The organism is Enterococcus sp. 2STP (genome assembly GCF_032465635.1).
Taxonomy (GTDB): Bacteria; Bacillota; Bacilli; order Lactobacillales; family Enterococcaceae; genus Enterococcus_B; species Enterococcus_B lactis.
In genome coordinates this window covers 1-57,671 of record NZ_JAWDJH010000019.1, presented here as the reverse complement: position 1 = coordinate 57,671, position 57,671 = coordinate 1, and the positions used below count along the sequence as shown (strand labels likewise).

The 57,671-nt window shown below is 38.6% G+C and carries 59 protein-coding genes (1 of these 59 running past the window's edge); 53 read left to right on the top strand and 6 right to left on the bottom strand.

Going from position 1 to position 57,671, the window contains the following annotated elements:
* From liaX to RWU19_RS07870, 9 genes are all read left to right on the top strand, one after another.
* Positions 1-593 carry the 3' portion of a daptomycin-sensing surface protein LiaX gene (gene liaX / locus RWU19_RS07910; RefSeq protein ID WP_123837895.1) on the top strand. It extends 976 nt beyond the left edge of the window, so only the last 593 of its 1,569 coding nucleotides appear in the window; its start codon lies beyond the left edge, outside the window; its stop codon occupies positions 591-593.
* A gap of 175 nt (positions 594-768) precedes the next feature.
* Positions 769-1,077, top strand: a complete 309-nt coding sequence (locus RWU19_RS07905; protein ID WP_002292752.1) for a PspC domain-containing protein — start codon at positions 769-771, stop codon at positions 1,075-1,077.
* Positions 1,077-1,427: a phage holin family protein gene (locus tag RWU19_RS07900; protein ID WP_002303620.1), complete on the top strand. Its 351-nt coding sequence runs from the start codon at positions 1,077-1,079 to the stop codon at positions 1,425-1,427. Before RWU19_RS07905 ends, RWU19_RS07900 begins: the two co-directional genes overlap by 1 nt.
* A gap of 165 nt (positions 1,428-1,592) precedes the next feature.
* Positions 1,593-2,531 (top strand): HPr(Ser) kinase/phosphatase, encoded by a 939-nt coding sequence (gene hprK, locus RWU19_RS07895; protein ID WP_002289568.1) that lies wholly within the window; start codon positions 1,593-1,595, stop codon positions 2,529-2,531.
* A 14-nt stretch (positions 2,532-2,545) separates the two neighbouring features.
* Entirely contained in the window at positions 2,546-3,376 is an 831-nt protein-coding gene (gene lgt / locus RWU19_RS07890) for a prolipoprotein diacylglyceryl transferase (RefSeq protein WP_002308605.1), read from the top strand.
* 43 nt (positions 3,377-3,419) lie between these two features.
* Positions 3,420-4,445 (top strand): NAD(P)H-dependent glycerol-3-phosphate dehydrogenase, encoded by a 1,026-nt coding sequence (locus RWU19_RS07885; RefSeq protein WP_002340896.1) that lies wholly within the window; start codon positions 3,420-3,422, stop codon positions 4,443-4,445.
* A 14-nt stretch (positions 4,446-4,459) separates the two neighbouring features.
* A complete protein-coding gene (galU, locus tag RWU19_RS07880) occupies positions 4,460-5,398 on the top strand; it encodes a UTP--glucose-1-phosphate uridylyltransferase GalU (protein WP_002308607.1) in 939 nt (312 codons plus the stop codon).
* A 125-nt stretch (positions 5,399-5,523) separates the two neighbouring features.
* Positions 5,524-5,964: a DUF948 domain-containing protein gene (locus RWU19_RS07875; protein WP_002335987.1), complete on the top strand. Its 441-nt coding sequence runs from the start codon at positions 5,524-5,526 to the stop codon at positions 5,962-5,964.
* 2 nt (positions 5,965-5,966) lie between these two features.
* The gene (locus RWU19_RS07870) at positions 5,967-6,569 is read left to right on the top strand and encodes a YtxH domain-containing protein (protein WP_104764304.1); all 603 of its coding nucleotides are present in this window, start codon (positions 5,967-5,969) and stop codon (positions 6,567-6,569) included.
* Positions 6,570-6,629: 60 nt separating this feature from the next.
* On the opposite strand, the gene RWU19_RS07865 is transcribed toward RWU19_RS07870, so the two are convergent.
* A complete protein-coding gene (locus RWU19_RS07865) occupies positions 6,630-7,733 on the bottom strand; it encodes an aminopeptidase P family protein (RefSeq protein ID WP_123853062.1) in 1,104 nt (367 codons plus the stop codon).
* A gap of 209 nt (positions 7,734-7,942) precedes the next feature.
* Between RWU19_RS07865 and ccpA the strand changes: the two genes are divergently transcribed.
* The 13 genes from ccpA to RWU19_RS07800 all read left to right on the top strand — a co-directional run bounded on the left by ccpA (position 7,943) and on the right by RWU19_RS07800 (position 14,300).
* Positions 7,943-8,944 (top strand): catabolite control protein A, encoded by a 1,002-nt coding sequence (ccpA, locus tag RWU19_RS07860; RefSeq protein ID WP_123837893.1) that lies wholly within the window; start codon positions 7,943-7,945, stop codon positions 8,942-8,944.
* A 353-nt stretch (positions 8,945-9,297) separates the two neighbouring features.
* The gene (locus RWU19_RS07855; RefSeq protein WP_123837892.1) at positions 9,298-9,693 is read left to right on the top strand and encodes a hypothetical protein; all 396 of its coding nucleotides are present in this window, start codon (positions 9,298-9,300) and stop codon (positions 9,691-9,693) included.
* Complete coding sequence (locus RWU19_RS07850; RefSeq protein ID WP_123837891.1) at positions 9,690-9,947, top strand: hypothetical protein; 258 nt, start codon at positions 9,690-9,692, stop codon at positions 9,945-9,947. The genes RWU19_RS07855 and RWU19_RS07850 overlap by 4 nt, the downstream gene beginning before the upstream one ends.
* Positions 9,948-9,989: 42 nt before the next feature.
* Positions 9,990-10,385, top strand: a complete 396-nt coding sequence (locus RWU19_RS07845) for a hypothetical protein (protein WP_316032190.1) — start codon at positions 9,990-9,992, stop codon at positions 10,383-10,385.
* Positions 10,385-10,636, top strand: a complete 252-nt coding sequence (locus RWU19_RS07840; RefSeq protein ID WP_002348958.1) for a hypothetical protein — start codon at positions 10,385-10,387, stop codon at positions 10,634-10,636. The genes RWU19_RS07845 and RWU19_RS07840 overlap by 1 nt, the downstream gene beginning before the upstream one ends.
* Before the next feature lie 42 nt (positions 10,637-10,678).
* Positions 10,679-11,074, top strand: a complete 396-nt coding sequence (locus RWU19_RS07835; protein WP_123837889.1) for a hypothetical protein — start codon at positions 10,679-10,681, stop codon at positions 11,072-11,074.
* Positions 11,074-11,325, top strand: a complete 252-nt coding sequence (locus tag RWU19_RS07830; protein ID WP_002348958.1) for a hypothetical protein — start codon at positions 11,074-11,076, stop codon at positions 11,323-11,325. The genes RWU19_RS07835 and RWU19_RS07830 overlap by 1 nt, the downstream gene beginning before the upstream one ends.
* 42 nt (positions 11,326-11,367) lie before the next feature.
* Complete coding sequence (locus RWU19_RS07825; RefSeq protein ID WP_123837888.1) at positions 11,368-11,763, top strand: hypothetical protein; 396 nt, start codon at positions 11,368-11,370, stop codon at positions 11,761-11,763.
* A complete protein-coding gene (locus RWU19_RS07820) occupies positions 11,760-12,014 on the top strand; it encodes a hypothetical protein (protein ID WP_123837887.1) in 255 nt (84 codons plus the stop codon). The genes RWU19_RS07825 and RWU19_RS07820 overlap by 4 nt, the downstream gene beginning before the upstream one ends.
* Positions 12,015-12,057: 43 nt before the next feature.
* Positions 12,058-12,453, top strand: coding sequence for a hypothetical protein (locus RWU19_RS07815; protein WP_123837886.1), 396 nt, complete (start codon positions 12,058-12,060; stop codon positions 12,451-12,453).
* Positions 12,450-13,706: a hypothetical protein gene (locus tag RWU19_RS07810; RefSeq protein ID WP_002342821.1), complete on the top strand. Its 1,257-nt coding sequence runs from the start codon at positions 12,450-12,452 to the stop codon at positions 13,704-13,706. The genes RWU19_RS07815 and RWU19_RS07810 overlap by 4 nt, the downstream gene beginning before the upstream one ends.
* A gap of 11 nt (positions 13,707-13,717) precedes the next feature.
* Positions 13,718-14,041: a hypothetical protein gene (locus RWU19_RS07805; RefSeq protein WP_002305582.1), complete on the top strand. Its 324-nt coding sequence runs from the start codon at positions 13,718-13,720 to the stop codon at positions 14,039-14,041.
* A complete protein-coding gene (locus RWU19_RS07800) occupies positions 14,034-14,300 on the top strand; it encodes a hypothetical protein (protein WP_002305583.1) in 267 nt (88 codons plus the stop codon). The genes RWU19_RS07805 and RWU19_RS07800 overlap by 8 nt, the downstream gene beginning before the upstream one ends.
* A 162-nt stretch (positions 14,301-14,462) precedes the next feature.
* Here RWU19_RS07800 and RWU19_RS07795 read toward each other — a convergent pair whose 3' ends face one another.
* Entirely contained in the window at positions 14,463-16,808 is a 2,346-nt protein-coding gene (locus RWU19_RS07795) for a transglycosylase domain-containing protein (protein ID WP_002336551.1), read from the bottom strand.
* Positions 16,809-17,086: 278 nt separating this feature from the next.
* Between RWU19_RS07795 and RWU19_RS07790 the strand changes: the two genes are divergently transcribed.
* A complete protein-coding gene (locus RWU19_RS07790; RefSeq protein WP_002335980.1) occupies positions 17,087-17,989 on the top strand; it encodes a deoxyribonuclease IV in 903 nt (300 codons plus the stop codon).
* 210 nt (positions 17,990-18,199) lie between these two features.
* A complete protein-coding gene (locus tag RWU19_RS07785) occupies positions 18,200-19,975 on the top strand; it encodes a glucosyltransferase (protein WP_123837885.1) in 1,776 nt (591 codons plus the stop codon).
* A gap of 311 nt (positions 19,976-20,286) precedes the next feature.
* Here RWU19_RS07785 and RWU19_RS07780 read toward each other — a convergent pair whose 3' ends face one another.
* Positions 20,287-21,873 (bottom strand): Nramp family divalent metal transporter, encoded by a 1,587-nt coding sequence (locus RWU19_RS07780; protein ID WP_002320293.1) that lies wholly within the window; start codon positions 21,871-21,873, stop codon positions 20,287-20,289.
* A gap of 250 nt (positions 21,874-22,123) precedes the next feature.
* On the opposite strand from RWU19_RS07780, the gene RWU19_RS07775 reads away from it, so the two are divergent.
* From RWU19_RS07775 to RWU19_RS07755, 5 genes are all read left to right on the top strand, one after another.
* The gene (locus RWU19_RS07775; protein ID WP_002291670.1) at positions 22,124-22,348 is read left to right on the top strand and encodes a YneF family protein; all 225 of its coding nucleotides are present in this window, start codon (positions 22,124-22,126) and stop codon (positions 22,346-22,348) included.
* A 141-nt stretch (positions 22,349-22,489) separates the two neighbouring features.
* On the top strand, positions 22,490-24,241 hold the full coding sequence (locus RWU19_RS07770; protein WP_070770377.1) for an ABC transporter ATP-binding protein: 1,752 nt from the start codon (positions 22,490-22,492) through the stop codon (positions 24,239-24,241).
* On the top strand, positions 24,241-26,025 hold the full coding sequence (locus RWU19_RS07765; protein WP_002329480.1) for an ABC transporter ATP-binding protein: 1,785 nt from the start codon (positions 24,241-24,243) through the stop codon (positions 26,023-26,025). Before RWU19_RS07770 ends, RWU19_RS07765 begins: the two co-directional genes overlap by 1 nt.
* 457 nt (positions 26,026-26,482) lie before the next feature.
* Positions 26,483-27,334, top strand: a complete 852-nt coding sequence (licT, locus tag RWU19_RS07760; protein ID WP_123837884.1) for a BglG family transcription antiterminator LicT — start codon at positions 26,483-26,485, stop codon at positions 27,332-27,334.
* A gap of 96 nt (positions 27,335-27,430) precedes the next feature.
* Positions 27,431-29,317, top strand: a complete 1,887-nt coding sequence (locus RWU19_RS07755; RefSeq protein WP_123837883.1) for a beta-glucoside-specific PTS transporter subunit IIABC — start codon at positions 27,431-27,433, stop codon at positions 29,315-29,317.
* 40 nt (positions 29,318-29,357) lie between these two features.
* On the opposite strand, the gene RWU19_RS07750 is transcribed toward RWU19_RS07755, so the two are convergent.
* Positions 29,358-30,260, bottom strand: a complete 903-nt coding sequence (locus RWU19_RS07750; RefSeq protein ID WP_123837882.1) for a MurR/RpiR family transcriptional regulator — start codon at positions 30,258-30,260, stop codon at positions 29,358-29,360.
* 229 nt (positions 30,261-30,489) lie between these two features.
* On the opposite strand from RWU19_RS07750, the gene RWU19_RS07745 reads away from it, so the two are divergent.
* The 5 genes from RWU19_RS07745 (at position 30,490) to RWU19_RS07725 (ending at position 36,703) form a co-directional block, all read left to right on the top strand.
* Positions 30,490-31,893: a 6-phospho-beta-glucosidase gene (locus RWU19_RS07745; RefSeq protein WP_123837881.1), complete on the top strand. Its 1,404-nt coding sequence runs from the start codon at positions 30,490-30,492 to the stop codon at positions 31,891-31,893.
* Positions 31,893-33,326, top strand: a complete 1,434-nt coding sequence (locus RWU19_RS07740) for a 6-phospho-beta-glucosidase (protein ID WP_123837880.1) — start codon at positions 31,893-31,895, stop codon at positions 33,324-33,326. The genes RWU19_RS07745 and RWU19_RS07740 overlap by 1 nt, the downstream gene beginning before the upstream one ends.
* 144 nt (positions 33,327-33,470) lie before the next feature.
* Complete coding sequence (trxB, locus tag RWU19_RS07735; protein WP_002291688.1) at positions 33,471-34,397, top strand: thioredoxin-disulfide reductase; 927 nt, start codon at positions 33,471-33,473, stop codon at positions 34,395-34,397.
* Between the two features lie 212 nt (positions 34,398-34,609).
* Positions 34,610-36,337: a phospho-sugar mutase gene (locus tag RWU19_RS07730; protein ID WP_002305596.1), complete on the top strand. Its 1,728-nt coding sequence runs from the start codon at positions 34,610-34,612 to the stop codon at positions 36,335-36,337.
* Between the two features lie 15 nt (positions 36,338-36,352).
* On the top strand, positions 36,353-36,703 hold the full coding sequence (locus tag RWU19_RS07725; protein ID WP_002316410.1) for an ArsR/SmtB family transcription factor: 351 nt from the start codon (positions 36,353-36,355) through the stop codon (positions 36,701-36,703).
* An 83-nt stretch (positions 36,704-36,786) separates the two neighbouring features.
* On the opposite strand, the gene RWU19_RS07720 is transcribed toward RWU19_RS07725, so the two are convergent.
* Positions 36,787-37,647, bottom strand: coding sequence for a pyruvate, water dikinase regulatory protein (locus RWU19_RS07720; RefSeq protein ID WP_002344424.1), 861 nt, complete (start codon positions 37,645-37,647; stop codon positions 36,787-36,789).
* A gap of 91 nt (positions 37,648-37,738) precedes the next feature.
* Between RWU19_RS07720 and RWU19_RS07715 the strand changes: the two genes are divergently transcribed.
* The 3 genes from RWU19_RS07715 to RWU19_RS07705 all read left to right on the top strand — a co-directional run bounded on the left by RWU19_RS07715 (position 37,739) and on the right by RWU19_RS07705 (position 38,978).
* Complete coding sequence (locus tag RWU19_RS07715) at positions 37,739-38,167, top strand: Fur family transcriptional regulator (RefSeq protein ID WP_123837879.1); 429 nt, start codon at positions 37,739-37,741, stop codon at positions 38,165-38,167.
* 161 nt (positions 38,168-38,328) lie between these two features.
* The gene (rpsU, locus tag RWU19_RS07710) at positions 38,329-38,505 is read left to right on the top strand and encodes a 30S ribosomal protein S21 (protein WP_002287321.1); all 177 of its coding nucleotides are present in this window, start codon (positions 38,329-38,331) and stop codon (positions 38,503-38,505) included.
* Positions 38,506-38,531: 26 nt separating this feature from the next.
* The gene (locus RWU19_RS07705; RefSeq protein WP_002291695.1) at positions 38,532-38,978 is read left to right on the top strand and encodes a GatB/YqeY domain-containing protein; all 447 of its coding nucleotides are present in this window, start codon (positions 38,532-38,534) and stop codon (positions 38,976-38,978) included.
* Between the two features lie 155 nt (positions 38,979-39,133).
* Here the strand turns inward: RWU19_RS07705 and brnQ are convergent, their stop codons facing one another.
* On the bottom strand, positions 39,134-40,513 hold the full coding sequence (brnQ, locus tag RWU19_RS07700; protein ID WP_123837878.1) for a branched-chain amino acid transport system II carrier protein: 1,380 nt from the start codon (positions 40,511-40,513) through the stop codon (positions 39,134-39,136).
* A 706-nt stretch (positions 40,514-41,219) separates the two neighbouring features.
* Between brnQ and RWU19_RS07695 the strand changes: the two genes are divergently transcribed.
* From RWU19_RS07695 to RWU19_RS07620, 16 genes are all read left to right on the top strand, one after another.
* The gene (locus RWU19_RS07695) at positions 41,220-42,191 is read left to right on the top strand and encodes a PhoH family protein (RefSeq protein WP_002291698.1); all 972 of its coding nucleotides are present in this window, start codon (positions 41,220-41,222) and stop codon (positions 42,189-42,191) included.
* A gap of 23 nt (positions 42,192-42,214) precedes the next feature.
* Entirely contained in the window at positions 42,215-44,407 is a 2,193-nt protein-coding gene (locus RWU19_RS07690; RefSeq protein WP_002291699.1) for an HD family phosphohydrolase, read from the top strand.
* A 28-nt stretch (positions 44,408-44,435) separates the two neighbouring features.
* Positions 44,436-44,912, top strand: coding sequence for an rRNA maturation RNase YbeY (gene ybeY / locus RWU19_RS07685; RefSeq protein ID WP_002291700.1), 477 nt, complete (start codon positions 44,436-44,438; stop codon positions 44,910-44,912).
* The gene (locus RWU19_RS07680; protein WP_002316408.1) at positions 44,896-45,291 is read left to right on the top strand and encodes a diacylglycerol kinase family protein; all 396 of its coding nucleotides are present in this window, start codon (positions 44,896-44,898) and stop codon (positions 45,289-45,291) included. The genes ybeY and RWU19_RS07680 overlap by 17 nt, the downstream gene beginning before the upstream one ends.
* Before the next feature lie 14 nt (positions 45,292-45,305).
* Complete coding sequence (era, locus tag RWU19_RS07675; protein ID WP_002288753.1) at positions 45,306-46,205, top strand: GTPase Era; 900 nt, start codon at positions 45,306-45,308, stop codon at positions 46,203-46,205.
* A 142-nt stretch (positions 46,206-46,347) separates the two neighbouring features.
* On the top strand, positions 46,348-47,160 hold the full coding sequence (gene recO / locus RWU19_RS07670) for a DNA repair protein RecO (protein WP_123837877.1): 813 nt from the start codon (positions 46,348-46,350) through the stop codon (positions 47,158-47,160).
* Between the two features lie 385 nt (positions 47,161-47,545).
* The gene (glyQ, locus tag RWU19_RS07665; RefSeq protein WP_002305598.1) at positions 47,546-48,463 is read left to right on the top strand and encodes a glycine--tRNA ligase subunit alpha; all 918 of its coding nucleotides are present in this window, start codon (positions 47,546-47,548) and stop codon (positions 48,461-48,463) included.
* Position 48,464: 1 nt separating this feature from the next.
* The gene (gene glyS, locus RWU19_RS07660) at positions 48,465-50,540 is read left to right on the top strand and encodes a glycine--tRNA ligase subunit beta (RefSeq protein WP_123837876.1); all 2,076 of its coding nucleotides are present in this window, start codon (positions 48,465-48,467) and stop codon (positions 50,538-50,540) included.
* Positions 50,541-50,924: 384 nt separating this feature from the next.
* Positions 50,925-51,704 (top strand): hypothetical protein, encoded by a 780-nt coding sequence (locus tag RWU19_RS07655; RefSeq protein WP_123837875.1) that lies wholly within the window; start codon positions 50,925-50,927, stop codon positions 51,702-51,704.
* Between the two features lie 40 nt (positions 51,705-51,744).
* Positions 51,745-52,689, top strand: coding sequence for an LCP family protein (locus tag RWU19_RS07650; protein ID WP_002314701.1), 945 nt, complete (start codon positions 51,745-51,747; stop codon positions 52,687-52,689).
* A 15-nt stretch (positions 52,690-52,704) separates the two neighbouring features.
* Positions 52,705-53,484 (top strand): YveK family protein, encoded by a 780-nt coding sequence (locus RWU19_RS07645; RefSeq protein ID WP_002308654.1) that lies wholly within the window; start codon positions 52,705-52,707, stop codon positions 53,482-53,484.
* Between the two features lie 12 nt (positions 53,485-53,496).
* Complete coding sequence (locus tag RWU19_RS07640; protein ID WP_002308656.1) at positions 53,497-54,195, top strand: CpsD/CapB family tyrosine-protein kinase; 699 nt, start codon at positions 53,497-53,499, stop codon at positions 54,193-54,195.
* 27 nt (positions 54,196-54,222) lie between these two features.
* Positions 54,223-54,987, top strand: coding sequence for a tyrosine-protein phosphatase (locus RWU19_RS07635; RefSeq protein WP_002348500.1), 765 nt, complete (start codon positions 54,223-54,225; stop codon positions 54,985-54,987).
* Positions 54,988-55,049: 62 nt separating this feature from the next.
* Positions 55,050-55,739 (top strand): sugar transferase, encoded by a 690-nt coding sequence (locus RWU19_RS07630; protein WP_123837932.1) that lies wholly within the window; start codon positions 55,050-55,052, stop codon positions 55,737-55,739.
* A gap of 15 nt (positions 55,740-55,754) precedes the next feature.
* Positions 55,755-56,951 carry a beta 1-4 rhamnosyltransferase Cps2T gene (gene cps2T / locus RWU19_RS07625; RefSeq protein WP_070770367.1) on the top strand — a complete coding sequence of 399 codons (1,197 nt, stop codon included), beginning with the start codon at positions 55,755-55,757 and terminating at the stop codon, positions 56,949-56,951.
* A gap of 2 nt (positions 56,952-56,953) precedes the next feature.
* On the top strand, positions 56,954-57,671 hold a 718-nt coding region (locus tag RWU19_RS07620), incomplete at its 3' end, for a glycosyltransferase (RefSeq protein ID WP_316032189.1).

Genomic DNA, 57,671 nt, shown 5'->3' with positions numbered 1-57,671 from the left:
CAAATAAGCGTGTGCGTGCAGACCTTGTTTTCTACTTGCCTAAACGAGTATACGACCATGCAGCTATCAAACTTCTAAATGGCAACATCATGATTGAGACATTGGAAGCTAAAGATATTTATACAAAATCTACGAATGGGAACATCATCGTGAACCAATTAACTGCAACGATGTTGGAAGTAGAAGGTGTAAACGGCAATATCGATATTCGAAACGGGAACATCTTAGATTCTATTATCGAAACAGTAAACGGTACAGTGACATTTGGTGCCACACCAGAAAACCTTTCTGTGTCTTTAGTAAATGGTGATGTACGTCTTACGATTAAAGAAGATAATTTGAAAAAAGTAGAAGCAAGTTCAGTGAACGGGAATGTCAAAGTTGCTTTACCAGATAGCATCGGTTTGGAAGGACACGCTAAAACAAGTCTTGGAAGCATCAACAGCCGTCTGTCCAATTACGAAGTAGTTCGTGAGAAAAAAGAACGGACAAACCAAATGTTGCAATTCCGTCGTGTTTCAGATGATGAAATCGCGCAAGTGCAACTTTCAACGACAACAGGAAGTATCTATTTAAAAGATACAGATAAATAAAGAGGTTGTGAAAGAGATGTTCAGCCTTGAGCAATAAGAAGCGATTTTGTAAAATAGCTTCCCCTATTTTACAAAATTGTGCCTTATTGCCGATAGGCTATCTCTTGAACACCGATTAAGAAGAAGGTTGTCACAACGATTTTCTTCATTTAAAATAGTAGAACAGAGGTGAGACATGATGAAAAAAAAGTTGACAAAATCCAATAAAAATGTTGTTTTGACAGGTACTTTAGCAGGGATTGGGGAATATATCGGGATTGATCCCACTGTTATCCGTGTGCTTTATGTATTCCTAAGCTTAGTTGCTTTTGGAAGTCCAATCATTTTATACATTTTATTAGCTTTGATTATCCCATCTGCGCGTTCTGCACGAACAAACTATGGACATAACAATGCATATTATGAAAAAAACAATTATCGTGAACAAACAAAAAAACGCAAAGAAGCGGAAAAAATCGATGATGACGAATGGAGTGACTTTTAATGTCGTACTTTCAGCGTATTTTGGTTAATACGTTAACATTCATATCGTTGGCTGTTCTTTTTCCTGCGATGGTCCATGTGAGCAGTATTTGGACAGCCGTCCTTGCCAGCTTCGTATTATCTGTGTTGAACATGTTTGTCAAACCGATTTTGACGATCCTGTCCCTGCCCTTTACATTAGTCACATTGGGATTGTTTACGTTTGTTATCAATGCAGCGATTCTTAAAATGACTTCCTTTTTTGTAGGAGCAGAACATTTTAGTTTTTCTTCATTTGGTGCAGCGTTATTCGTAGCTATCTTGATGTCACTTGTTAATGTAATCGTTAGTGAACATAACAGCAGAAAATAAAAAAAGCTGTGCCGAGATCTCGGCGCAGCTTTTTTGTTTAGAATCAAGAATGCGTTTTCTATTACATTGGTAATTAAATAAAAACGTTTTTTTTAATTGGTAGTACTTTTGGCTAGACAATGATAAAATGATAGAGAACACTCTAATAGAAATGAGGTAGCATGAATGTCAGAAGTTGTAAAAGTTAGCCAATTAGTAAAAAAATTATCTTTGGAAATCGTCACAGGCGACGAGAAAAGTTTAGACCGCGTCATCGTGACTGGGGACATCTCACGCCCAGGACTAGAGTTGACCGGTTATTTTAATTATTATTCCCATAATCGTTTACAGCTATTTGGCAGTAAAGAAATCAGTTTTGCGGAACGGATGATCCCAGAAGAGCGTTTGATCATTATGAGAAGATTATGTAGTGAAGATATGCCCGCATTTATTATTTCAAGAGGATTGCCGGCTCCGGAAGAAATGATCCAAGCAGCCAATGAAAATGGGATAGCTGTGCTGCGTTCGCCCATCTCAACATCCCGGCTGCTAGGTGAATTATCTAGTTATTTAGATGGGCGCTTAGCCCCTCGAACAAGTGTCCACGGTGTCTTAGTCGATGTCTACGGATTAGGTGTACTAATTCAAGGGGACAGTGGGATAGGGAAAAGTGAAACGGCGTTGGAACTGATTAAGCGCGGACATCGATTGATCGCAGACGATCGAGTAGATGTCTATCAGCAAGATGAACTGACGGTAATCGGAGAACCTCCTAAAATCCTGGAACATCTGATTGAGATTCGAGGGATCGGGATCATAGATGTAATGAATCTTTTCGGTGCGAGTGCGGTACGAGGCTCTATGCAAGTCCAGTTAGCTGTTTATCTAGAAGCATGGGCGAAAGATAAGAAATACGACCGTTTGGGTTCTGAAGACACGACCGTTGAAATCGCGGAAGTGGGCATTCCACAAATAAAAATCCCTGTCAAAACAGGACGAAACGTTGCAATCATCATTGAAGTAGCCGCGATGAATTTCCGCGCGCGTACAATGGGCTTTGACGCAACGAAAACATTTGAAGAAAGATTAAGTCGCTTGATTGAAGAAAACTCAGGCAATGACTAGCAAGGAGTGACAATATGTTAGCACAAATCAATCGAGTTGCTTTTGAGCTTGTAGGAATTCCTATCTACTGGTATGCATTGATTATCGTATCAGGAATCATTATTGCCATGTGGCTCAGCAGCAGAGAAGCTGTTCGGGTAGGATTAAAAGCAGATGACGTGACAGATTTTATGTTGTGGGGATTGCCGATTTCCATTATTGGTGCCCGCTTGTATTATGTTTTATTCGATCTTCCCCAATATATAGCTGATCCAATCCAAATATTCAATATCCGTTCAGGAGGATTAGCGATTTACGGGGGATTGATTGCAGGTGCAATCACACTGTACTTTTTTACCAAATATCATTTTATTTCTTTGTGGACCTTTTTAGATATCGCTGCACCAAGTGTATTACTGGCGCAGGCAATCGGACGATGGGGAAATTTCATGAACCACGAAGCGTATGGTCCAGACACGACACGAAGTTTCTTAGAAAGTCTGCATTTACCGCAATTCATCATTGATAACATGTATATCGAAGGGATCTATCGACAACCAACCTTTCTTTATGAATCACTTTGGAGTTTGATTGGATTTATTCTGCTTTTGGTTTTGCGGAAGAAACCGCATCTTTTGAAAAAAGGAGAAGTTCTTTTATGTTATCTAATGTGGTATAGTTTCGGACGTTTCTTTATCGAAGGATTACGCACAGACAGCCTTTACTTTTTAGGTGTGATCCGCATTTCTCAATTATTGTCTGCTGTTTTATTTGTCGGCACATTGATTCTGTTTATTTGGCGTAGAAAAAAAGGAAATTTACCGGATTATGACCGCTCATTAGGAAAAAATCAACAAATTATTTGATTTTTAGAGCGTTAAAAATGAAAAAAATTTCAGGAGTGGTAAAATGAATTATAGAGTAGCGGTTTTAGGACCAGGCTCTTGGGGGACTGCTTTAGCACAAGTCCTCGCTGAAAACGGACATGACGTTCGGATTTGGGGACATCGTGCTTCACAAGTAGAAGAAATCAACACCCAACACACCAATCAACGTTATTTACCAGATCATCATCTACCCGATTCCATCCGAGCATTCACCGATATGGAAGATGCAGTAAAAGATGCAGATGCGGTACTATTCGTTATCCCGACGAAAGCGATACGTTCTGTTGCAAAAGAACTAGTTGCCAAATTGAATACGAAGCCAGTGATCATCCACGCAAGTAAGGGATTAGAACAGGGAACGCATAAAAGAATCTCTGAAATCTTGTTAGAGGAAATCCCGACAGAAAAAAGAAAAGCTGTTGCTGTTCTTTCTGGGCCAAGCCATGCGGAAGAAGTAGCAAAGCATGACATTACGACGATCACAGCGGCAAGCACAGATGCGAAAGCAGCAAAATATGTACAAGAGCTGTTCATGAACCATTATTTTCGAATCTATACCAACCCTGATGTGATTGGTGTAGAGATGGGGGCAGCTTTGAAAAATATTATTGCCATTGGAGCTGGTGCTATTCACGGCTTAGGGTTTGGCGATAATGCAAAAGCGGCAATCATGACGCGCGGATTAGCTGAGATCAGCCGTTTAGGTGTAGCAATGGGTGCCAACCCGCTGACCTTTATTGGCTTAAGCGGAGTAGGCGATCTAGTCGTTACTTGCACAAGTGTTCATTCCAGAAACTGGCGCGCAGGCAACTTGTTAGGACAAGGACAGCCTCTAGAAGAGGTGCTAGCCAATATGGGAATGGTCGTTGAAGGTGTGAATACTACTCAAGCAGCGATGGAACTAGCCCAAATGATGGAAATCGAAATGCCCATCACTCAAACAATCTATGAAGTGCTGTATGAACAAAAAGAAATCAAAACAGCCGCAAAAGAAATCATGTTACGTGATGGGAAAAAAGAAAATGAATTCTCATTAACAATTTTTTGAAGGAGCGAATGTATATGAAAGTAAAAAAAGCAGTTATTCCAGCAGCAGGATTAGGAACAAGATTTTTACCAGCAACAAAGGCGATGGCAAAGGAAATGTTGCCAATCGTGGACAAACCAACGATCCAATTCATCGTTGAAGAAGCGTTGAAATCAGGAATCGAAGACATCTTGATCGTTACAGGAAAAGCTAAACGACCAATCGAAGATCACTTTGATTCAAATATCGAATTAGAAACAAACCTAAGTGAAAAAGGAAAAACCGAATTATTGAAGTTAGTAGAAGAAACGACAGATGTCAACTTGCATTTCATCCGTCAATCTCATCCAAAGGGGTTAGGACACGCCGTTCTTCAAGCAAGAGCCTTTATTGGAAATGAACCGTTTGTCGTTATGCTAGGCGATGATATCATGGAAGACGAAGTACCGTTGACACAGCAATTGATCGATGACTATGAACGTACACACGCTTCTACGATTGCCGTTATGCAAGTTCCTCACGATGAAACTTCAAAATACGGAATTATCAACCCAGGGGAAGTACTGGAAGATGGGTTATACAATGTCAAAAACTTTGTTGAAAAACCAGATCCAAGCAAAGCACCAAGTGATTTAGCTATTATTGGGCGTTACTTATTGACTCCAGAAATCTTTGATGTATTATCAGAACAACAACCAGGTGCTGGAAATGAGATCCAACTAACTGACGCAATCGATACGTTGAATAAAACACAACGCGTATTTGCCCGTAAATTCACAGGTAAACGTTATGACGTTGGTGACAAATTTGGTTTTATGAAAACAAGTATTGAATATGGTCTGACACATCCAGAAGTAGGGGCACCTTTGCGTGAATACATCATGTCTTTAGGTAAAACATTAGAAGCAGAAGGAAGCAAGATCAATCATAATCCAAAAGGAATAACAGAAATCAAAGAAGAAAAGAAAAAATAATCATTTTTTTCTAACGAGCTTCAGCTGCTAATTGAATAAAAAGTAGTTGAAGCTCGTTTTTATTTGTTTAAAAAACACGAAAATGCTATCCTTATAGAAAAGAGAGACAAGAAGGGAGTTTGATCATGTCAGGAGGAGAAATTGCAGGATTGATCGCAGCAATCGCCTTTGCGATACTTGTCGTTTTCATCGTTCGCGTATTGTTGCAAGTTTCCAAAACTTTAGAAAAAGTAGACCAGACTGTCGCAGAAGCAAATACGACAATTGAGATCGTCACAAAAGACGTAGATCTTTTATCTAGACAAGTAGAAGGCTTGCTGGTCAAAAGTAATGAGCTGCTCTTGGATATCAATGGAAAAGTCGCAACGATCGATCCATTGTTCACAGCAGTTGCTGATTTAAGTGAAAGTGTATCGGAACTTAATCATTCTAGTAAAAACATCGTGACGAAAGTCGGCGGAATCGGAAAAACGACAGCTAAAGCGACTGTTGCCGGAAAAGTCGGTGGAACAGCGATGAAATTTTTTAAAAACAAAAAACATACTGAAACGACAGGAGGAAAATAAGAATGGCTAAAAAAGGTGGATTTTTATTAGGTGCAGTAGTTGGAGGTACAGCCGCAGCAATCGCCGCATTATTGTTAGCACCCAAATCTGGTAAAGAACTTCGGGATGAATTGGCTGCTCAAGCAGATGATTTGATGGACATGGCTTCAGATTACACAGATATGGCAAAAGAAAAATCAGCTGAGTTAACAGGCATTGCAAAAGAAAAAGCGCAAGATCTTTCTCAACAAGCAGGGGATCTAGCAGGTAATGTTAAGCAAAAGGTAAGTGAATCAGCAGAGGAAGCAGGAAGTGAATCAGATGATATCTTGTTAAACCTCAAAGAACAATCAGCTGATTTATCTAATCGTTTCAAAAAAACAGCAGAAGATCTGAAAAAACCAGCAGACGAATTAGGTAGTATTGCTAAAGATACTTCAGAAGATATCATGATCGATGTAAAAGATGCTGCAGGTAAAGCAGGAGAGACGGTCAATGAAGGAATGTCAGAAGCAAAACCAGTTGCAGATGACACAAAAGAAATGTTGAAAATGGCAAAAGAAGATGCAAAAGAAGCTAAAAAAGAAATGAAAGATACAATGACAGATTCGACTACCAATCACTAAGATTACTCATTTCTAGAATAAAAAGGTGAGAGCGGACCAGCTCTCACCTTTTTATTTTCATTACTCTAAAACAAGTAATTCTTTTGGTGTAGTCGTGAATGGCACACAACCATCACTTGTCACATACACACAATCTTCGATACGTACCCCTACTTTTTCAGGAATATAGATTCCTGGTTCAAGAGAGAAGCACATCCCTTCTTCGATCACTAAGTCGTTTCCTTCTACAAGAGAAGGAAATTCGTGGACGGTTGTCCCAATTCCGTGACCTAAACGGTGATTGAAATATTCGCCGTAGCCATAGCTGTTGATCACGTTTCGTGCAATTTGATCAAGTTCACCTGCTGTCACACCTGGGCGAACTGCCTCTTGTGCGGCAAGCTGTGCTTCAAGAGTGATGTTGTAGATTTTTTCTTGGAATTCTGTTGGTTTTTGATAAGCAACTGTACGAGTAGCATCACTGCAATAGCCATTCCAAACAACGCCAAGATCGAATAACACTAGTTCATTTGGTGAAACCTTCGTGCTTCCTGGTGTACCATGAGGGCTTGCAGCATTTGCTCCTGCAAGGACTAATGTGTCGAAAGACATTTGTGAAACACCTTGTTTTTTTAATTGGTATTCGATTTCTGCGATAATTGCTTGTTCAGTCACGCCTTCTTTTACTGTTTTGAAGCCAATTTCAAAGGCAACATCGGCCCATTTACCAGCTTCAATCAGTTTGTCTTTTTCTTCTACCGTCTTGATCAGTTGCAGACGCTGGATAATAGAAGTTAGATCAGTGTAAGAATCTGTACCTGTCAAGATATCAGAGATAGCATCGAAGCGATCGACAGTCAGAGCATTCTTTTCAATCCCTACATTATCAGGTTGCCCATAGCGTGCGCGAAGCTCTTTTCCGATGATCTCCCAAGGGTTTTCGCTGTCTAAGTAGCCACGTACATCGTACGCCCAGCTGCTGTTTTGAGCATCTTCAACTTCCAGAGCAGGAGTGAAAAGGAAAGGATCTTGTTCAAGAGGGATAAAAAGAGCTAGTACACGCTCGTGAGGATCACTTTCATATCCGGAAAAGTAAGCGATGTGGCCAGGGTCGCTGATATAAGCCAATTCTACTTGGTGTTGTGCCATCCATTGACGTAGTTCATTGATTTTTACGTTATTCATTTGGCAACCTACTTTCTAAATTAATTTTGTATTCAATAATTGTACCACTGATTGATTAAAAGACCAACGTTCTTAAAACTGAAAAAAGTAAAAATTTTCATGAAAACAGAGATAAAACGGTTGCAATTGTTGAGATTATTTGATATCCTATTTTAGAAATGTAAGACGTATTTTCAGAAAACATATAAAATATGAATAGGAGAACACAAATGGAAAAGCAAACAATCACTATCTATGATGTAGCGAGAGAGGCAAATGTTTCGATGGCTACTGTTTCACGTGTCGTAAATGGCAATCCAAACGTCAAACCAGCAACAAGAAAAAAAGTCTTGGAAGTTATCGATCGCTTGGATTATCGTCCAAATGCAGTCGCACGTGGCTTGGCAAGTAAGAAAACAACAACAGTTGGGGTAATCATTCCTGATGTCAGCAATATGTTCTTTGCCTCTTTAGCACGTGGTATCGACGATGTAGCAACAATGTACAAATACAATATCATCTTAGCAAACTCAGATGGCAACGATCAAAAAGAAGTCAATGTATTGAATAATTTATTGGCTAAGCAAGTGGACGGTGTGATCTTTATGGGTCACCATATCACAGACGAAATCCGTGGAGAATTTTCACGTTCAAAAACGCCTGTTGTACTAGCTGGTTCCATTGATCCAGATGAACAAGTAGGTAGCGTAAACATTGATTATGTATCAGCAACAAAAGATGCAGTAAATAAATTAGCAGAAAGCGGCAATAAAAAAATCGCTTTTGTCAGCGGTGCGCTGATTGATCCTATCAATGGTCAAAACCGTCTAAAAGGCTATAAAGAAGCATTAAGCGAAAACAATCTACCATATAGCGAAGGATTGATCTTTGAGGCACAATACAACTTTAAAGATGGTCTGTCTCTAGTTGACCGGATCCATAATAGCGGTGCAACAGCTGTCTATGTTTCAGACGATGAATTAGCCATTGGTATCTTGGATGGTTTATTAGACCGCGGCGTAAAAGTACCAGAAGAATTCGAAATCATCACAAGCAACAATTCTTTACTGACAGAAGTAGCTCGTCCTCGTTTGACAAGTATCACACAACCATTATACGATTTAGGAGCGGTATCCATGCGCCTATTGACGAAAATGATGAATAAAGAAGAAGTCGAAGAAAAAACGATTATCTTGCCTTATGGAATCGAAGAAAAAGGATCAACTAAATAATAAAAGATCAATCATTTAAAGGTTGTTCCAAAAGTGGTCAACTTCTGAAACAACCTTTATACGAGAAAAGGGGTTATGACAAAATTTTGTCATAACCCCTTTTTTTTGTGTCTTTAAAAAAAGAGAAAATGGCGGAAACAAACCTTACGTCCATCGTATACGACACAATCTGTGCGTAGATGCTACATTTTGTTCACTACTATCAAAATTACTTTAAAATGAAAACGTGATAAAAAAGAAAGTAGAAAAGTAGATAAGTAACTCTAAAAAATTCAAAAAAATCCAAGCCCGATTGCGTACTTATCTTAAAGGAGAAACAATCCATCATACATAACCCGAAAGGAGACTTCTATTTGCCTAAGAAAAGACGAAAGACCATAGTTATCATTTTGACCATTCTTACTATAGGAATCGGAGGAAAATTTTACATGGACAAAAGAGAAGCACAAAGGCAGAAAGATTTACTCGCAGTAGAAAAACAATCCGTCAAAGTTCTGAAAAATACCTTTGCGGATATCAGGGAAGTGAAGATTAACGAAGCAGGAAAAAATGAAAAAACTGGTTCTTACGGAATGCATATAACGCTAATAACTATTAATAACGAAACAGTATCTTTCTCGTATACGTTTTGGAAAGAGCAAAACAAAATCGGGAGTTATAGTATAGAAAATAGAAATATACAAAAAAAGGGAATCACTAAAGAAAAAGTAAAAGTTACTTATACAAATAAAGAGGAGGAACTAGTTTGACTATAACTGAAGAATTCTATCGGGAGTTAAGTGACAAGGTTTATTGGCTAGATCCTAAACATTCAAAATATGAGCCTGATTTAAAAATTAATAGTGAGTGGGATTTTGCGGGTGTTGAATTTAAAATCCTAAAAATTAAAAACTCCTTCGACGGCATGCAGGCGATGGCTGCAGCGCCAATCGTCCATAGCAAATTGGAGAATAAAAATTTCAAAAATAAAAAAATTCCTGCAAACTTTCGCGTACTTAAATAATGAAGGTGTCAATACTTACATAAAAAGAAAGGAGGCACGTTCTTGTCTCGGAAAATAAGAAAACTCAGCTTAGCCATTTTATTAATCGTCATATTAGGAATCGGAGGGAAAGTCTATATGGACAAAAGAGAAGCGCAAAAACAGCAAGATTTACTCGCAGTAGAAAAACAATCCGTCAAAGTTCTGAAAAATACTTTTGCGGATATCAAGGAAGTGAAGATTGAAAAATCTGCTCGAAATGAAATGACGGGAGCATATCGTATGTTTGTTCTAATGATAAATAATCACGATCAATCGATTTATTTTTCTTATAGTTTTTGGAAAGAAAGAAATGAGATAGGAAGTTACGGAATAGTTGATGAAAAAAAGCAAAAAGAAGGAAATACGCTCAATAAAGTTAAAGTAACTTACTCTAATGGAAATGAGGAAAGTATTTAATGATTACTGACAAACAATATAGTGAATTAAGTGATGCTGTTTACTGGCTAGATCCTAAACATAGAGACTATGTACCTGAAATGCAAGAAAATTTAAGTTTTAAAATTAACGGCACTATGTATAAAATCCTAAAAATCAAAAACTCCTTCGACGGCATGCAGGCGATGGCTGTAGCGCCAATCGTCCATAGCAAATTGGAGAAAAATTTCAAAAATAAAAAAATTCCTGCAAACTTTCGCGTACTTAAATAATGAAGGTGTCAATACTTACATAAAAAGAAAGGAGGCACGTTCTTGTCACGGAAAATAAGAAAACTCAGCTTAGCCATTTTATTAATCGTCATATTAGGAATCGGAGGGAAAGTCTATATGGACAAAAGAGAAGCGCAAAAACAGCAAGATTTACTCGCAGTAGAAAAACAATCCGTCAAAGTTCTGAAAAATACCTTTGCGGATATCAAGGAAGTGAAGATTGAAAAATCTGCTCGAAATGAAATGACGGGTTCATACCGGATAGTTATTCTAATGACTAATAAACAAGATCAATCGATTTATTTTTCTTATAGTTTTTGGAAAGAAAGAAATGAGATAGGAAGTTACGGAATAGTTGATGAAAAAAAGCAAAAAGAAGGAAATACGCTCAATAAAGTTAAAGTAACTTACTCTAATGGAAATGAGGAAAGTATTTAATGATTACTGACAAACAATATAGTGAATTAAGTGATGCTGTTTACTGGCTAGATCCTAAACATAGAGACTATGTACCTGAAATGCAAGAAAATTTAAGTTTTAAAATTAACGGCACTATGTATAAAATCCTAAAAATCAAAAACTCCTTCGACGGCATGCAGGCGATGGCTGTAGCGCCAATCGTCCATAGCAAATTGGAGAAAAATTTCAAAAATAAAAAAATTCCTGCAAACTTTCGCGTACTTAAATAATGAAGGTGTCAATACTTACATAAAAAGAAAGGAGGCACGTTCTTGTCTCGGAAAATAAGAAAACTCAGCTTTGCCGTTTTGTTAAGCGTCATATTAGGAATCGGAGGAAAATTTTACATGGACAAAAGAGAAGCGCAAAGACAGCAAGATTTACTCGCAGTAGAAAAACAATCCGTCAAAGTTCTGAAAAATACCTTTGCGGATATCAAAGAAGTGAAAATCGAACAATTTGAGAAAAACGACATGACAGGAATCTATGAAGCATTGATAACGATGACCAATACAGAAGGAAAATCCGTTTATTTTGATTATAGCTTTACAAAAGAAAGCAATGAGATAGATGGCTATGGTGTTGAAAATGAAGAAGTACAAAAAGAAGGGATTACGGTTGATGAGATTATAGTTATCTATACAGATGGGAGTGAGGAAAAAGTATGACAATTACTGATAAGCAGTATAAAGGAATAAGTAATAAAGTATATTGGCTAGATCCAAAACATCCTCAATATAGTAAAAGTTACAAAGAAGGCGCCATTAAAAACTTTGGAGAAACAAAATTCCAAATTCTAAAAATCAAAGACTCATTGGACGGCATGCAGGCGATGGCTGCAGTGCCAATCGTCCATAGCAAATTGGAGAAAAATTTCAAAAATAAAAAAATTCCTGCAAACTTTCGCGTACTTAAATAATGAAGGTATCAATACCGTACATAAAAAGAAAGGAGGCACGTTCTTGCCCCGGAAAATAAGAAAACTCAGCTTAGCCATTTTATTCATCATCATATTAGGAATCGGAGGGAAAGTCTATATGGACAAAAGAGAAGCGCAAAGACAGCAAGATTTACTCGCAGTAGAAAAACAGTCAGTCAAAGTTCTGAAAAATACCTTTGCGGATATCAAGGAAGTGAAGGTAGAAGAATTTAAAAAAAACCCTGTTACCGGAAGTTATGGGGCACTTGTGACAATGACAAATAATGAAGGGAAATCTGTTTATTTTGATTATAGTTTTTGGAAGGAGAGAAATGAACTTGGTGGTTTTGGCATTGAGAACAGAGCGGTACAAAAGACAGGAGTCACTATAAAAAGAGTAAAAGTAATTTTTTCTAACGGACAGGAGGAGTTAGTATGACAATAAACGATAAGCATTACAATGATATTAGTGAGAAGGTTTATTGGCTAGATCCCAAATATCCCCGCTACAATGAGGGATACAAAAAGAACTCTGTTAAAGAATTTGCTGGTATGGAATTTCAAATCCTACAAATCAAAGACTCATTGGATGGCATGCAGGCGATGGCTGTAGCGCCAATCAAGAATGGTAAAGTGGATATTTCTCAAGTAGTGATTGCTTTTGCAGGAACGAACTTAAGCGATTGGAAAGATTTGGAAACGGATGCAAGAAGTATTATGAATCTCTATGGGAATAGACCAGGAGCAAGTTTTTCTGAAAAAGCAACAACAAACAAGATTTTATCCGTTAGTGGATTGAAAACAGCGGGGCAAATCAATTCAGCGATTGCATTTGCTAATGAAGTAAAAAAGGAATATGGAGAAGCTGCTATTTCTACTACCGGCCATTCATTAGGTGGATTCTTAGCATTATATGTAGCAGCAGAGAAACAATGGAAAAATGTCGGCTTCAACGGGCCGGACCCGTATGATCTCTTATCACCAGAAGCAAAAAAATGGGTGGAAGAAAATCCCGGTATGCTCACCAATTACCGAAATCACGCCGATTTTATCGGTAATTTTGGTGGTAATGGCACAGGTGCTGAAGTTCGGATCAGTATGGAAACAGCATTCTTGAATCTGCTTGCTTCCCACAGTTTAACCTCTTGGAAGTTTGATGAAAATGGAAAGCTGATTATTCCTGAAAATGAAAACAATGTTAAAGCTCGAAAACAACAGAAAGAAAACCAAGCGACCCAGTTGTTTTCCTATCAGTTGCAAGAACTGAACAACATACGTAAAAAACTACGATTAAGTGGCGGCCGGCTGACAGTTAATGAACAAATTTACTTAGATGACACACAAGCTAGGTTAGTAGTGGAAAAGTTATCGGCAAAAATGAAAAGCGCTATGGAAGAAGTTATCCGCATCAATCAAAGAGGAATTTTTGAGCTAGAGAAAAAATGGCAAGAAGGCTTGCGGCAAGCACGTGTTGTCGCCCCTTCGTTGACTGAACAGGAAATCATAGAAGCATTAGCTAGTGTGGGCGCCACAAAAGAGAACTTAGTCGATTCTGCGAAAGAAGTCTATCTGCTACGAATCAATAAGGCAAGACGTATGGGGGAGGCGTTTGATACATTGGCGAAGGAGATCCAAGACAAAATCAATGAAATCGTGGCACGAGATCGAGAATTAGCACAGCAATTCAATTAAAGGAGAAGTAGATGAAACTAGAAGAATTGGAAAGAGATTATCGAAGTGAACGAAGACAATTAGAAGCTCAAGAAGATGAATTGATCCACTTTAAGAATCAAGGATTACGATTGATGGAGCAAGAGGAGCAGCGACTGCATCATGTATTAAAGAACTTAGCTTTAGATAATGAGCCTCTGTTTCAAGCAAGACGAAGTTATTCGAATTATCAGGAGCATTATCAACAAGCCCTACAAGTAGAACGACGAAAACTCTATCAGCAGCAAGACGAACTAGAACGTTCCTATCGTCAAAAAATCAGACAAATAACTATGGAGAAATCATCTTATGAATGAATTTTTAATGCAATTACTAAAAGAATTAGAGAAAAATCTACATCGATCAAATGTACGTTCAGTTGGTATGGGGATATCTCAGCAAATTTGGGCAGAAAAACGATTGACAGATCAAAATCACCAAATGACTGCAGAAGAAGCTGCTCAAGAATTTTCTAACCGACATGTACACTTGAAAGAATCAGTAAAAGGGCAATTTGCAGAAAAACTAACCGAATTATTCCAAAGACAAGAAAAGAAATTAAAACAGTTTCGTTAGTAAAGTTATATAGAAAAATTTTGTGAAAATGGCTTTTCACATTTTTACATAAATTTGTCTTAATATCGTAGATGCAAGCTTTTGAACACCATTTATTCGGAAAAAGGGAGCTGTGACAAGATTTTTGTCGCAGCTCCCTTTAATTCTGATTAATCTATTAGATCAATCATCTTTATCGTCTGATTCTTTGGTCTCTGGATTCGCTCTAGCATAAGCTGAAGCGGTGTTCCAGTAATCTGTATAGTTTTCATCAGTACCGCCAACGCCGAATTTAAAGGCGCTTTTCTTCGGACCATTTTTTGCCCAAAGTGATTCCACTGTTTTTCCTGGCGTTTGGATGGATTTTTTATTGACAGTAACTTTTCCAGCTGTTTGTCCTGTGAACCCAGATACTTTTTTCTTCATCACATCAGATGATAAGTCAAATTTCTCATCAGTGCCGAAAATCTCAGGGTTTGCTTGGTAAGCTTGATTGATTAGATTGGCAAGATAATTAGCCGAACGTATCCTTGCTTGGCTGTCCATTCCAGTATTGTCATCGTGTCCTGCCCAGCTACTGATAGTGATAGACGGAGTAGAGACGATCAGCCATGAATCTCGGTATTCATTGGTAGAACCAGTTTTTCCAACCCAATCTGCTTTTCCTAGATTTCCGTTTAAGCTTGAGATGACATCTTTGAATGGTGTAGTGATTTTTTCATTGATCACACTGCGCATCATGTCATTCATGATCGATGCCGTTGCTTCGGAATAAATACGGACAGAATTACTTTCATGTTTATAAATCACATTACCTGCATTATCTGTAATGGAATCAATGATATAGCCTTCTTCGTAGACGCCACCATTTGCTAAGGCCTGGAATCCATTTGTCTGTTGAAGCGTCGTTACATCTACTGTCCCTAAAGGAGCCGATTCAACGCCCCAATTATCATTTGCTGGGTAGTTCATCTTCGCCAAGTAGTGCTCGTAAGCATATTGTTTCGATCCACCGGAATTCAATACGTCTTGGTATAAGTGATAAGCTGGGATATTGTTGGACCATTCCAGTGACTCACGGACGGTTTGGAAGGTGTTCGACCCTTCATTGGTCGCATTGACGATTTTCTCGCCAGCATTTTCTCCTTCTTGCCAAGTCGTTGCATAATCTGATACACGGGATTCTGATCCGACAAGTCCCATATCGATTGCAGGACCGTAAACAAGAACCGGTTTGATGGATGAACCAGCTTGACGTTCTGTATCAAAGGCGTGGTTATTTTGATTCTGGCTGTAATTCCGGCCACCCACGAAGCCATAGATACGTCCGGTTCTGTTATCCATCAATACATTTCCAGTCTCCACTTGGCTACCAGCACCATCATCTAACATATAGCCGTAATTTTCTACGCCGGTTTGCAATGCAGCATAGATATCTTTATCGATCGTCGAATGGATCGTATATCCTTTGTTTTGGATCGTTTGCTGTGCTTTTTGATAATAAGCTTCACTGACCGATGAATCTGACATATCAGCATTATCTTTTTCTGCCAATTGTTGTGCAATAATCCTTGTTGCTTCGTTCATCACGGTATAATACAAGAATTCTCTGTCAGTCTGTTCCGCGATTTGTTGTGGGAGAAAGTCTTTTGTAAGATCATAGGCTTTCGCTTCTTCGTATTGTTCTTTCGTAATTTGTCCTTCACGGTACATACTGAATAAAACAAAATCTTTTCTGGCAAGACCGGCAGAAAGATCTTCTTTTAGCGCGCCTGTATTCGTGTAGGGACTATACGTGATAGGGCTTTGAGGCAAACCAGCGATATAAGCAGCTTGTGGCAAAGTCACATCTTTTGCATCTACACCAAAGATTCCTCTAGCAGCTTCCTGGACTCCAGCAATATTTTGCCCCTTATTATTCCGACCAAATGGCGAGACATTCAAATACGTAGCAATGATCTCATCTTTTGAAAAGTGTTTTTCTACTTGTGCAGAAAGAACGATCTCGTTTGCTTTACGTTTGAATGTTGTTTCATCGGTTAGGATCTGCTGTTTGACTAATTGCTGTGTCAAAGTTGATCCTCCAGACGAGCCGATGCCAGTAGCTTCTGAAACTAATGCTCGTAAAACAGCTTTAGGGACATAACCTTGGTGTTTATCGAAGTATTCATCTTCTGTACTGATAATCGCGGTTTTCAATAAAGGCGAAATCTTATCAGATGAAATAGTCGTCCGCATCAGATCTGTCTGGATTTTTGATATCTCTGTATTATCTGCATAAACAATCTTTGACGTTTCCGTAATGTTTCCTAGTTCTGTCTGCAGTTCTTTTTTAGTCGGCAATTGTGTGTCTTCGACAAGATAGGCAAAGTAGCCAGCACCTATTCCGATACCTAGAGCTGCGAACAACAAAAGAAGAACAGTAATAAAAACAGTCAATGATTGAAACACTCTAAAAATAATCTTAGGAACAAACCATTTTTCTTTTTTTCTTCTATTCTGTTTTTTTCGAGTATTTTTGCGTGGCAAAAGGGTCACCTCAACTAATGGTTTTATTTCGCTAATTATAGCAAATAATAGGACAAAAAAACAGACAAGGCTGTTTTTGACAGGAATTTCTTTTTCGAATGAGATAAAACGTGAGGAAATGATCTTTTTTATGAAAGAGTTCTTAAGCTTTTCTTTAGAGAAAGTTTCAGTTACTATGGAGAACAGGGCAAAGAAAAACAAACCATTTTCTTTGTACATCATCTTACCAATATATAGGAATTGTTCGAAACAATTGCCTTTCAAGGAGGAATCCATCCATGTTATTAGGCTCACACGTCAGCATGAGCGGAAAGAAAATGCTGTTAGGCGCGGCAGAAGAAGCAGCCAGTTACGGATCTTCGACCTTTATGATCTATACAGGCGCTCCTCAAAATACTAGAAGAAAAGCTATCGAAGAGATGAATATTGATGCCGGAAAAGCATTTATGGCAGAAAACGGACTAACCAATATCGTCGTTCATGCGCCCTATATCATTAATTTGGGAAATACGATCAAACCAGAAATGTTTCCATTTGCTGTACAATTTCTGAGAGAAGAGATTGTTCGTGCGGAAGCTTTAGGTGCTACTCAAATTACCCTTCACCCAGGCGCTCATGTAGGAGCAGGGGCAGAAGCTGGGATTGCTAGAATTATTGAGGGTTTGAATGAAGTTTTGACAAAAGAACAGACGGCACAGATCGCTTTGGAGACGATGGCAGGGAAAGGTACGGAAATCGGTCGAACATTTGAGGAATTAGCGCAAATCATCGATGGAGTAAAATTGAATGAAAAATTATCCGTTACTTTTGATACATGTCATACGAATGATGCCGGATATAATATAAAAGAAGATTTTTCAGGTGTAATGGAAGAGTTTGATAAGGTCATCGGATTAGATCGACTCAAAGTACTCCATATCAATGATTCTAAAAATCCACAAGGTTCTCATAAAGATCGGCATGCCAATATCGGTTTTGGAACAATTGGATTTGACACATTGAACAAGATCGTCCATGATCCAATGTTTGACAACATTTCGAAAATCTTAGAAACTCCATATGTCGGCAAAGATAAAAAGAAAGCTTACGCACCATATGGAAAAGAAATTGCCATGTTCAAAGCGCAAGCATTCGATCCCGAAGTGTTCCCTGAGTTATTAGCAGAAGAAGTCACACTTTAAGTTTTCTATCTGACAGCAACAAAAAAGGATTGGGCAGTTTGCCTTGTCCTTTTTTGTTTAAGAAACAAAGAAGTGCTTTTTGCAGTCGTTTTCATCACGCTTCTTCTACCCCCTCTTTTTAAATTCAGACAAACAGGGTATACTGATAGAAAAGCAAAAAACGAAAAGATTCACAAGCAAGTAGCAAAACGTGATTGAAAGGACGAAAAGATGCTGAACACTTTAAAACCCTTGATCAACCAACTAGAAAAGAAACATACATACTTTATTCTTGGCATAGCCGTATTATTTACAATTATTCGTTTGTATTTATATAGTAAAGCAATCTATGGAACAGATATGTCGGCGACCTATGATGATCAGCTGCTGATTCACTATGCTCAAAATATTTTGGATGGTAAATGGCTAGGGGAGTATACGACTACGACACTTTCAAAAGGGATCTCCTACAGCTTGTTTTTAGTACTTGCACATAAACTGCATCTTTCTTATGCAGTTTTGTTCGGCATGTTCAGTATTCTTGCCAGCATATTGGTTGCACTAGCGTTTAAACCGATCGTGAAGAACAAGTATCTTCTTTTAAGTATCTATTTTTATTTTTTGTTTTCTCCGATTAGTTTTACACATGAGTATTCCACTCGAACGTATCGTAATGCTCTCGTGATCCCGGCTGTTGAGATCATTATCGCTTGTTTACTAGCTATTTATTACCGTAAATATAGTTCCAGCAAAAAATTGCTGCCGTGGTTTTTAGGGCTGGCTGTTTCTTTTCCTTTCTTTTGGTTCATTCGCGAAGATTCCATCTGGCTTCTTCCTTTTACTGTAGTCGCGTTAGGCATCAGTTTCGTTCAGATCTTGCTAGGACAAGACTTTTCTTTCAAAGAAGCAAAGAAGTTAAAAGAACGACCATTTCTCCTTTCGAAACAAGAATGGCTGAAACTTTCATTGTTTTTACTCCCTCTAGTCGGTTTCTCCATCGTCTATCAGTGGATCGAATATAAAAACGAGACAACATATGGTATTGCCACCATCAATGACCGTTCGAGTGGTGAATTTGGACGTTTGATGAAACAGCTGATCCGAATAGATGACGAAACGAACTTAAATAAAGAAAACAGTGAGATATGGGTCTCGCATGCTGCATTAAATAAAGCATTAGACGCATCTCCTACATTTCATACTGTTTCTACTCGTATTGACGAATTGTATACGACTCATGCGTGGACCCAAGGCGGAAAAGTAAAAGAATTACCAGGAGATATCATTTTTTGGGCATTGCGAGATGTGGTAAGCGAATCTGGTTATTACCAAAACAATGCAAAAGAAACCAATGATTTTTGGAAAAAAGTCAATCAAGAATTAGAAGAAGCCTATCAAAAGGGAACTATCAAAAAGAAAAAAGAATTCTATCTGATGGGATCAGGGGATGGAAAGACGATGAATGATCTGCCAATCGTATTTGCTTTTCTGAAATCAGGATATGCCTATGCATGGCGATACAAAGATTTCCATCAAGGGGGGAATTATAGTTTCGGGACGCAAGAACAAGTCGAACAGGCCCAAGAATTATTGAATCTTCCACTAATGGATAATTGGATCGATAGCAGTGATCCGAGAACACCTGATTTCCAGTTGACAAAAACAGCAAAAGTCGCGAATGTCATGATAAAAATTTACCAAGTTCTGGCCATTCCCGTGCTGATTGCTTCAATAGCAGGGATATTACTTATGATACTAGGAACCGTATTTGCAAAAGCTGATCGTGCCTATTATAGTTCCTCTTTGATTGTAGTCACCGGATTAATACTGACACAATTGGTTTTTCTTTTCGGCGTCTCGTGGTTTTGTTCTTATGCGCCAGAAAAAAAGGATTATTTTTTAAGTGTCTACACTGGCGCAGGCGTGCCATTAACGCAATTCATCGTAGTAACAAGCATGCTAGTTTTCAGTAAATTGAATCTGAAAAAAGCTTTATCTTCTAAATAAAAAGGGAACTGTGACAAAAGTCTTGTCGCAGTTCCCTTTTTCCGAATAAACGGTGCTCAAAAGCTTGCATCTGCGGTAATAAGTCCAACCAAGTTAAAAACATAAAAAGCTGTTTTTACTTGGCTGTTCTTATTACTTGATGCAGGACAGCTTTTTCACAACCTCTCCACTAAACGGTGTTCCAGAAGTAACTTCTTCGGAAATAAGCCGAAATTTCACAAAAATTTGAAAAGCAATTTTCGTAAATTCCTTCTTATTTCTTGAAGCTGCCCACTTCTGTCACAACCTCCTTTGTGTAAAAGAATCAGTTTCTATTCGATTTCTTCTATCGTTTCTTGCAAACGCTGTTCATATTTTTTGTTTCCTTTATATAAATCACCAATCGTCCATGCCAACAGGAGAAGGACTAGAACAATGATTACATAAGCGATTTGATCAGCCAATGCTAGTTGAGCTGAGGTGGCTTGCTCGCCGAAGAAACTTTCGATTTGACCTGGTAATCCTCGTAAGTTCAAGTAAGTCAGACTAATCACAGAGAACCAACCAAGTAGTTTTACAACAAATGAATTTTTGAATCGGCTCCCCATCTCCGCTTGGCTATTGGTCATCATCAGTAAAGGAATCATCGAGAATGGCAATGCAAAAGCCAGAAAAACTTGGGATTCATTCATCAAGTTATTCAAAGCGGTATGTTCTTCGATCGTTCCTTTTGTACTTGTAAACAAAACACAAATCAATACAGGAATCACAGAAAGCAATCGTGTGACTAGTCTTCTTAGCCAAATTGGGATACGCATATGGATGAAGCCTTCCATGATGACTTGACCAGTCAACGTACCAGTAATAGTAGAGTTCTGGCCAGAAGCAAGAAGTGCTACAGCAAATAAAGTAGACAAGATACCAGATTTTGCTACAGCAATCAAGATACCATTGCTCATAGCTGATGGATCAGATAAAGCTTCATACAGACCAAAAAAGGAAGGATCTTGGACAGAACCGGTTTTGAATACAGCGACACCCATGATCAATAGCAGTGCATTGACTAGAAAAGCCATTGACAACTGGATATTAGAATCCCAAGTAGAAAAGCGTACCGCTTGTGCTACATCTTCTTCGTCTTGGTGATCGATCTTCCGAGTTTGAGAAACTGCTGAATGAAGATATAAGTTATGCGGCATGACTGTTGCACCAATAATCCCTAAAGCTCCAGTCAGCGGAGTTTCACCACCGATGACAGGTGAGTCTGAGAATGTATGACTGTTAGGGATAAAGCCAGCAAACAAACTGTGCCAATCAGGGTTAGACAAGCCAACTTGATAGACGAAAACGAATAAAATGACGAAAATCAAGCAGACAACCAAAGCTTCGATTTTACGAAACCCGACTTTTGTCAGCAATAAGAGGACGAAAACATCTAACACAGTGATAAATACGGCAATCACTAATGGAATATCAAAAAGCAGGTAGAGGGCGATTGCTGCACCAATGACTTCTGCGATGTCTGTTGCCATAATGGCTAATTCAGTCAAGATCCATAAAATGACACCCAATGTCTTACTTGTCCGTGCTCGGATTGCTTGGGCCAAATCCATTTGGGTCACGATTCCTAATTTTGCTGCCATATATTGTAAAAGCATAGCAATCAGACTAGACATCAAAATAACTGACATCAATAAATATTGGAAATTTTGTCCACCAGTGATCGAAGTGGACCAGTTACCTGGATCCATATAACCAACTGCTACTAATGCACCTGGTCCAGAGTAAGCAAGAAGTGTTTTAAAAAAACTTTTTCCCTTGGGTACATCCACTGTTCCATTTACTTCAGCTAAAGATAAACCATTTGTATGTTCAATAAGTCGATGCTTATGAAATTGTTTGTTGGATTGATTATTCAAGAAAAAACCACCTTTCCTATTTATCTACGATTACATTCTACACCTCAGAAAGAAAAAATTAAAGAAAAAGATTCGGTATGCCTAATTTTTTTTCGTGGCGTGTCTTGCTGGTTAATGAAAGAAATTTTGTTCTTCTCTAAAAAAACCACTATTTTTTGCATGAAACTAAAGAATACGCCTTTCTTTTTTCAATAAACTTTAGTAAAATAAATCATTGAGAGCAATTCGGAAATAGAAAGGAGAGATTTATATGGTATCAACAGGTATTGTCGTACTTATTGCTATTATTGCTTTGCTAATCGGCGCAGTAGGTGGCTTTTTCCTAGCGCGTAAATATATGAAAGACTATTTAGAAAAAAATCCTCCCGTTAATGAGGACATGTTGCGATCAATGATGATGTCAATGGGGCAAAAACCATCTGAGAAGAAAATTCGCCAGATGATGCAGCAAATGAAGAACCAAGGGAAAAAATAGGTTCTGACCCAAAGACTTTTTGCGGGCTGATTTTTTCAGTCCGTTTTTTATTTCGTAATTTGTTAGACTATTCAGACTATTCAGCAAAAAAGACAAGCACAGACAATCCTATGCTCTTGATAAAGACAAAGGAGGAGTAAAATGTCGATTTTTAGAAAATTAGGTTGGTTTTTTCGACAGGAAAAGAAACATTATTTAATTGGGATTTTCTCCCTATTCGCAGTGGCCTTGGTACAGTTAGTTCCTCCAAAAGTGATTGGGATCATCATTGATGAGATTGCCGATAAAAATTTATCAATAAAGATCATTTCCTGGTGGATCTTATTATTGATCCTTGCAGCTCTCTTACAATATCTTTTTCGTTATATCTGGCGGACGAATATTTGGGGAAGTGCAGCTCGGTTGGAGAAAGAACTTCGGCAGCAGCTATTCAAACATTTTACAGAAATGGACAATCTCTTTTACCAAAAATATCGGACTGGAGATTTGATGGCTCATGCAACGAATGATTTGAATGCAATCCAAAATGTAGCAGGAGCTGGTATCTTGACCTTTGCAGATTCAGTGATCACGGGCGGAACAACGATCATTGCGATGATTTTGTTTATTGATTGGCGCTTAACACTGATTGCGCTGATTCCTCTGCCTTTACTAGCCGTTACTTCACGAGTACTGGGGTCAAAACTCCACGATGCTTTTCGTGATTCGCAAGAAGCTTTTTCTAGTATCAATGATAAGACACAAGAAAGTATTACTGGAATCAAAGTCATTAAAACATTTGGACAAGAAAAAGAAGATCTCGCGGATTTTGAAGAAAAGATTGAAGATGCAATTATTAAAAACAAACGAGTCAATTTTTTAGACTCCTTATTTGATCCATTCATTACCTTGATTATCGGTCTGTCTTATGTTGCAACAATTATTTTAGGTGGAAAGTATGTCTTGGAAGGCACGATCTCGATCGGGCAGATGGTCTCATTTATTAGCTATATCGGTATGCTTGTTTGGCCGATGTTTGCGATTGGTCGATTGTTCAACGTATTGGAAAGAGGAAATGCTTCTTATGATCGCGTCAATGAACTTTTGCATGAAAAGACGCATATCGTGGAACAACTGGGTGCAGTGCAGACCCCGGCAAAAGGCGAGCTGAATGTAGCTATTTCCTCTTTTAACTATCCGAAAGAAGAATCACCAGCATTAGAACAAATCAAATTTGCGATTCAAGAAGGAGAAACATTAGGTATTGTTGGGAAAACTGGTGCGGGAAAAACGACAATCATCAAATTACTGATGCGTGAATACGATGATTATCAAGGAAAAATCCAATTTGGCGGACGTTCGATCAAAGAATATTCATTGAATGCTTTATTAGGATCAATCGGCTATGTGCCTCAAGATCACTTCTTGTTTTCGATGACCATTCGAGATAATATCCGTTTTTCTAATCCAAAACTTTCAGAAGAAGAAGTAGAGCATGCGGCTTCTTTAGCATTTATCAACAATGAAATCAAGGAATTGCCAAAAGGTTATGATACCTTAGTTGGAGAACGTGGAGTCTCTTTATCTGGCGGACAGAAACAAAGGATTTCGATTGCTCGAGCATTGATCAAAAATCCTGAATTGCTGATCTTAGATGATGCACTTTCTGCAGTAGATGCCAAAACAGAAGAAGCTATCTTGCATAATTTAAAAGAAATAAGAAAAGAGAAAACAACCATCATTGCAGCTCACCGTTTAAGCAGCGTGATGCATGCAAAAGAAATCATTGTTGTCGATCAAGGGAAAATCATTGAACGAGGAACCCATCATGAGCTGCTTGCATTAGGCGGCTGGTATGAACGAATGTGGGAGAAACAGCAATTAGAAGCGAAGATAGAAGGAGGCGAGGCCTGATGGATGAAAATTATCAATCGGAATGGACAAAATCGATTCCACTTAAAGAACAGAAGAAGATCATCAAACGACTGATGAAGTTCGCCAAACCTTTTAGAAGAACGTTCATCGTTGCTATCTTATTTGCGTTTGCCCTGTCTGTGATCAATGTCCTATTGCCAAGGATCATCCAAACTTTTATGGATGATCATCTGGCTAAACAGTCGGCTACGACACAAGTTATTTTGTTTTTTGCTGGTATGTACTTGTTTGGAGTCATAGTCAAAAGTATCATTTGGTTTTTCCAATGGTATTTGTATTCTATGGCTTCATTGAAGACCTATCAGTATGTTCGGGTAAGATTATTTGAAAAGCTGCATACACTAGGTATGCGTTATTTTGATCAGACACCGGCAGGATCGACTGTTTCTCGAGTGACAAATGACACAGAAACGCTATTTGAATTTTGGTATGTCTTTTTGATGGTATTGACTGGGATCTTTGCAGTCGTTTCTTCCTTCATTGCCATGTTTCAAATCAATGGAGAAATTGCCTTGTGGACTTTGGTGTTCTTGCCGATTTTAGGAATCGTCATCTGGTATTACCAGAAATTCAGTTCTCGTATTTACCGGAATATGCGGGAAAAATTAAGTCAGCTGAACACGAAATTGAATGAATCGATTTCCGGCATGCGTATTATCCAGCAGTTTCGCCAAGAAGCTCGTTTAGCTAAAGAATTTGAACAAGTGAACAACGAGTATTTAGACACGCGCTATGCGATGATCAAAACGAATTCGATTCTGTTAAGTCCGATCATCAATTTTCTATATGCATTGGCGATTGCGTTGGCGTTGACTTTGTTTGGGATCGATGCGTTGCATTCTCCCGTAGAAGTTGGACTGATCTATGCATTTACGACCTATGTCCAGGGATTTTTTAATCCAATGTCTCAAATGATGGACTTTTTGAGCACCTTTACAGATGGAATGGTTGCCGGTAGTCGCATTTTGAAAATCATGGATACAGAAGAATATGCACCGCAACAAAATCCTGGAGCAGATCAAGCGATTACTTCAGGTAAGATCGAGTTTCGCAATGTAAGCTTTTCTTATGATGGAGAGCACAATGTATTGAACAATATCTCTTTTGTCGCTAATCCGGGAGAGACCGTTGCATTAGTGGGGCACACCGGAAGCGGAAAAAGCTCGATCATCAACGTATTGATGCGGTTTTACGAATTTTATGAAGGCCAGATCTTGATTGATGATCATGACATTCGAGAATATCCAATGGAAGAGTTACGTAAGAAAATGGGATTGGTCTTGCAAGATGCCTTCTTGTTTTATGGAGATATCGCAGGAAATATCCGGATGATGAATCCAGCTATCACAGACGAACAGATTCGCCATGCAGCTGAGTTTGTTCAAGCAAACAAGTTCATCGATGAATTACCAAAAGGATATCACTCAAAAGTGATCGAACACGGTGCCAGCTATTCTAGCGGACAACGACAGCTGATCACTTTTGCGCGAACAATCGTGACAGATCCTAAAATACTAGTATTGGATGAAGCGACAGCAAATATCGATACTGAAACAGAAGGATTGATCCAAGAAGGATTGACAAAAATGCGACAAGGACGGACAACGATTGCGATTGCCCATCGGCTGTCCACGATTCGGGATGCAGAATTGATTTTAGTTTTAGACAAAGGTCATATAGTAGAACGCGGGAATCATGAAACACTTCTAGCGCAAAATGGTTTGTATGCAGATATGTACAAACTGCAAAGCAGTGGTGTGTAAAAAGTGGTTGTGACAGGGCTCCGTTCAGCTTTAGGTGATAAGAAAAAAATTGTAAAAAAGGCTTTCCAGATTTTTGCATAAATTTGGCTTATCACCGATAAGCTGGTACTGGAACACCGTATATTAGAAGTTGGGACAGTAGCATAGTAGCATTTTGACCTAAGCGCTAGAGTGAAAATAAAACAGAGCTTCCCAGATTCTTCATCTGTGAGCGTTAGTGTCGTAATTACCAGATTTAAAAAAAATCACGACAGCTAGTCAGAAGTGCCCAATAGCCGCTAAGAAAGCGTTGACAAAAGCGCTTGCTTTCGATAATATAAAGAAAACGATACAACTTGGATAGTGATTGCCTGATGCAAGCTAAACCTGATGAGTCTCCCATGGTTTCATGGACGGCTTTTTGGGTTTTTCTTTTTGTTTTGGATACAGCCCTATATATCATGGAAAGGAGTAAAACATGCTGATTGAGAAAGTACTGAATAACAACGTCGTAATAACCAGAGATGAAAGAAATCAGGAAATGATCGTGATGGGAAAAGGTTTGGCATTCAAAAAGAAAGTGGGTGACCCGATTTTTGACTCATGCATCGACAAAAAATTTCAGTTGACAAATGACGGACTTTCACAACAGTTCCAAGAATTGGCACAAGCGATTCCTCTTGAGTACTTAGAAATTTCTTGTGAAATCATTGAATATACAAAAGAGGCTCTACAAGTCCAGTTGAATGATTCAGTGTATATTGCATTGACGGATCATTTGTATACGGCTATCGAACGTCACAAAATGGGAATATTTGTACCAAATGTATTGCTGTATGATATCAAACAACTATTTCCTAAAGAGTATGCCATCGGGAAAAAAACAGTGAAGAAAATCTCGGATAAATACCACATCAAGTTATCAGAAGATGAAGCCGGATTTATCGCATTGCATTTAGTCAATGCACAAGGCATTCAAAGCCAACAAGACAATACCTACCTGTTTACTACAACAATACAGGATATTCTAAATATCGTCCGCTATTACTATAAGATTACATTTGATGAAGATTCAGTCCATTTTTTTCGATTCGTCACACACCTACGTTTTTTTCTGACACGCGTCCTAGATGGAGAAAAATCAGAAGTGGGAGAAGTTTCTGAGGAATTGTTCCAGGTTATTCAAAAAAAATATAAGGATACGTTTGGTTGCGTTGAGAAAATAGCAGACTTTTTAGCCGAGGCATTCAACTACCAGATGTCCACGGACGAAAAAATGTATTTAACGATCCATACTGCGCGTTTAGTGCATGAGAATCGTTGTAAATAAATAAAAAAAGGAGGATAAATTAACAAGAACGCATGAAATAAGGGTAGTGACATTCAGTTGGCTAAACCTTCCACTAATAAATTGGAGGGAATAGAAATGAGAAAATATCAAGAATTAGCGAGCAAAATTGTAGAAAATGTCGGCGGGAAGGAAAATATCAATGGTTTGACACATTGTATCACAAGACTTCGTTTCAAATTAAAAAACGAAGAAAAAGCAAATGATGAGATCTTGAAAAATATGGACGGTGTTGTGACGGTAATGCGAGCGGGAGGACAGTACCAAGTTGTCATCGGGAATCATGTGCCAGTCGTGTTTGAAGAGGTTATAAAAGCAGGAAATCTTACTTTTGATGAGGCTGTTTCAACAGAAAAAATGAGACCGTTTGATATGCTTATTGATGGAATATCGGGATGTTTCCAGCCATTCCTTGCTATCCTAGCTGCTGGTGGGATGATTCGTGGACTGACAGCATTACTTGTCTTCTTAGGCGCATTTGACCGCGGTTCTGGCACATTTGTTATGTTTGATAATATCGGTGATTCTGTATTCCAATTTATGCCTGTTATTATCGGTTTAACAGCTGCCCGTAAATTTAAAGTAAATGAATTCGTAGGGATGTTGCTTGGCGCAGCATTAATGAATCCTAGCTTGTCGCTGGAAGCTTTGAGTGGTGCAGCAGAAGCACCACTGACGACCATATTTTCTGGTACTATTTTTGAAGCACCTATTTATCAAACAGTATTCGGCATTCCCTGGATTGCGCGTAACTACGCTTCTTCTGTCATTCCCATTATCTTTATTGTGTTGTTAGCTAGCCAAATTCAGAAGCCAATTAAAAAGTTAGTACCTGAGATGATCGCGAATTTCTTCGTTCCATTCTTCACCGTTCTTATTACAATGCCCTTAGGTTTTTTACTCGTTGGACCAGCATTCACATTCGCAACTGATATTTTAATGGCTGGATTTGAAACACTTTTAGCACTTTCGCCAGTTATTTATGGAGCAATCGTAGGCTTCTTCTGGCAAATTCTAGTGATGTTTGGTCTCCATTGGGCAATCGTACCAATGGGATTGATGCAATTTTCTGTGAATGGTTGGCAAAATATCATGACACCTGTTGCAGTAGTATCTTTTGGACAAACTGCAGCACTTACTGCACTCTACTTTAAGCTTAGAAACCCAAAAGACAAAGCAATTGCAATACCAGCCATTGTTTCTGGTATTGTGGGGATTACAGAGCCAGCTATTTATGGGTTTACACTGCCACGTAAAAAAATATTTATTTTTACCTGTGTCGGTGGTGCGTTAGGGGGCGCGTATAGTGGGTTAATGAATTTAACTTCTTGGAATCAAGGTGGACTAGGCATCTTTACAATTCCCAACTATATTAGACCAGATGGTGATTTAACAGATGTGATTAATGTATTGATTGGGATCGCCATTGCGATGGTGGTATCCTTTGCGCTGACTTTTTTCTTTTGGAAGGAGGAAGCAGGTGAAACAGATGATAGACAGAAAAGATCAGGTAAAGAAATTGTAAAAACACCGATACAAGGACAAATCGCTCCACTGAATGCAGCAAAGGATGCAGCTTTTGCACAAGGAACACTAGGTCGAGGAATCTTGATCTACCCTGAAAAAGGAGAAGTACGTGCCCCTTTTGACGGAACAGTCATGACCCTGTTCCCGACGAAACATGCAATCGGAATGGTTTCTGAAGCAGGTCTGGAATTGCTGATTCATGTCGGATTGGATACTGTTCAGTTGGAAGGGAAATATTTTGAAAGCTTGGTGCAGCAAGGAGAAAGAGTGAAACAAGGCGATCTGTTGCTCCGCTTCGACAAAAAGAAAATCGAAAAGGAAGGATACAGTTTAGAAACACCTGTGATCGTCACCAATTACATGGATTATTTAGATATTTTGGAAAATCAAGGGGAGACGGTCGGGCCAGACGATGCACTTATCACCGCACTGACCTGAACGGTTAGGTGAAAGAATGGACTAGGCTTAATTATTCTTTTTAGTCCACTTCTTTATTTTCAAAATTGAAAGGCTCTTTCATGATGGCTGAGCTGATAGGGCGTTTATCAAATTTTTGTCCTACAGAAATTAGATGGACTAAATTCTGTTGATAATTTTCTGCAAAAACACAACTATATAACACGTCTAGAAGATAACAAATCGATGTATTGATCGTAAAATTACCAATTTTTGAATACAGTCGTTCGCGTGTCGTAAGTCGCAAAGCGGCTGTACTCATTGAGGATAGCGTTGAATCACCGATACTGGTCAAAGCTAAAATTGGCACATGATTTTGTTTCAATATTTCTGCGGTACGAAGGATCACATTGTTTTCACCCGTATAAGAAATCAGAATCCCGCACATATCACTTGTGCAATTGTACGCTTCATAGAACGATTCACCAAAAGTGGTGACAATCGTGACATCCATTTTGATGCGCTTCATTTTCAGCATGAAATCTTGAGAAATCAAAGTATTCGAGTTACTGGCGAAAATCACGATTTTTTTTGCTTGAAGCATTAGTTGTTTGGCTTTTTGCAGTTGGTCATGATGAATGAGAGAAAGTGTATCTTGAATCGTCATCTGTTCTAAAGAAGCTATTTTATTTGCGATCGTCATAATACCGTCTGTGGTGGAAAAAGGAAGATTTGCATCTACGTCTTGAAAATTCCCTTCAAGATAGGCTGTTTCAGCTAAAAAAGCATTACGAAAACTGACCCAGCCATCAAAACCCATTTTTTTTGCTACACGGATGAGTGTGGACGGGTGGACATAACATCGCTCAGCAATCTCTTGGATGGTCATTTCGCCAAGTGCTGGAGAATCGCTTAAGAGAAACTGAATCACTTCATTTTCTGAAGGAGAAAAGGAGATTTCTTTGATTTTTTCACGTAATAACATGTAGATACCTTCTTCTTGTTTTTTTACGTAAATTATAACTTTTTTGAAAATGATTTGTAAACGGATTTATGTTATATAGCTTAATAAAGACATTTTTTGACAAGATATTTACAAAAATCCAGAAGAAAACACTAACTTTTGTAAATGTTACTGGAAAGAAACGAATTTCTATTGTTTGTTTTGTTTACAAAAAAGATAATAAAAGTGTAAAAAGTAAAGGAGTGAGAACATGGCAAAAGGAATCAAAATCGCTACGATTGGTGGAGGCAGCAGTTACACCCCCGAGTTGATGGAAGGATTTATCAAAAGATATGAGGAATTACCGATACGAGAAATCTGGCTCGTAGATGTAGAAGAAGGAAAAGAAAAGCTTGAGATCGTCAGTCAGATGTCTCAGCGTATGTGGGATGCTTCTCCGTATGAAGTCAAAATCTATGCAACTCTGGATCGGGAAGAAGCATTGAAAGATGCGGATTTTGTTACGACTCAGTTTCGTGTCGGTCAATTAGATGCACGAATCAAAGACGAGCGGATCCCTAGTTATTATGGGATGATTGGGCAAGAAACAAATGGTGCTGGCGGGATATTCAAAGCTTTTCGTACCGTTCCAGTGGTTTTGGCAATCGTTGAAGACATGAAGCGTTTATGTCCAAATGCTTGGCTGATCAATTTCGCGAACCCAAGCGGGATGGTGACAGAAGCAGTTATCAGATATGGCAAATGGGATAAAGTGATCGGATTATGCAATGTGCCAGTAATGGCGATGATGACAGAACCAGCAATGCTTGGCAAGAAAAAAGAAGAGCTGATCTACAAGTTTGCCGGTCTAAATCACTTCCATTGGCACAAAGTAGCAGATAATAAAGGAAATGACCGCACGGCAGAATTGATTGATCGTTTATACGATGAAGACAATGGATTGCCGAAAAATATCTTTGATATCCCGTTTTTCAAAGAACAATTAAAACAAATGAACATGATCCCTTGTGGCTACCACCGCTATTACTATCGTGAAGAAGAAATGCTGGAACATGCTTTAGAAGAATATCAAACGATTGGTACAAGAGCGCAGCAAGTGAAAGAAACAGAAGCAGAGCTGTTTGAATTATACAAAGATCCAGAGTTGGATCATAAACCTGAACAATTGCAAAAACGAGGTGGTGCTTATTATTCAGATGCTGCCTGTGAAACGATTGCTTCGATCTATGGAAATAAAGAAACACAGATCGTGGTATCTACAAAGAATGATGGAGCTGTTCCTGATCTGCCGGCAGATTGTGTAGTAGAAGTCACTGCCTATGTTGGCGCACAAGGCGCACGAAATGTAGCGTTTGGTTCCCTTCCTGCTGCTGAAAGAGGCTGGTTGCAAGTAATGAAGAATATGGAATTGCTGACGATCGAAGCAGCCGTGACTGGTGATTATGGAACAGCTTTACAAGCATTTACGATCAATCCGCTTATACGATCAGGAAAGACAGCAAAACGGATCATGGATGAGTTGTTTATTGCACATCAGCAGTATTTACCGCAATTCAAGGAAACAATCAGCCGGTTAAAAGCAGAAGGAATCGAAGTCCAAGATGAACTGGCAAGAGAATTATCAAGCAATACACATGTAATGGAGGAAGTATGATGGGATTCAGAAAAGATTTTTTATGGGGCGGTGCTACAGCAGCCAATCAATGCGAGGGCGGTTATGATGAAGGCGGACGTGGGTTAGCGAACGTAGACGTTGTGCCAATCGGAGAAGACCGTTTTTCTGTCATTACTGGAAAAAAGAAAATGTTTGAATTTGATGAGGATCATTTTTATCCAGCAAAAATTGCGATCGATATGTATCATCATTATAAGGAAGATATTGCTTTGTTTGCAGAAATGGGGTTCAAGACTTATCGGATGTCCATTGCTTGGAGTCGTATTTTTCCAATGGGCGATGAAAAAGAGCCAAATGAATCTGGGTTGAAATTTTATGAGGATGTCTTTAAAGAATGTCAAAAGTATGGGATCGAGCCGCTTGTGACGATTACACATTTTGATTGTCCGATGCATTTGATCAAAGAATATGGTGCGTGGCGTTCCAGAGAACTCGTTGGTTTTTATGAAAATCTGTGCCGAGTCATCTTCAATCGCTATAAAGGGCTTGTCAAATATTGGTTGACATTCAATGAGATCAATATGATCCTTCATGCACCATTCATGGGCGCAGGGCTGTATTTTGAAGAAGGAGAAAATGAAGAACAAATCAAATATCAAGCGGCACATCATGAGTTGGTTGCAAGTGCCATCGCAACGAAGATTGCTCATGAAGTAGATCCGGAGAACAAAGTAGGCTGTATGCTGGCAGCAGGAGCATATTATCCATACACTTGCAATCCTGAAGATGTTTGGGCTTCTAGAAAATCAGATCGAGAAAATTATTTCTTCATTGATGTCCAGTCACGAGGAGAATATCCCGCTTATGCATTGAAAGAAATGGAACGAAATGGCATTCAGATCAAAATGGAACCTGGGGATGCCGCATTGCTGAAAGAACATACTGTTGATTTTATCTCCTTTTCTTATTATTCTTCTCGAGTTTCGACTACTGACAACGAACTCTTGGAACAGACTGCAGGAAATATCTTTGCTTCTGTCAAAAATCCATATCTGGAAGCAAGTGAATGGGGTTGGCAAATTGATCCATTAGGCTTGAGAATAACGATGAATGATATTTATGATCGTTATCAAAAACCACTATTTATTGTAGAAAACGGCTTAGGTGCAGTCGATACGCCCGATGAGAATGGTTATGTGGAAGATGATTATCGAATCGACTATCTGGCAGCACATATCCAGGCAATGAAAGATGCAGTAGAATTAGATGGAGTCGATCTATTAGGCTATACGACTTGGGGATGTATTGATTTAGTATCAGCTGGTACAGGTGAGATGAAGAAAAGGTACGGATTCATTTATGTCGATCGTGACAACGAAGGAAATGGCACATTAGCCCGTTCGAAGAAGAAATCATTCAACTGGTATAAAAAAGTAATTGATTCAAATGGAGAAAATCTTTCGAATGATTGATCAATGATTTATAAAAGTCTATTGTTTTTCAGCGGATTTTTCGAGTATAATAAAGCTATTCGAGAAACGCAAGCAGAACAATAGACTTTTTTTCGCATTGGCTGTAAAGTATGCTTACTTGATTAAGTAAAGGAGAATCTACATATGTATGATGTAATCGTTATTGGCGCAGGTCCTGCTGGGATGACTGCTGCTTTATATGCTTCACGTTCAAACTTATCCGTATTGATGATCGAACAAGGCGCCCCTGGCGGCCAAATGAACAATACGGCAGAAATCGAAAACTATCCTGGTTTCGATTCAATCATGGGTCCTGATCTAGCTTATAAGATGTATGAAGGTGTTTCAAGATTTGGGACAGAAAATGCTTATGGAATCGTGCAAGATATCAAGGATCACGGCAGCCACAAAGAAGTTATTTGTGAAGATAAAACTTACGAAGGAAAAACAGTCATTATCGCAACAGGCTGTATCCACCGTAAATTAGGCGTACCTGGCGAGGAAGAATTTGCTGGACGTGGCGTTTCTTACTGTGCAGTTTGTGATGGTGCGTTTTTCCGTAACAAACGTCTAGTAGTGATCGGAGGAGGAGACTCAGCAGTAGAAGAAGCCATCTATTTGACACAATTTGCTTCTGAAGTAGTCATCGTCCACCGTAGAGATGAATTACGTGCACAAAAGATCATCCAAGACCGTGCATTTGCGAATGAAAAAATTTCCTTTATGTGGGATACAGTCGTTGACGAAATCGTTGGGAATGAAATGGTAGTGACAGGTGTGAAAGCACGTAATGTCAAAACCGGCAATGAGTTTGATTTGGCAGCAGACGGAGTATTCATCTATGTTGGACTGGATCCATTAACTGCACCATTTAGAGAAGCAGGGTTGACGAACGAAGCTGGCTGGATTCCAACAGACAACGAAATGAAGACGAATATACCAGGCGTTTTTGCCATCGGAGATGTTCGTGAAAAAGATTTGCGACAAATCACTACTGCTGTTGGTGATGGTGGGATTGCTGGACAACAAGTGTATAAATACTTGGAATCTTTAGAAGAAACAACTGCATAAGTTTAAAAAGAGTGGAAGAACGGTTTCAATTGTTCTTTTACTCTTTTTTTCGCGTGAAATCTACTGAATCCGATTTATGCGAATACTTGCAACCGTGCTTGATAAAAGAATCCTTTCTTGATTTAAGCGTTTTTTGGACCTCGTACTTTCATATCTAATAAGTGAATGCTATACTTATTAAGAACCATATTTCAGAAAGAGGTGTTATTTTCATGTCTTGGGAACAAGTGTATGAACAATGGGTACATGAAGAAAATTTAGAAGAAAACTTAAAAAAACAATTAAATGATCTGGGTGAAGATCCTGAAAAACTTGAAGATGCTTTTTATGCACCGTTGGAATTCGGTACTGCAGGCATGCGGGGAATCTTAGGGCCTGGGATCAATCGAATGAACATCTATACGGTAAGACAAGCAACAGAAGGACTTGCACGTTTCATGGATACACAAGGCGAAGAAACAAAACGCCGAGGTGTCGCTATCGCTTATGACTCACGCCATCAATCACCAGAATTTGCCATGGAAGCAGCCAAAACATTAGCACATCACAATATCCCATCTTATGTATTCGAAAGTCTACGTCCAACACCAGAGCTTTCTTTTGCAGTCCGTCATTTGAAGACGTTTGCGGGAATCATGGTAACCGCATCCCACAATCCAGCAGCTTACAACGGATATAAAGTCTACGGAGAAGATGGGGGACAAATGCCTCCTGCAGACGCAGATGCATTGACGAAATATGTCCGTGAAGTCAGCAATCCGTTAAAAGTTGAAGTATTATCTGACGAAGAAGCTGAACATAGCGGATTGATCACGATCATCGGAGAAGAAGTGGATGCCGCTTATCTAGAAGAAATCAAAGCAGTAACGATTGATCATGAATTGGTGGAAACAATGGGGAAAGATTTGAAACTTGTGTACACACCACTTCACGGAACAGGAAAAATGTTGGGCGAACGTGCGTTGAAACAAGCTGGATTCGAACAATTCGTACTAGTTCCAGAACAAGCTGTCGCAGACCCAGATTTCACTACAGTCAAATCACCAAATCCAGAAGAACACTCTGCTTTTGAGTATGCGATACGACTTGGCGAGAAAGAAGGCGCTGATTTGCTGATTGCAACAGATCCTGATGCAGACCGTTTAGGTGCAGCCGTTCGTTTGCCAAATGGCTCCTATGAAGTATTGACCGGAAACCAAATCGGAGCACTGTTTGCTCAATATATTTTGGAAGCACACCAATCGCGAGGCACTTTACCTGAAAACGCAGCGGTATTGAAATCGATCGTTTCTAGCGAATTACCTACAGCAATTGCGGAACACTATGGGGCTACCATGTTCAATGTATTGACAGGATTCAAATTCATTGCTGAAAAAATTCAACAATTCGAAGAAGATCATTCCCATACTTTTATGTTCGGATTCGAAGAAAGTTACGGTTATTTAGTTAAACCTTTCGTTCGCGACAAAGACGCGATCCAAGCATTGCTCTTATTAGCAGAAGTAGCAGCTTACTATAAAAAACAAGGCAAAACGTTGTATGATGGCTTGCAAACGATTTTTGAAACCTATGGCTACTACGCAGAAAAAACGATTTCTGTGACAATGAGCGGACAAGAAGGCTCTGCGAAAATCTCTGCTTTGATGGAAAAATTCCGTGAAGAAGCACCAACAGAATTTGCCGGAGCAAAAGTCATCCAAACAGAAGACTTCAAAGAGTTGACGAGAACAGACCGTGAAGGAAACGTAGAAAAACTAACGACACCGCCATCTGATGTATTGAAGTATACGCTGGAAGAAAATGGCTGGATCGCTATCCGTCCTTCAGGAACTGAGCCGAAAATCAAATTTTATATCGGTGTAAAAGGAAACTCTTCAGAAGACGCAGCTGAAAAAGTAGCCGCTTATGAAGCGATTATCCAAAAGATGACAGAAGAATAAAAAAACTTGAGACTGATGGAAAAAGTGGTAAACTTTAGAAGTCAGTCTTTTTTCAAGTTGGAGGTGAATGGATTGCCAGACACGCAAAAAACAAAAGTAGAGAAAGTCAGCCAACTATTCAAAATGTTGAGTGACCCCACTCGTCTCAAAATTCTGCTGTATCTGAAAGACGGGGAACAAAATGTGACAGCAATCACCCAAGCAGTGGAAATGGAACAATCTGCTGTATCGCATCAACTGCGTTTATTAAGAGAAAACCATGTCGTCAAGTCCCATCGTGAGGGAAAAGCGATTTTGTATAGTCTTGATGATTCTCACGTACTGGATATTTTGAACCAGACACTCAAACATGTGGAACATCAATAACGATAGGTGCAAATAGAGACAAACTGGACTGTGTCAACGAATCTTCTTCGCTGACACAGTCCAGTTTTTTTAAAGAAAAATTGTTAGTCTGTTTCTTCGGTGGTTTCAGTTCCATAATAACTATGGTCTTCTAGGTCTAAAGCATTCAAAATAAGCGAAGCTGTTTCTTCAATAGATAAAGAAGCGACATTGATTACTACGCAGCCCAATTTTTCATAAAGATCATTCGCAAAATCGAGTTCAGCTCGTATTTTTTCGATATCGGAATAAGCAGTATCAGGATTTAATCCGTAAGAGCGCATCCGTTCTTTACGGATATTGTTTAAAATATCTGGGTTATTCGTCAGTCCCACGATTTTTTTAGGATCGATCTCCCAAAGCTGTTTGGGAATATGTGCTTGTGGGATCAAAGGTAGATTGGCAACTTTTAAATTTTTGTTAGCTAAAAACAAGCTCAAAGGCGTTTTGGAAGTTCGGGATACGCCTAGCAAAACGACATCTGCTTCTAGAAACCCACGCGGATCTTTCCCGTCATCGTATTTTACAGCAAATTCCATTGCTTTGATCCGTTTGAAATAGTTTTCATTCAATAAATGAAGGGCGCCAGGTTGCCGAATGGGCTTGATACCAGTTAAGCGCTCGATTTCTGATATCGGCGGAGTCATCACATCAAAACTAAATAATTGATGTTCTTCACAAAAAGAACGCGTCATCTCGATCAATTCTTGATTGATCAATGTGTGTAAGACAAGAGCTTTTTCTTCTAGTGCATCTTGCAGTGCCTGCATCAATGTTTTCTCATCTGTCACAAATGTTCTGCGGAATAAATTGAACTCAACGGTAGGATATTGGGCCATAGTGGCTTGCGCTAATTTTGTCGCAGTTTCTCCAGCAGAGTCGGAGATGACAAAAAAAGTAACGATTTCTGTAGAATCGGAAGACATGGATAAAACCTCACTTGCATTTTTTTTATGTTTATTATACCATACTCTAGAATGTGTACTTCGTAATCATTTTGATTTGGAGGAATAAGTCATGAAAAAACAGACATTGATCGAACAATCACTAGAAACATTGAAAAATAACGGTTTTAAATATACTAAAAAAAGAGAAGCATTGATAACTTATTTAGTGAAGCGCAATCGCTACGTATCCGCTAAAGAAGTTTTTGACTATATGAATCAGGAATTCAAAGGAGTAAGTTACGATACGATTTATCGAAATCTCCATGATTTTGCAGAAATCGATTTACTGGAAGAAACCGATTTAAATGGAGAGATGAAGTTTCGTTTTCATTGCTGTCAAGGGGAAATCGGCCATCACCATCACTTTATCTGTACGGTGTGCGGAACAACGAAAGAAATCCATATGTGTCCAATGAATTATTTCGAAGAACAGCTCGGTGGATGTACGATCGAAGGGCATAGATTCGAGATTTTCGGAAGATGTGAAAATTGTCAATAAGGATTTAAATAAAATAACATTTGATAATTTTAAAAAAAAGCAAGATTTCCTTGACGGTCAAAACAGCATTAGATATAATATTTACAGGACAGTCTTGTTTTTTGAGATATATTTCAATAACAATTACGGTTACTTTTTAAGCTCGGAGGGAGGGAATTAACATGTCAAAAACAGTCGTTCGCAAAAACGAATCACTTGACGATGCTCTTCGTCGCTTCAAACGTTCCGTGTCAAAAGCGGGTACTTTACAAGAATCTCGTAAACGTGAATTCTACGAAAAACCAAGTGTAAGACGCAAGAAAAAATCTGAAGCAGCTAGAAAACGCAAAAAATTCTAGTTCTGTGATGAATTGGAGTTGGTAGTGTGTCACTACTAAGTAGATTAAACGATGACATGAAAACAGCGATGAAAGCGAAAGATAAGGAATCTTTACAAGTCATCCGAATGATCAAGTCATCTATACAAAACGAGCAGATTAAAGAAGGTCACGACTTGACAGAAGAAGAAGAATTAACGGTGTTGTCTCGCGAAATGAAACAGCGACGTGATTCTTTGCATGAGTTTGAAGAAGCAGGACGTGACGATTTAGCTGAAAAAGTAAAAAGTGAAATTGTGATAGTCGAAAAATACATGCCGGAACAACTTTCCGACGAAGAAATTCGACAACTTGTTCAAGAAGCAATCACACAAACTGGTGCTTCATCAATGAAAGAATTTGGCAAAGTCATGGGTGCGATCATGCCTAAAGTCAAAGGAAAAGCAGATGGAAACCAAGTAAATGCCATTGTGAAAGAACTATTACAATCTTAATTTTATCATTTAAACTGCGGACAATCATTGTCCGCAGTTTTTTTGTGCTCGTAAAAAAGAAATCTAAAAAATAGCTAGACGAAAGAATAGGATTCTTTCATCTAGCTGGTTTTTTCCTGTTTAATATTTCTTATGTTAAATTGTGTTTGATCTGGTTATTCTTCTGGTAGTTCATTTGCTTCTTGTTTATACCCTGATAGGCGATAGGCGTAATAGAAGAGTAAGCTGCCAGCGTAACCAAGTAACGTTGGGACCATCCAACCAAGTCCTAATGCAGCAAAAGGAACGTGATGATGATAAAATTCGAGCATGCTTGCTACAACTCTTTGTTGACTCACTAAAGCAGGCGAATTTGCCAGCATATCCAATACGGCGGGAACAGCAGCAAACAACATCGTTACTTGATAGACAAATGGTGTCTTTTGGAAAAATTTTGCTGTTAAGGAAAGCAAGATCAACGCAAGCGACAATGGATACAAAAGCATCAATACTGGTAAAGACCATTGGATGATATTGTCCAAACCAGCATTTGCAACGACAAAAGAGACGAAAGTCGTTAACCGCAGCCATGTCATATAACTGACTGTAGGGAACAGTTTATGGAAATCTTGTGCAAAAGAAACAACGAGTCCCATAGCGGTAGTGAAGACACCTAATGTGACCATCACTCCTAAGAAGCTAGCGCCGAAGTTACCTAAATAAAAATTAGTAATCTGAGAAAGTGCAGTTCCGCCATTTTCTGATAAAGACATCTTATTCAAACTCATCGCACCGAGAAGAACAAGACCAAAATAGATCATGACTTCTAGCGCAACGCTCAGGCTACCAGCTTTTGCTGTTAATTCTGTGACTTTTTTATCTTTGAAACCAAGGTCACGGACTGCATGGACAAAAGTGACACTTAAGGCAAGCAAGGCTACTGCATCAACGGTGTTATAACCTTCTAGGACACCATTTGTTAAAGCGTTTGTTTGGTAAGTATCTGCAGCAGATTGATTTAGATTTCCCATTGGGTGGAATAAAGAAACGACAAAAATGATTGCTAATAATGCAAGAAACAAGGAGTTTAGATACTTTCCGACGTATTTGACCAACCGTGTGGGATGGACAGTAAGGAAATAAGCAAGTAAAAAGAAAAGAGCAGAGAATAAAAACATACCTAATGAATTATATTTTTCAGGCAAAAATGGTTTAGCAGCCATTTCAAAAGCAGTAGCAGCTGTCCGTGGTGTACCGAAAAATGGTCCGATCGTCAAATGAACAAGGATTAAGAACAAGGCAGCATACCATTTTCCGACAGGTTTAGCTAAGTCATACAGACCATCACTTTTTGTCACTACTACAGCTAAGATAGCTAGTAATGGGAAAAGAGCGCCTGAGATGGTAAATCCTACGCCAGCACTGACCCAGTTTGCGCCAGCCATTTGACCTAAGTGGACAGGAAAGATTAGATTACCTGACCCGAAGAACATCCCGAAGATAAGTGAACTGACCATCAATAGTTGTTTCCATGAATAAGTTTTTGTTTCTTCCATAAATTTTTCCTCCAATAATTATCATTTTGATTGACGATATAAACGTTGCAGCAATTAGTAATGCCACTAATATCAGATTCCATGAAAACCACCACCTTAAAATATAAAAAAAAGCCCTTTTCCACTTGGGAAAAGGGCTCTAGATTCTAGAACGGTACCACCTTTTTTCGCTTAAAAAAGCTTCTTCATTCACGGACGCTTTTTGATAAAGTTATCCGCTAGCCTGATAATGGAGGCAGCCACAATGATCTACGTTTTCGACATTGACTCGGAAATGATGTTCGTCTATTCGATTTATTGTCATTTCTCACTTACATGACTCACTGGGAATAAATCGTTGAATAGCCTACTGTTTTCCTCGACGCTTTGCTGTATGTTTATTTGTTGACGTAATAATACACCTGTTTTTTTTGAAATGCAAGAATATTTTAACTATTTTGTTTTCTTTTTTTGAAACAAGAAAAATACCTAGAGAATACCTGTTGAATGAAACGGAATATTTTGTTCTCCACTTTCATATAACTTACATTCTCAGTTTCTTTTTATCAAAACGAGACCTTTAGCGAATGGAAACGGCTATTTTTTAACGTTTCTTGGTACGTATGGTTAAGCGACTCTTTTACAACCTTTTCTTATTTGCTATATAGTTTCTTCTGAGTATGGTAAAATAGGAAAGAATGAATCGAAAAAAAGGGGATGTCTATTTTTGACGGAAGAGTCTAGTTCTTTAGAGATTAGATTGACAGCTGCTGATGATGTCAGCATGCTTTTAGGTGCACACGACAAGCATATAAAACTGATCGAGGAAACAACGGAAACAACCATCCATACACGTGGAGAAATCATTCAGATCATTGGTGAGCAATCCCAGATTTCCTTGGCTGCCTCAGTCATTCGGACATTACAGGAATTGATCAAACGAGGAATCCACGTAAGTACGCCCGATGTTGTGACGGCATTGAAAATGGGGCAAAAAGGTACATTAGATTATTTTGTCGAGATGTATGAGGAAGAGATCGTCAAAGACCGTAATGGAAAACCTATACGGGTAAAAAACAGCGGTCAAAAGAAATACGTTGAATCGGTAGCCAAACATGACATCGTATTTGGTGTAGGGCCAGCCGGAACAGGGAAAACGTTTCTTGCCGTAGTATTAGCAATTGCTGCCTTAAAAAAAGGCGAAGTGCAAAAAATCATTTTGACGCGGCCCGCTGTAGAGGCAGGGGAAAACCTAGGCTTTCTACCAGGGGATCTGAAAGAAAAAGTGGATCCTTATCTGCGGCCTGTTTATGATGCTTTATACCAAATTTTTGGATTGGATCATACGAACCGATTGATGGAACGAGGCGTAATCGAAATCGCACCATTAGCTTACATGCGGGGGCGGACATTGGATGATGCATTCGTTATCTTGGACGAAGCACAAAACACGACAGTCGCTCAGATGAAAATGTTCTTGACCCGTCTCGGTTATCAATCAAAAATGATTGTCAATGGGGATACAAGTCAGATAGACTTGCCTCGAGGGACGACAAGTGGTCTTGTTCATGCAGAACGAACACTAAAGCAAATCAAAAAAATCGATTTTGTTAATTTTGAAGCAAGTGACGTTGTTCGGCACCCTGTAGTTGCCGAAATCATCAAAGCTTATGAAAAGGCGGATCTTCATCAAGAATAAGCTTTGCTTAGGAGGATAAGCACATGTTGAATAAAACACTGCAGAAACTACAAGAAAAACTCGGAAAGGCAGCATTGCCTTTCCTTCTGTTCTTGTTTTTTATCATTGTCTGCGGCGTTACATTTAGTAGTGTCAAACAAAAGGCCAATGATTTTAGAGAAGGCCAAGTAGCAGAAGAGAGTATCCGTGCGAATAAAACGATCGAGAACACGGAAGAAACCGAACAAAGAAGAAAACTGGCAGCAGAAGCAGTGACTCCAGAATATACTTATCAAAAAGATCTGGCAGATGACCAGAACAATCGGATCAAGCAATTATTCGAATTGATCGATAAGACGAATGATACCATCAACAAATCTTATAATGACAAGGTAGATAAGGCGAAGGAAGATGAAAATATCCCGAAACCTACTACAGAAGAGCGGATTGCTACACTGAAGAAAAATTTTGAAAACGTGAATGCAGAAAACGTTGCGTTTTACCAAAAACTGCCGAACAATTTTTATTCGACGATATTTGAAATGACTGAAACGGAAATTCACACAGTTAGGGATGAAAGTTTGAAGCTCATTGACGAACAGATGAGTAAACAAGTTCGTGAAAGCGAATTGGAAGCTTTTAAACAAGAAGCAGAAGATCAGATTCAATATTTGAATGTCACAACAGAGCAGCAACAAATGATTCGCTACTTAGTAGATCAAGGAATTGTAGTCAATGATGTATTGAATGAGAAAAAGACAGAAGAATTAAAACAATCTGCACGAGAAGCTGTACAACCAGTGATGATCTTCCAAGGAGAAATCATTGTTCGCGAAGGAAATCAAATTGATGCTTCAGCAATGAAAAAATTGGAATTACTAGGATTGACGAATCAAACGACTTCGATTTTCCCACTCATTGCCATGGTTTTAGCTGTTTTGCTTCAAATCGGTGTACTGATTTATAATTCACTTCAATTCCAAAATGCAGGAGAAAGAACAAAATACGTACTTTTCTACGTGACGGCAATGTCAGTCAGCGTCGTACTAATGAAATTTTTCCAACTCTTCCAAACAGAACAAGCTGCTTATATTCCGCTGTTTTACCCCGCGGCTTTTGCTCCACTTGTTTTAAGCTTTTTCTTGAATCGAAGAGCAGGGATCATGGCTGGTATTTTCCAAGCAGTATCCGCACTTTTCATTTTTTATGATTCGATTGGCACGAACTTTCTGACAGTTATTTTGATGTCCTATGTATTTTCTGGTCTCATGGCAACGATTGTCAGACGCAAACGGATCTCAGAACAAGGGTTATCCGCAGCTATGTGGGTCATTATTTTCCCTGTGATGATGGATGTCATTTTGATTATCTACCAAGGAATGAGCTTTGGGGATGCAACGACTTGGTTAACGCTAGTCTGCGGATTCACAGGTGCACTGTTCTCATTCTTGCTGACGATAGGTCTGCACCCCTATATTGAATTGATGGTCAATGATGATAGTGTGATCGTATTAAATGAACTCAGCAATCCTAATCACCCTTTATTGAAACAGTTGCTAGAAGAAGCACCAGGCACGTATCACCATAGCATGATGGTAGCCAATCTAAGTGCTAATGCTGTAGCAGAAATCGGTGGACGTTCTTTACTAACTCGAGTAGCTTGCTATTATCATGATATCGGCAAGATCAAACACGCCAGTTTTTTCGTTGAGAACTTGCCTTCAGGAGCGGAAAATCCGCACAATTTCTTATTGCCAGAAGACAGTAAACATATTATCTTTGGACATGTGACAGATGGTGCCAAAATATTGGAAGATTATAATATGCCGCAAATGGTGATCGATATTTGCAGACAGCATCATGGAACCACGCTGATGCGTTATTTCTACGTTAAGGCAAAGGAACGCAACCCTGAAGTCACGGAAGAGCAATTCCGTTATCCTGGACCAAAACCTCAAAGCCGTGAAGCAGGAATCGTCAATATAGCTGACAGTTGTGAAGCGGCAGTACGGGCAATGGACCATCCAACGAGCGAAAAAATCGAAAGTTTTGTCCATAATCTTATAGAAGAGCGTATTTCCGATGGACAATTGGACGACAGTGGATTGACGTTAAAAGAAATCCGTAAAGTAGAAAAATCATTGATCAGCGGTTTAAGCAGTACCTTCCATTCTCGGATCAAATATCCTAAAATGAAATCGGAAGTTGAGAAGATAAAAGAAGAACAAGAAGAATAGCAAGAAGAATAGAAAGAAGCGATGTATAATGGATATTACCTTCATGGATGAAACAAACCAAGTCTCAGAAGAGAAAATGAAAGAAATCGACGACTTGCTGCAATTTGCAGCATCATATTTAGAGTTGCCAGAAGAAACAGAAATGTCTGTTACTTTCATGGACAATGCAGCGATCCAAGTAATCAATCGTGATTACCGTGGAAAAGATGCACCGACAGACGTCATCAGTTTTGCCTTGGAAGAAGAGGGCGAAGACGAAATCCCAGTGATTTTTGAAGATGGAGAGAATCCATTACCTCGTGTACTGGGAGACATCATGATCTCTACTGAACGTGCTGCAGAGCAAGCAGAAGCTTACGGCCATTCGTATGATCGGGAACTTGGCTTTTTAGCGGTTCATGGATTCTTGCATATCAACGGGTATGACCATATGACACCAGAGGATGAGAAAGAAATGTTTGGTTTACAGAAAGAGATCTTAGATGCCTATGGACTTAAAAGATAAAAACGTAGAGAAAAACAAACATTTCCTGATGTCCGTGGAATTTGCCGTCCAAGGAGTCAAAACTGTTTTTGAGGAAGAACGCAACATGAGGAAACATGTTGCGTTCGGAATCCTCGCTTTGTTTATGGGCGTGATTTTCCAACTTGATCGGATAGAATGGTTATGGCTGCTTTTAGCTGTTTTTCTCGTATGGATAGTAGAGATCATCAATACTGTTTTTGAAAATGTCGTGGACATGTTTACGGATTTTCATTTTCATCCGATTGGGAAAAAAATCAAAGATATGGCAGCTGGAGCAGTTTTAGTGACCGCTTGTTTTGCCGTCATCGTTGGGTTGATTTTATTTGTCCCTAAAATATATCATTTGTTGTTTAATTAAAAAGGAGAACATATATGCCAGAACATAAATCAGGGTTTGTCGCAATCGTCGGCCGCCCGAATGTAGGAAAATCCACGTTATTGAATCGAATCGTGGGTCAAAAAATTGCCATCATGAGTGATAAGGCACAGACAACTAGAAATAAAATCCAAGGAGTATATACTACACCAGAAGCTCAGTTGATTTTTATTGACACACCAGGAATCCATAAACCAAAGCATCGTTTAGGAGATTTTATGGTAGAAGCAGCTTACAGTGCGTTGAAAGAAGTGGACGCGGTCTTATTTATGATCAGTGCTGATCAAAAACGCGGTCGGGGAGACGATTTTATTATTGAACGTCTAAAAAACGTGCATTCTCCTGTTTATCTGATTATCAATAAAATCGATAAAATCCATCCAGACGAGTTGTTGGGAATCATCGAAGATTATTCAACGCAGATGCCGTTTGCACAAGTGATTCCAATTTCTGCTACAGAAGGAAACAACGTCGAACGTTTGATGGATGTATTAGTCAGTGAAATGCCAGAGGGCCCACAATATTTTCCAGATGATCAAGTGACTGATCATCCTGAATACTTCATCGTTTCTGAATTGATCCGTGAGAAAGTCTTGTTTTTAACACGAGACGAAGTGCCTCATTCTGTCGCAGTCGTTGTTGATTCGATGAAGCGAAACGAGAATGATAAAATCCATATCCAGGCTACGATCATCGTCGAAAGAGATAGCCAAAAAGGGATCATTATCGGCAAAGGCGGAAAAATGCTGAAGCAAGTAGGAACGAAAGCAAGAAAAGATATCGAAAATCTTTTAGGAGACAAAGTCTTTCTAGAACTTTGGGTCAAAGTTCAAAAAGACTGGCGAGACAAAAAAGTCTATCTGCAAGACTTCGGCTACCGAAAAGACGAATACTGATATTCTGAGCTTCTTGTAAATTAGGTATAGAAATAAACTGGATAAAAATCCGCGTGTTGAGAAAAGCTGCGGAAGATCGCAACATAAATGATCTGGATCGGCAGAATCTGCTTTTCCAGATTTATTTTTTAGGAGGGAGAATATGAGCCAGCTTGCAGAATCAAAAGGCTTGATTTTATCTAGCCGTAATTACAAAGAAAAAGATAAATTAGTCAAAATCTTTACAGAATCTTCTGGCAAAATGATGTTTTATATCAAAGGGATCCATCGGCAAAATCAGCCATTAGCTCCGGCTTTGCTCCCTTTTACTGAAGCAGTTTATATCGGGAATTTTCGAAGTGAAGGTTTGTCATTTTTAAGCAGTGTCAAAGATGTCCATGCGTTTCGACACATCCAAGAAGACATCTTTTTGAGCGGGTATGGCACATATTTATTGAATCTAGTAGATGCGGCAATCGAAGATCATCAGTACGACCCGCATTTGTTCCAGTTTACGCAACAAGCACTGCAACGGATGGACCAAGGAGACGATGCAGAAATCATCACGAATATTTTTGAAGTCCAAATACTGCAACGCTTCGGAATTGCACCAATCTGGACACACTGCGTCGTATGCGGGGAAACAAAAGGAAAATTTGACTATTCTTCCAAATATGGTGGTGTGATATGCGAAAGACATTGGTCGATGGACGATCACCGTTATCATGCAGATCCTCGAGCTGTTTATTTCGTTCGGATGTTTTCAGCTATTTCTTATGATAAAATCAGTGGAATCCATCTGAAAGAAGAAACCAAACAAGCAATCCGTGAACTCATCGACCAGCTGTATGATGAATATGTCGGTATCCATTTGAAAAGCAAAAAGTTCATCGATCAAATGAAGTCTTGGGCACACGTATTAAAGACGCCAGAGAAAGATAAGTCTGAAAAAGATCTACCTAAAAAAGAAGAATAGTAAATGAAACATACAACAAAAAATCAAAACCATTTGACAAACACAGGGAGTTCCGTCTATTATTAACCGTAGATCAAATAGATCGTTCACTGAGAAGATCTATTATAGAAACAAGAAAACTGCAAAATGAATACGTACATTGACCAAGATCAGTAAAAAACACGTGGTTTAGCGAGTTCGGGAGAGTGGGAGCCGGATCCAAACGATTTTTGAAGAGGCACTTGCGAGTACGATAAATGAAGCTGCCGAATCTTTATTCGGAAGTAGGGTGGAACCGCGAATTATTCGTCCCTATGTCTGTAATCAGACATAGGGATTTTTTGTCGTTTTCTTTCCTGTATTCTTATTTGACAGCAACGCTTTAAAATTGAAAGGGGCAAAACAGATGAGTAAAAAATTGACCGTCCAAGATATGATTTTAACATTACAAAAATTTTGGTCATCAAACGGCTGCATGCTGATGCAAGCTTATGACACAGAAAAAGGAGCAGGTACGATGAGCCCATATACCTTTTTACGGGCAATCGGACCAGAACCATGGAATGCTGCTTACGTAGAGCCATCTCGCCGACCAGCTGATGGACGTTATGGCGAAAACCCAAACCGTTTGTATCAACATCATCAGTTCCAAGTCGTGATGAAACCTTCACCTGAGAATATCCAAGAGCTTTATTTAGAAAGCTTGCGCCTTTTAGGAATCGATCCATTAGAACACGACATCCGTTTTGTTGAAGACAACTGGGAGAACCCATCCATGGGCTGTGCCGGTGTGGGTTGGGAAGTATGGCTTGACGGAATGGAAATCACACAATTCACGTACTTCCAACAAGTTGGTGGACTGCCTTGTAAACCAGTAACTTCTGAGATCACTTATGGATTAGAACGTCTTGCTTCTTATATCCAAGAAGTTGAAAGTGTCTATGATTTAGAATGGGCTGATGGCGTGAAATATGGCGAGATCTTCAAACAACCAGAATATGAACATTCCAAATATTCTTTTGAAGTAAGCGACCAAGACTTGCTACTAAGCAACTTTGATCGTTTTGAAAAAGAAGCTAAACGCTGTATCGATGAAAATCTTGTTCATCCGGCGTATGATTATATCTTGAAATGTAGCCATACATTCAACTTATTAGACGCCCGCGGTGCAGTATCCGTAACAGAGCGTGCCGGTTATCTTTCTCGCATCCGCAACATGGCTCGTGCTGTAGCCAAAATCTTTGTGGCAGAACGCGAAAAATTAGGATTCCCTTTGTTGAATAAAAACACAGCAAATCCAGAAACCGTGAAGGAGGCTGAATAAGATGGCAAAAGACTTATTACTTGAAATCGGGCTGGAAGAAATGCCTGCCCATGTTGTCACACCAAGCATGAAACAATTAGAAGAAAAAACAGCAAAATTTTTAGATGAAAACCAATTGACTTATGATACGATCGAAACATTTTCCACACCGCGCCGTTTAGCAATCAAAGTAACAAACATTCCAGAACGTCAAGCGGACAGTGAAGAAGAAGTCAAAGGACCAGCCAAAAAAATTGCTTTGGACGCAGATGGAAACTGGACGAAAGCAGCGGAAGGATTTGTCCGCGGACAAGGTCTGACGACAGATGCTATCACATTTAGAGAATTAAAAGGTGTAGAATATGTCTATGTAACGAAATACACTCATGGTAAGGAAGCAAAAGAAGTATTGATAGGCTTAGCAGAGGTAATCAAAAGTTTGACTTTCCCAGTAACGATGCATTGGGCAGAATACGATTTTGAATATATCCGCCCTATTCACTGGATCGTGGCATTGTTAGATGACGAAGTAATCCCGTTTGAGATCTTAGATGTCAAAACAGGCAGAGCCTCTCGAGGTCATCGTTTCTTAGGCGAAGATGTGACATTTGCGCATGCAAAAGAATATGAAGAAAAATTGAATGAACAATTCGTCATTGCGTCTCCGCAAAAAAGACAAGAATTGATCGTTACACAAGCCAATGAATTAGCCGAAAAAAATCATTGGGTTATTGATCTAGACGAAGATTTATTAGAAGAAGTCAACAATTTAGTCGAATATCCAACTGTCTTTTCTGGCGACTTCGAAGAAAAATATCTTTCTGTTCCTGAAGAAGTACTAGTCACTTCTATGAAAGAACATCAACGTTATTTCGAGGTACGGAATGATCAAGGTATGCTGCTTCCTCATTTTATTTCTGCTCGTAATGGTGATCGGGTAAAATTGGAAAATGTGGTTCGAGGCAATCAAAAAGTATTGACGGCTCGTTTAGAAGATGCGGAATTCTTTTATAATGAAGACAAGAAAGCTTCAATCGACCAATACGTTGAAAAACTAAAAACTGTTACTTTCCATGAAAAAATCGGTAGTATCTATGAGAAAATGCAACGGGTACAAGTCATTGCCCGTATCATTGGCGAACAAGTAGGACTATCTGAGGAAGAATTGATGGATCTGCAACGAGCTGCTGAAATCTATAAATTTGATCTAGTAACCAACATGGTAGGGGAATTCCCTGAACTACAAGGGATCATGGGCGAAAAATATGCTCTGCTGAAAGGCGAGAAACCTGCTGTAGCGACAGCGATTCGTGAGCATTACATGCCTATATCCAGTGAAGGAGAGCTACCTCAGTCTACAGTAGGTTCTGTTTTAGCGATTGCAGATAAATTAGATAGCATCTTTTCTTTCTTTGCTGTTGGGATGATCCCAAGCGGTTCAAACGATCCTTATGCCTTACGTCGCCAAGCATACGGTGTCGTTCGGATCATCGAATCGAAAAAATGGGCCTTTCCTTTGTCTGTTCTGCAAGAAACGATTAGCGATGTTATCAGTAAAGATACGGATCGTTTCGGCATTGGTTTATCAGATGGGCAACAACAAGTGATTGACTTTATCAAAGGTCGTCTGCGCCAATTATTGACAACGAAGAACATCCGTCATGATGTCATCGATGCTGTTTTGAATGCGGAACAAAAAGATCTGACAAAAGTATTTGCAGCAGCACAATTGTTCAAACAACATCTTGCAGATGAAGACTTCAAACCTTCAATGGAAGCTTTGACACGTGTCGTGAACTTAGCGAAAAAAGCGCAGCTTGAAAAACAATCAGAAGTAGACCCTGAGCTGTTCGAAAACGACGCAGAGAAAGAATTACACAAAGCAGTAGAAGCAATGAAAGCAAGTTTTGCTGACCAAACGATCCACGAAAACTACGACCAGCTTGTCGCTCTTCGTCCACTGATCGAAAATTATTTTGATCAAACGATGGTCATGGCTGATGAACCAGCAGTACGTAAGAACCGACTAACACAACTTAGTCAAATAGCTGCCATGGCTTTGTCATTAGCAAGCTTGGATCAAATCATCACAAAATAGTCTTTTGTTTGAAAAACAGAGAGCATGCACGAAACGTGCTGCGTCTCTGTTTTTTTGTTATAAATATAAATAGCTGTTATTAATTCTATTTTAATAATTTTTGTTATTTTATTCTTTGTTCGAATTTTCAAAACGCTCATGAAAAGTGAGGAAATAAAAATGAAAACGATTAATCATAATCTTGTTACTGTTTTATTTACTTTTAAATTAGGAATTTCCCTAGTCAAGAAAACTGTTTGTGGTATGATTATATAGGGAAAACATGTTTATAAATATTTCTATGAATATATTAGTTTAATTATGCTTTTAAAATAAAAAGTGCTCATTCTGATGTGAATGAATCACATCTTTATTTATCTATCATCAATATTTAGGAGTGAATCTATGGAAAAGCCGTTCGTCAAGTTATTGGCTACTGTGGCGGTAGGCACAGGCGCTATTGTGATTTGCTTGTTTGGATACCATCTCAATAATCAACGGCAACATCATCAACGGATCAATTACGCAGAATCTGCCATCACCAATCAAAAAGACACCGTGACCTCTTTATCAAAAGAAGTAGATAAGCTGTACAGTACAAAAGAAAAAATTTTCCTAAATCCTGAAATAACAGAAGAAACAGTTTCAAATTTGTCACATAAACTATCTTCTATCAAACTTTCGGCAGATGATTATGACATCAAGGAATCAGAATTACCTAAAGAAGCTGCTGCGATCCAAGAAGAAAAGAAAGCAGTCTTAACGCAGTTAGAGGATGCAGAATCAAAACTGAAGATCCAGACGGCTGTCAATAAATTATTTACTAAAAACGTATCAAACTGGCAGCAAGCTGTGGATGATGTCATCATCAAAGAAAAGTTGGCAAGTGCAGATGTCGCCCATATACGTGAAAATATGAGCTTTTTTAAGGATAGTGCTTGGAAAACAGTTGTTAAGCAATATCTAGGATTCGCTGATACCCAAATTGCACAAGTCACGCAACTAGATCAGCTATTCGATACGATGCTGAAAGACGATCAAGTAACAGCTACCGCTACTTACGATCAATATTTGACCGCACTCAGTCTCATCGAACAGATCCGGAATGAAAAAATAAGAGCCGTATACGCGTCAAAAGCAGAAACAGTCGCTCAGCAAATGGGCTATAGCAATACGAGCTATTAATAAGCGAGAATTCAAGCAAGGCTAGCAAACGGAGGAAACTATGGCAAAACGAAGAAGAAAATCAAGAGGGAAAAAGATATTTCTAATTATTTTAGCAATTCTTGTCGTATTAGTATTAGCAATCGTAGGAGTAGGAGCAAAATTATATCTAGATCTCTCACATTCTATTGAAAAAACTTACGAATCAGTGGAACGAACCCAAGGAGAACGAACAAAACCAGTTGATCTGGACAAACAAGAATCTTTCTCTGTTCTATTGATGGGAATCGATACGGGAGATTTAGGTCGGGTCGATCAAGGACGATCAGATACGATGATGGTTGCCACAGTCAGTCCAGAAGACAAACAGACAACGATCGTCAGCATTCCTCGTGATACGTATGTCGACATCGTTGGTCGTGACACAAAAGACAAGATCAACCACGCTTATGCATTCGGCGGAGCTGCCATGGCAATGGATACCGTACAAAAATATGTAGACATCCCAATCGACCACTATGTTTCAATCAATATGAAAGGTCTAAAAGAACTCGTTGATGCAGTTGGTGGTATCGAAGTCAATAATGACCTCACCTTCTCACAAGATGGCTATGATTTTACGATCGGTAAAATCACATTGAATGGGGATCAGGCATTGTCTTATTCTCGTATGCGTTATGAAGATCCAAATGGTGACTACGGCAGACAAGAACGTCAAAGAAAGATTGTAGAAGGTGTAGCGAAAAAAGTATTGAGTCTGAACGGTGTAAGCAACTATCAATCTGTTTTAAATGCTCTAGAGTCGAATATGAAAACAGACATGAGCTTTGATGAAATGAAAAAGATTGCTTTAGATTATCGGGAGGCATTTGGTACGATCAAGCAAGATCAGCTGCAAGGAGAAGGCTTCATGCAAGACAATATCTCATACCAAAAAGTCAGCGATCAAGAACTTGACCGTGTGAAAAAAGAATTAAAAGATCAAATGAATCTAGAGAATAAATAGGAAAGTGGAGAAAAAATGGAAGAGACAATCAGCTTGAAAGAAATTTTTGAAACATTACGCAAACACGTGATAACAATCCTCATCTCAATGTTTGCTGGCTTGGCCATCTCAGGCATCGTGACGTTTTTCATCTTGACGCCAAAATACAGCTCACAAGCCCAATTGATCGTGACACTGCCGCAATCAGATACTGCAAATGTCAATGATGTCAATACGAACCTGCAAATGATCAATACGTATAAAGATATGATCGTTAGTGATCTAGTACTAAATGAAGTCAAAGATCGTTTAGAAACAGAAGACAATGTGAAAATGACTGCTGGACAAATTAAAGATGCTATCTCCGTCAATCAGTCACAAAATTCACAAATGTTCTCGATCCAAGCAACAAGCACAAATGCAGTGACGGCTCAACAAATCGCTAATACAACGTCACAAGTATTCCAAGAGAACGCCAAAGATGTGATGAATGTCGATAAAATCTCGATCATCTCAGGTGCAGTTGCCAATACGACACCTGTTTCGCCAAATAATAAATTGAATCTAGTGATTGGCTTAGTGTTAGGAATGATGGTAGGTGTAGGTCTAGCTTTCTTATTTGAATTACTTGATCGGACAGTAAAAGATGAAAAATATGTGACGGATACATTAGGCTTCCCAATCTTAGGAACAGTTCCAGAAATGTCAGCGAAAGAATTGAATGCTGGTATCCGTAAAAAAGGACCAGCTCCGACACAACCAAAAGCTACAAATGATAAAACAGCGCCATCACGCAGAAGCCGCTCAAGAGTCTAGGAGGAAAGAAAAATGGCACGAACACAGAAACAAAAAGCAACCCAAACTCATGCAGTCAGTTTGGTCACACTCACAAACCCCTCTTCACCAATCGCTGAACAATATCGTACGATTCGGACGAATATCCAGTTTGCCTCCGCAGCTGGTCAGCAAATCAAAACGATTGTCGTGACTTCATCAGGACCTGGAGAAGGGAAATCGACCACTGCAGCAAACATTGCCGTTGTTTTTGCTAAATCCGGTCAACGGGTGCTGCTAGTCGATGCAGACTTACGTAAGCCCGTCATCTATAAAACGTTCAAGTTGAACAACGCAAGCGGATTAAGTACTGTTCTTAGTTCATCAGGAAGTGTAGCAGATGAGATCCAACGAACGCCAGTCGAGAATTTGTCGATTCTGCCAAGTGGACCTAAACCACCAAATCCATCAGAGTTACTAAGCTCGCCAAGAATGGATCAGATTTTAGCAGAAGCAAGACAACTATTTGATGTAGTGATTTTCGACATGCCACCAGTCGTTGCCGTAACAGATGCACAGATCATGTCTTCAAAAACGGATGGCACCTTATTGGTCGTACGTGAAAATACGTCACGTAAAGAATCATTGACTAAAGCAAAAGAATTGCTGGATATGGTACAAGCGCGAGTCCTTGGTGTTGTATACAACGGAGCAGAACACAGCAAAGATGCTGGCTATTACTACGGGAATTGAGAAATAAAAAGAGAGGAGACAAGAGAAATGATCGATCTACATTGCCATATCCTGCCAGGAATTGATGACGGAGCAGAAAACTTAGATGCCAGTATCGCCATGGCTGAAAAAGCGATTCAACAAGGAATCACACATATTTTATGCACACCCCATCATAATAATGGAAAATACAGCAATGAAAAATCACAAGTCATTTCTCTAGTCGCTTCGTTACAAGCAGAATTAGAGAAAAGACAATTGCCTTTGACGTTATTGGAAGGACAAGAAGTACGTATTACCGGAACACTGATCGAAGACATCCACCGAGATGAAATTTTATTTACAGATTTAGATGATACATATCTTCTGATCGAATTTCCGACACTGGAAGTGCCGTTATATGCAGAACGGCTCTTTTTTGAGTTGTTACAACTAGGAAAGACACCAGTGATCGTCCATCCAGAACGCAACGCGCATTTTCGTAAAGACCCGAATCATTTGCTGCCATTCCTAGATATGGGATGCTTGGCTCAACTCACCGCACCAAGTTACGTCGGTGTATTTGGCAAAGATATCCAGAAAACAGCCAAAACGATGGTCAAACATAACCTCGTGCAAATGGCTGCTTCCGATGCCCATGGGGTCTCTAAACGTACCTTTTACTTAAAAGAATGTTATGAGCAAATCGCCAAGGACTTTGGTAAGGAAAAAGTAGCACAGATGAAACAAGTCGCAAAGGACCTGATCAACGGGGATGAGATCAGTTATCCAGTCTATGAAGAGGTAAAAAAGAAGAAGTTTGGTTTATTTTAGTTCTTCATTCATAGATAAAATGGAAATGAGGAGAGAGTGAAATAGTGAAAGGGACTGAAAGTATGGAAAGTGAAGATTTATTGTCTCGCATTAGTGAAGTACATCCAAATCAGGTTTGGTTGGATAAAGAAAAAGTAGAAAAACGGTATGTCTACTTGTTTTTTAAAAGAATGATTGATATCGTGGGGAGCATTATTGGTTTGATTCTAGCTTCTCCTTTGATGATTTATGTAGCTTATCGAATAAGAAAAGAAGAACCAAAAAGTCCGATAATTTTTAGTCATACACGGGTTGGTAAAAATGGAAAAACATTCAAAATGTATAAATTCCGTTCGATGTGTTTAGATGCTGAAGAAAAATTGGAAGAGTTACTGGATCAAAATGAAATAGAAGGGGCAATGTTCAAGATGAAAGAAGATCCCCGCGTCACCAAAATAGGTAAAGCTATCCGTGCCAAAAGCATTGATGAATTACCACAGCTATGGAATGTTTTAAAAGGAGATATGAGTTTAATTGGTCCACGCCCACCTTTGGAGAGGGAAGTAGCTGAGTACACGAGATATGATCTTCAACGCTTGTATGTAAAACCTGGATGTTCAGGTTTGTGGCAAGTTAGTGGTAGAAATGATGTTAGTTTTCATGCAATGGTTGATTTAGATTTAGAATATATAACTAATCAAAGTTTATTGAATGATTTTAAACTAATCATCAAGACAATCTGGATCGTTATAAAACCGAATGGGGCATATTAGTAAGGGGAATATAAGTTGGAAAAAACAAAGATTAAACATGTATATATAATAGGATCAAAGGGGATTCCTGCAAAGTATGGTGGATTTGAATCATTTGTAGAAAATCTAACTAAAAGACAGACTGATAAAACGATTCAGTACCATATTGCGTGTATGGCTGAAAATTCTTTGAAATCGGATATTAAAGAAAAAGAGTTTATTTATAATGGAGCTAAATGCTTTAATGTAGATGTGCCAAACATTGGTCCTGCAAGAGCTATTTATTATGATTTAAAAGCTTTAGAAATGTCTATTAAAAAGGCAGAAAAAAATAAAGATATAGATCCTATTTTTTATGTTTTGGCTTGTCGTATCGGTCCCTTTATCAGTCGTTTTAAAAATAGAATAAATAAAATAAACGGAAAACTTTTTGTTAACCCTGATGGACACGAGTGGTTAAGAGCAAAATGGAGTTACCCAGTAAGAAAATATTGGAAACTTTCAGAAAGGCTTATGGTTAAACATGCAGATCTATTGATATGTGATAGCCAAAACATTGAGAAATATATTCATAAACAGTATAGCAAATACAAACCAAAAACAACATATATAGCTTATGGAACTGATTTAGAGCCTTCAAATTTGAAAGAAAACTATAGTGTTGTGAGAAACTGGTATGAAGAAAAGGATATAAAAGAAAAAAATTATTTTTTAATAGTAGGACGATTTGTCCCAGAAAATAATTATGAGGTAATGATACGTGAATTTATGAAATCATCTACTAACAAAGATCTTGTGTTAGTTACTAATGTAGAAAAGAATAAATTTTATGAAAATTTAAAACGTGCAACAGGATTTGAAAAAGATACACGTATAAAATTTGTAGGAACAGTCTATAACCAAGCTTTATTAAAATATATTCGAGAAAATGCTTTTGCCTATATACATGGTCATGAAGTGGGAGGAACGAACCCCTCATTACTCGAAGCGCTATCTAGTACTAAATTAAATTTACTATTAAATGTAGGATTTAATCGAGAAGTAGGGGAAGATAGTACTTTATATTGGGAAAAAGAAGTCGGTAGTTTATCTAAACTGATTAATAAAGTAGATATGAATGATTTTACTAATTATGATATTGTAGGGAATAAAGCTATTCGAATAATAGAAAACAAATTTTCATGGGAATGTATTATTAAAAGTTACGAATTAAGTTTTAGGAGAATTAAATAGAAATGAAAATTATACACTACTCGCTAGGAATACAACCATATCGAACTGGGGGCTTAATCAAATATGTAGAAGATTTAATTTCAAAACAAGTAGATGATAATAGCGTTTTTTTAATTTATCCTGGATCTAGAAATTATTTTTTTCGGGATAGTTATTTAAAAAAAATTTCAGTTAATAAGAAAAATATGCAGGTGTTTGATTTAGTGAATTCATTTCCATTACCTCTTTTTGGAGGTATAAGTGATCCAAATGTTTTTTTTAAAGAAATCTCTTTAAAAAAAATAGATTATTTTTCTAGCTTTTTTAAAAAATATAAACCGGATATAGTTCATATTCACACCTTCATGGGGTTACCAATCGAATTTATTTTAGCTGCTAAGAATAATGCAATACCGTTAGTGTTTACTACACATGATTATTTTGGTTTAGCTCCAGTTCCGAATTTTTATAATGAAATTGATGATTATTCATTTGATAGTAATAATACAGTTGAAGAATGGATAAAAAGTTCCCAAGAAGCATTATCACTAAAAAAAATGTTGCTATTTCAATGTAGGTTTTATCCTCAAATTAGAAAGATAATTAAAAAAAATAATCTTTCTATAATAAGTAAAAGAAAAAAAAAACCAAGAAAATGTTCTTTAAGTAATGAAAAAAAAGAAAAATTTATAGAATTAAGAGAATATTATTACAAAATGTTAAGCATGATAGATATTATTC

What these genes read in the sequence shown, in the direction of transcription:
- RWU19_RS07905 (WP_002292752.1), top strand. Translation starts at nt 769, where the DNA reads ATGATGAAAAAAAAGTTGACAAAATCCAATAAAAATGTTGTTTTGACA.
- RWU19_RS07900 (WP_002303620.1), top strand. Translation starts at nt 1,077, where the DNA reads ATGTCGTACTTTCAGCGTATTTTGGTTAATACGTTAACATTCATATCG.
- hprK (WP_002289568.1), top strand. Translation starts at nt 1,593, where the DNA reads ATGTCAGAAGTTGTAAAAGTTAGCCAATTAGTAAAAAAATTATCTTTG.
- lgt (WP_002308605.1), top strand. Translation starts at nt 2,546, where the DNA reads ATGTTAGCACAAATCAATCGAGTTGCTTTTGAGCTTGTAGGAATTCCT.
- RWU19_RS07885 (WP_002340896.1), top strand. Translation starts at nt 3,420, where the DNA reads ATGAATTATAGAGTAGCGGTTTTAGGACCAGGCTCTTGGGGGACTGCT.
- galU (WP_002308607.1), top strand. Translation starts at nt 4,460, where the DNA reads ATGAAAGTAAAAAAAGCAGTTATTCCAGCAGCAGGATTAGGAACAAGA.
- RWU19_RS07875 (WP_002335987.1), top strand. Translation starts at nt 5,524, where the DNA reads ATGTCAGGAGGAGAAATTGCAGGATTGATCGCAGCAATCGCCTTTGCG.
- RWU19_RS07870 (WP_104764304.1), top strand. Translation starts at nt 5,967, where the DNA reads ATGGCTAAAAAAGGTGGATTTTTATTAGGTGCAGTAGTTGGAGGTACA.
- RWU19_RS07865 (WP_123853062.1), bottom strand. Translation starts at nt 7,733, where the DNA reads ATGAATAACGTAAAAATCAATGAACTACGTCAATGGATGGCACAACAC.
- ccpA (WP_123837893.1), top strand. Translation starts at nt 7,943, where the DNA reads ATGGAAAAGCAAACAATCACTATCTATGATGTAGCGAGAGAGGCAAAT.
- RWU19_RS07840 (WP_002348958.1), top strand. Translation starts at nt 10,385, where the DNA reads ATGATTACTGACAAACAATATAGTGAATTAAGTGATGCTGTTTACTGG.
- RWU19_RS07830 (WP_002348958.1), top strand. Translation starts at nt 11,074, where the DNA reads ATGATTACTGACAAACAATATAGTGAATTAAGTGATGCTGTTTACTGG.
- RWU19_RS07820 (WP_123837887.1), top strand. Translation starts at nt 11,760, where the DNA reads ATGACAATTACTGATAAGCAGTATAAAGGAATAAGTAATAAAGTATAT.
- RWU19_RS07810 (WP_002342821.1), top strand. Translation starts at nt 12,450, where the DNA reads ATGACAATAAACGATAAGCATTACAATGATATTAGTGAGAAGGTTTAT.
- RWU19_RS07805 (WP_002305582.1), top strand. Translation starts at nt 13,718, where the DNA reads ATGAAACTAGAAGAATTGGAAAGAGATTATCGAAGTGAACGAAGACAA.
- RWU19_RS07800 (WP_002305583.1), top strand. Translation starts at nt 14,034, where the DNA reads ATGAATGAATTTTTAATGCAATTACTAAAAGAATTAGAGAAAAATCTA.
- RWU19_RS07790 (WP_002335980.1), top strand. Translation starts at nt 17,087, where the DNA reads ATGTTATTAGGCTCACACGTCAGCATGAGCGGAAAGAAAATGCTGTTA.
- RWU19_RS07785 (WP_123837885.1), top strand. Translation starts at nt 18,200, where the DNA reads ATGCTGAACACTTTAAAACCCTTGATCAACCAACTAGAAAAGAAACAT.
- RWU19_RS07775 (WP_002291670.1), top strand. Translation starts at nt 22,124, where the DNA reads ATGGTATCAACAGGTATTGTCGTACTTATTGCTATTATTGCTTTGCTA.
- RWU19_RS07770 (WP_070770377.1), top strand. Translation starts at nt 22,490, where the DNA reads ATGTCGATTTTTAGAAAATTAGGTTGGTTTTTTCGACAGGAAAAGAAA.
- RWU19_RS07765 (WP_002329480.1), top strand. Translation starts at nt 24,241, where the DNA reads ATGGATGAAAATTATCAATCGGAATGGACAAAATCGATTCCACTTAAA.
- licT (WP_123837884.1), top strand. Translation starts at nt 26,483, where the DNA reads ATGCTGATTGAGAAAGTACTGAATAACAACGTCGTAATAACCAGAGAT.
- RWU19_RS07755 (WP_123837883.1), top strand. Translation starts at nt 27,431, where the DNA reads ATGAGAAAATATCAAGAATTAGCGAGCAAAATTGTAGAAAATGTCGGC.
- RWU19_RS07750 (WP_123837882.1), bottom strand. Translation starts at nt 30,260, where the DNA reads ATGTTATTACGTGAAAAAATCAAAGAAATCTCCTTTTCTCCTTCAGAA.
- RWU19_RS07745 (WP_123837881.1), top strand. Translation starts at nt 30,490, where the DNA reads ATGGCAAAAGGAATCAAAATCGCTACGATTGGTGGAGGCAGCAGTTAC.
- RWU19_RS07740 (WP_123837880.1), top strand. Translation starts at nt 31,893, where the DNA reads ATGGGATTCAGAAAAGATTTTTTATGGGGCGGTGCTACAGCAGCCAAT.
- trxB (WP_002291688.1), top strand. Translation starts at nt 33,471, where the DNA reads ATGTATGATGTAATCGTTATTGGCGCAGGTCCTGCTGGGATGACTGCT.
- RWU19_RS07730 (WP_002305596.1), top strand. Translation starts at nt 34,610, where the DNA reads ATGTCTTGGGAACAAGTGTATGAACAATGGGTACATGAAGAAAATTTA.
- RWU19_RS07725 (WP_002316410.1), top strand. Translation starts at nt 36,353, where the DNA reads ATGGAAAAAGTGGTAAACTTTAGAAGTCAGTCTTTTTTCAAGTTGGAG.
- RWU19_RS07720 (WP_002344424.1), bottom strand. Translation starts at nt 37,647, where the DNA reads ATGTCTTCCGATTCTACAGAAATCGTTACTTTTTTTGTCATCTCCGAC.
- RWU19_RS07715 (WP_123837879.1), top strand. Translation starts at nt 37,739, where the DNA reads ATGAAAAAACAGACATTGATCGAACAATCACTAGAAACATTGAAAAAT.
- rpsU (WP_002287321.1), top strand. Translation starts at nt 38,329, where the DNA reads ATGTCAAAAACAGTCGTTCGCAAAAACGAATCACTTGACGATGCTCTT.
- brnQ (WP_123837878.1), bottom strand. Translation starts at nt 40,513, where the DNA reads ATGGAAGAAACAAAAACTTATTCATGGAAACAACTATTGATGGTCAGT.
- RWU19_RS07690 (WP_002291699.1), top strand. Translation starts at nt 42,215, where the DNA reads ATGTTGAATAAAACACTGCAGAAACTACAAGAAAAACTCGGAAAGGCA.
- ybeY (WP_002291700.1), top strand. Translation starts at nt 44,436, where the DNA reads ATGGATATTACCTTCATGGATGAAACAAACCAAGTCTCAGAAGAGAAA.
- RWU19_RS07680 (WP_002316408.1), top strand. Translation starts at nt 44,896, where the DNA reads ATGGACTTAAAAGATAAAAACGTAGAGAAAAACAAACATTTCCTGATG.
- era (WP_002288753.1), top strand. Translation starts at nt 45,306, where the DNA reads ATGCCAGAACATAAATCAGGGTTTGTCGCAATCGTCGGCCGCCCGAAT.
- recO (WP_123837877.1), top strand. Translation starts at nt 46,348, where the DNA reads ATGAGCCAGCTTGCAGAATCAAAAGGCTTGATTTTATCTAGCCGTAAT.
- glyQ (WP_002305598.1), top strand. Translation starts at nt 47,546, where the DNA reads ATGAGTAAAAAATTGACCGTCCAAGATATGATTTTAACATTACAAAAA.
- glyS (WP_123837876.1), top strand. Translation starts at nt 48,465, where the DNA reads ATGGCAAAAGACTTATTACTTGAAATCGGGCTGGAAGAAATGCCTGCC.
- RWU19_RS07655 (WP_123837875.1), top strand. Translation starts at nt 50,925, where the DNA reads ATGGAAAAGCCGTTCGTCAAGTTATTGGCTACTGTGGCGGTAGGCACA.
- RWU19_RS07650 (WP_002314701.1), top strand. Translation starts at nt 51,745, where the DNA reads ATGGCAAAACGAAGAAGAAAATCAAGAGGGAAAAAGATATTTCTAATT.
- RWU19_RS07645 (WP_002308654.1), top strand. Translation starts at nt 52,705, where the DNA reads ATGGAAGAGACAATCAGCTTGAAAGAAATTTTTGAAACATTACGCAAA.
- RWU19_RS07640 (WP_002308656.1), top strand. Translation starts at nt 53,497, where the DNA reads ATGGCACGAACACAGAAACAAAAAGCAACCCAAACTCATGCAGTCAGT.
- RWU19_RS07635 (WP_002348500.1), top strand. Translation starts at nt 54,223, where the DNA reads ATGATCGATCTACATTGCCATATCCTGCCAGGAATTGATGACGGAGCA.
- RWU19_RS07630 (WP_123837932.1), top strand. Translation starts at nt 55,050, where the DNA reads ATGGAAAGTGAAGATTTATTGTCTCGCATTAGTGAAGTACATCCAAAT.